The sequence below is a fragment of the Chelativorans xinjiangensis genome, from assembly GCF_009812055.1.
Classification (GTDB): Bacteria; Pseudomonadota; Alphaproteobacteria; order Rhizobiales; family Rhizobiaceae; genus Chelativorans; species Chelativorans xinjiangense.
Window position 1 is genome coordinate 1 of sequence record NZ_WQNH01000010.1, and the last position, 57,671, is coordinate 57,671.

Here is a 57,671-nt window from a genome sequence, read left to right on the forward strand (position 1 = left end):
CCGGTGCATTCGACCGGCTCAAGCCAGGAGTGCGCGTGACCTTTGCCGAAGAGGAAGGCGAAAAGGGGTCGCAGGCGAGCACCGTCAGACTGATGGGAAAGCACGGCCTCAGATGACGGCCTCAGGCAACCCCTCCCGCATGGCAGGGTGGGAGCACTTCCACCACGACGCGGATATCGGCGTGTGCGGATATGGCGGCTCGGTCGCGGAAGCCTTCGAGCAAGCCGCATTGGCGTTGACTGGAGTCGTCACCGACCGGCCGGTGGCCGGAGATATCCGGGTGGATGTCGAATGCCGGCAGGCCGACCTGGGGCTACTGCTCGTCGACTGGCTGGATGCCGTTATCTACGAAATGGCAACCCGCCGAATGCTGTTCGGCCGTTTCGCGGTCGATATCGACGAGTTGGTGCTGAAAGGCTCTCTCTGGGGCGAGGCCGTCGATGTCTCGCGGCATGCGCCTGCCTGCGAACCCAAGGGCGCCACCCTCACGGCACTGAGCGTGGCCTGCGACGAGAACGGCCTCTGGTCGGCACGCTGCGTAATCGATGTATGAGGTGCACTGATGGATCCTGCCAGTTTTACCCAGATCGACCCTGTCACCTGGCGCATCGAGCCGACAGGAGCGATGCGCGTGCCGGTGGTCATCTATGCCGACGAGCAACTCATCCGCGCCATGGACGACAAGGTGGGCCAGCAGGCTTGCAATGTCGCCACCCTGCCGGGGATCGTAGCCGGCTCCTACGCCATGCCCGATGCGCATTGGGGCTACGGCTTTCCGATTGGCGGTGTGGCCGCATTCGACGCGGTACAGGGAGGCGTCGTCTCAGCCGGCGGCGTAGGCTTTGATATCTCATGCGGCGTGCGGACGATGCTCACCGGGCTCAAGGTGGCGGACATTCTTCCGGTTCAGAAGGAACTGGCGGACTCCCTCTCCCAGCAGATTCCCGCAGGCGTAGGCAGCAAAGGAAAGATCACGCTCGACGATGCCGAGATGGATGCGATGCTGACGGGGGGCGCTGCCTGGGCAGCGGCGCGTGGCTGGGGCGAGGAGCGCGACCTTGAGCGGATCGAGGAGGGTGGCCGCGTGGAAGGCGCTAGGGCGGACTATGTCTCCGGCCGCGCCAAGGACCGGCAGCGGCGAGAGATGGGCACGCTCGGTTCCGGCAACCACTATCTCGAAGTGCAGGCGGTGGCCGAGATCGTCGACAGGCAGGCGGCTGATACGTTCAGGCTTGAACAGGACGACGTGGTCGTAACGATCCATTGCGGCTCCCGCGGGCTTGGCCACCAGATCGGCAGCGAGTTCCTGAAGGAATGGCGAGCGCCGCGCCGGGCGCGGGCCTGGTGCTTCCGGATCGTGAACTTGCCTGCGCGCCGATCAGGTCGGAACTCGGCGAACGCTATCTCGCGGCGATGCGCGCCGGGATCAACTGCGCGCTGGCAAATCGCGAAATCCTTGGCCACTACAGCCGGCGAGTCTTCGGTCACTTCTTTCCGAATGCCGACCTTGAGCTGCTCTTCGATGTTTCGCACAACACGTGCAAGCTCGAGACCCACATGGTCGACGGCAGACGCCGCGCGCTTTTCGTGCACCGCAAGGGGGCCACACGGTCGCTCGGTCCAGGTGATCCGGCCCTTCCGGAAGCGCTTCGCGCAACCGGGCAACCTGTCCTCATCGGAGGCAGCATGGGTACCGGCTCCTATGTACTGGCGGGCGAGCGGACAAGCGAGGAGAAGGCGTTCTCCTCTGCCTGCCATGGTGCTGGGCGGGCCATGTCGCGGCATGCCGCGCTCAAGCAGTGGAGCGGCCGCAAGATCGTGGACGATCTTGCGGCGAGCGGCATTCTGATCCGCAGTCCCTCCACCCGTGGTGTGGCCGAGGAGGCGCCGGGCGCCTACAAGGATGTCGAGGTCGTCGTGCTTGCGGCAGAGCGGGCGGGCCTCGCCCGTCGCGTAGCGCGCATGCGGCCCCTCATCTGCGTCAAAGGCTGACCGCGTGGAGCGCCCTTGAAGCTGTTCACGATAGGCGGTGTCGTCACACAACGCAGTCGATGCAGGCCGTGGCGCTGCACCGTCGCCAGGTGTGGTCGGCATCGAGATCGGCCGGCAACGAGGCCCGTTAGAGTTCTTTCATTCTTGATGGGGATCAAGCCGCTGTCCGTTCTTGGTTGTAGCATCTCAAGCAGTTTCGCCATGAACTGCGGTTGCCGATGAATCATGAATTGCGGTTGCCGATGAATATTGTGATGTTCACCAACACGTTCAGCCCTCATGTCGGCGGCGTGGCGCATAGTGTTGCTTGGCTTGCCGAAGACCTGCGCAGCGATGGCCACCGCGTTCTCGTTATCGCGCCCGAATTTGCCGGCATGCCCGCGAATGAGCCCGACGTGGTCCGCGTGCCCGCGGTCCAGCGGTTCAGGGGAAGCGATTTTTCCGTGCCGATTCCCCTGAGCCGCTCGCTCGACGAGGCCCTTGACGATTTCGAACCGGAGATCGTTCATTCCCATCACCCGTTTCTTCTCGGCGATACGGCTCTGCGGGTCTCGGCTTCGCGTAAGCTCCCGGTGCTCTATACGTATCACACGCGCTACGAGCTCTACGGTCACTATCTGGCCCAAGACGCTCCCGCACTCCAGCGGCTCGTCCTCAGCCTGGCGCTTGGCTATAGCGATCTGTCCGACGCGGTCATCGCGCCCAGCCGGAGCATGGCCATATTCCTTGCCGACCATGGCGTAAGGACGCCCGTCACAGTGATCCCCACCGGGATCGAACTCGCTCGGTTCGGAAATGGGGACGGAACTCGCGCGCGGTCGGTCGCCGGCATTCCGGAAGATGCCTTCATCGTAGGTCATGTTGGAAGGCTGGCCCCGGAAAAGAACCTTGAATATCTGACCGATGCGGTAAGACGCTTCCTCATCGCCAACGAGGCCGCACATTTCTTGGTGGCAGGCCGAGGCGAGATGATGCCGCTCGTGGAACAGACCTTCGCCGGCGCTGGCCTTGGCGCACGGCTCCATCTTGCAGGCGCAATCGAGGGCGTCCGATTGGCGGACACCTATGCCGCGATGGATGTCTTTGCCTTTTCCTCGCATTCCGAGACGCAGGGACTGGTGCTTGCGGAAGCCATGGCCGCCGGTGTTCCAGTCGTGGCCCTGGACGCACCCGGGGCCCGCGAGATTGTGAGCGATGGCAGGAACGGCAGGCTTCTGCCGGCCGATGCGTCCGCCGATCGCGTCGCCAAGGCGCTGGCATGGGTGAGCGGCCGCGATCCGTCGGACCGGCAGAGGTTGCACAAGGCGGCGCGACAAACCGCGCGGCTGTATGCCCGACCCCGGACAACGCGCCAGACGCTCGCTCTCTATCGTTCTCTCCTGGCAGAGCGACCCGGGAAAAGGGACATCGAAAAAAGCTCTTGGAAGGCCGCAATGCTGAGGCTGGGCGAGGAATGGAAAATCTTTCGAAATGTCGCCCATGCGGTCGGCGACGCGGTTTTCACGCCCGATCTCATGCAGCCGGCTCGAACCGCTTCTTCGCCCCCTCGCGGGCGCACTTGCGTTTGACGGGCGGCGGATCTCAGGTTGCGATCGTTCCCGTTTCGGCCGCCGGCAGGCCCAAGATCGTCTCGACCCGGCGCTGGGACGGGCGGGAGGTACCGCTTCCCTTTGCGCATGACAGGGAAGACGAGAAAGTCCCATCCTGCCGCAAGTATCTTGCGCGGTGTTGTCAGACCGTGCCTGACGAAGGCGTGGCAGGTCCTCTTGGCGATTGTCTCAGAAATTCTGCCGCCAAAGAGAATGCTGGCTAAAGTGCCCGCTGCTTTTATTTTGAATCATATCCAGCATTGCGGAGATAGTTTGCGCATTCGGTTGGGGTGAAGCGATCGATCAGCGTGCCGATGCGTTTCCATGTTGCCTCGATGGTGCGCTCGGCGGCCTTGTGCATGAGATGCTTGAGTTTGGCGAAGACCTGCTCGATGGGATTGGGATCGGGGCTGTAGGGCGGCAGAAAGAAGAGCCTGGCGCCGGCGGCGCGGATGGCACGGCGGACGGGTTCGCCCTTGTGGCTGCCGAGATTGTCGAGGACGACGATATCGCCTGGCCGCAGCGTCGGGACGAGAACCTGCTCGACATAGGCGGTGAAGCTTCTGCCGTTGATCGGGCCGTCGAAGACGCAGGGCGCTTCGACCCGGTCGCAGCGTAGCGCGGCGATGAAGGTCAGGTCCAATGGCCGTGCGGGACATGGGCGTGGAGCCTTCGGCCATGTAGCGCCCAGCCGCGGATCGGCGCCATGTTGGTCTTCGTCCAGGTTTCGTCGATGAAGACCAGGCGTGCGGGATCGATCCGGCCCTGGTACTTCTTCCATTGCGCGCGCCGGCGGGCGACATCAGAACGGTGCTGCTCGCTTGGCAGAACGCTTTTTTGAAGCTCAGGCCTTCGGCGTGCACGAAGTTCCAAACCGTCCGGTAGTCAACCTTGACCCCACGCGCGGCCAGCTCCGCCTGAAGCCCGCGCAACGTGAAGGGCTCGCCGCTTGCCATCCGTGCCGCAAGCCAGTCGCGATGCGGCAGCAATACGCGCGGCCGATATCCGCCCATGCGGCAAGGGGCGGCACTCCCCGTCGCACGATGGCGCTGCGACCACTTCACAACGCGGGACACGCTGACCTGGAGAACCGCAGCAACCGAACGCACGCTCTCGCCGGCCATCACACAAGCAACCGCACGCTCACGCAAATCTATGGGATAAGGCTTTGGCATCGGATGCTGGCCTCCCACCCAGCCTGCATCTTGAATCACAAAACAGGAGCCATGAGAAATCTGGAGGCTTCTGTGAGGTCTGCGGGCACGACGGAGCGGCCGGGCTGGTTATCGGGCCTCATTGCAAGCCGGATTGAACGGAGCCGTGGGCCGGGCTAGCGCTATGGGGATTGTAGCGGGAGCGAAGCGATGAAGCGGTTCGAGAATGGCGGTTGCCAGCAACGCGCGATGCCGTGGCGGGCCTCCGGCGTTGCGGCGGCAGCGTCCTTGGGGCGATGATGTGGGCCAATCCGGCTGCCGTCGGCGACGCAACCCGGGCGAAGTCGCTGCGGCCCGCCGCACTGGGCGAGATCAGCCAGGCCGGCGCGCATTGCGTCGGATGGGGCCATTGGTGATGTGGACGCGCCCGGCATGATCATGAGGTATCGTTCCAGAAGGGGCTCGGCGGCGCTTGTCCGCACCGCCAGATGGCGAGTGTGATCATCGGCTCTCCACAGCATGGGCAGCGATGCGTAGCCGCAAGGCGCGCGGCGGTGGGAGGGGCGCTTTCGGCCTCCGGTTCGATATCCTCTTTCTGCGGACTGGCCAGCAGCCTGCGGCACAGGTCGAGCCTGGCGGCGCGATGGCCGTTGGCGAGGAAGCCGTAATGGCGGATGCGATGGAAGCCGTCGGGCAGCGTGTGCAGGAGGAAGCGGCGGATGAACTCGTGCGCGTCGAGCGTCATGACCTTCGTCTTGCCGCCGTGGCGATAGTCTCGCCAGCGGAACGCGACCCGATCGCCGTCCATGCTGATGAGCCGGGAATTGGCGATGGCGACGCGATGGGTGTAGCGGCCGAGATAGGTCAGCACCTGTTCCGGCCCACCGAAGGGCGGCTTGGCATAGACCACCCAGTCGAGGCGACGCACCTTGGCCACCAAGCGGGTGAAGGCAGCTGGCTCGGCCAGGCCGGCGCGATCGCCGAAGAACGTGAGGATGCCCGCGTCGAAGCCCGCCCGCAACTTCTCCAGAAAGAGGCGGCGGAACAGGCGCGACAGCACGCGCACGGGCAGGAAGAAGCCCGGCCGGCAGGCGACCCAGCGCCTTCCATCGAGGGAGATGCCGCCGCCCGGCACAATGCAATGGATGTGCGGATGGTAGTGCAGATTCTGGCCCCAGCTGTGCAATACCGCGATGAGGCCGATCTCGGCGCCGAGGTGCCTGGGCTCCGCGGCAATCGTGCGCAACGCCTCGGCCGCAGCCTTGAACAGGATCGCGTAGACCGCCGCCTTGTTCTGGAAAGCGATCGCGGCGACGTCGGCCGGCAGCGTGAACACCACATGGAAGTAGGGAACCGGCAGAAGCTCGCCCTGCCGTGCGGCCAGCCAGTCCCGGCAGGCCTTTCCCTGACATTTGGGGCAGTGCCGGTTGCGGCAGGAGTTATAGGCCACGCGGATCGTCCCGCAGGATCGGCAGCCCTCGACATGGCCGCCGAGTTCGGCCGTCCGGCAGAGCTCGATGGCGCTCATCACACGCCGCTCGACACGTCCGAGATGGCCGTCATGAACCTGCCGATACGCTTCGCCGTGGCGACGGAAGATGTCCGCCACCTCCAGTCTCGCCGACATGGCGAGGCCAGCTCAGCTTGGCGGCACCACCTCGATGTTGAGCCGGTCGAGCGGGCTTTGCGTGCGCCGGATGAGACCGTTCGAGACCTTGGTGTAGCGCGCTGTGCTCGACAGGTTGTTGTGGCCGAGCAGCACCTGGATGATGCGGATGTCGGTGCCATTCTCCAGCAGATGCGTGGCGAAGCTGTGCCTGAGCGTATGCACCGTCACGCGCTTGTCGATGCCGGCGGCTGCCCGCGCCGAGCGGCAGGCCGAATACAGAACCTGGACGTCGATGGGACGGCTTGCATCCCGGCCGGGAAACAGCCACTCCTTCGGTCTGGCCAGCCGCCAATAGACGCGCAGAATGTGCAGCAGCTGCGCCGACAGCATCACCGTGCGGTCCTTGCCGCCCTTGCCATGCTCGACCCGGATCACGCCGCGTTGGCTGTCAATGTCGCCGACCTTCAGCCCGACGGTCTCCGAAGCACGAAGACCCGCGGCATAGGCCGTCGTCAGCGCCGTACGCGTCTTCAGGCTCGGCACCGCCTCGAGGAACCGGACAACCTCGTCGGCGCTCAGCACCACCGGCAGCGTGCGTGGCGAGCGGGCATAGGCGATCCGTTCCGGGATCTCGGCATGGCCCAACGTCACGCCATAGAAGAACCGCAGTGCGCACACCGTCTGGCTCAGCGCCGGCCACGAGATTCCGGTCGAGACCAGATGCACCTGGAAGGCGCGGACATCCTCAAGACCGAGCCGGTCCGGCGAACGGCCAAAGTAGCGCGAAAACTTCGCTACCGCGTGCACATAGGATCGTTGCGTGGCCGGCGACAGATTGCGGATCGTCATGTCCTCGATCATACGCCGGCGAAGCGGGCTCATCGCGGCCATCTCATTGCTCCTGTTCCAAAGATTGCGCTTCAACAGCCGCAATCCTTCAAAACAGAAGCTTCACCCGCAAACCGTCCCACCATCTGCCGCGTCAGCGGCTTCGTTCAATCCCAAGAGTCCACACTGCCTAGAGCTCAAGGCAGGCATTCCTATGCGACGTTTCCACCCGGATAGCCGACATTTCTCAGCAGAACCGCCCCAGTCTTTGTCGGCATGTCCATAAGCAGGTGCTAGTCCACCTGTCTGCCAGGGTCCAAAAATGTTTGAAGCACTGCTGGCGATACCGCAAACGGGTCAACTTTGACTTGCGAAAGCATAATTCCCAGCGCAGCAGTCGGCGTCTCGCCTTCGAGGAGCCCGATCCGTTCCTGTGTGAAGACCTCTGGTCCAGACATTAAGTTGGCGATGCCGATCACCTGACCGGCCACGACAACCGGTATGTTGGCCAGTGAGGATAAGCCTGCTCCTTTGAAGGCCACGAAATCCGGGAGCCAGCGGGCGATTTCGCTTTCGTTATTGGCGACGACCGGCATCCTTTCGGCAAACAAGCGCCGGAACCAGCGGTTGCTCTCGATGGTGTCGGCGTCGCCCAGTGGATATTGCGCCGTATCGTTCGAGTAAATCCGCACCAGGCACCCCCTGCGCCGATCGGGCGCGAGCACGGTTATCAGGCTTTCCCCGAGATGCGCGGTGATGCGCTTTGCAAAGACAGTAAACAGGGCTGTCTCACCCTTGCCTAACGCGTGCGCGATCTCGCGCGGTAGAGAAGGCACCGCCGGTGTCATTTTCTAACCACCAATCACGGTCAGTTGGCGTTCGAAACCGCTCAGCGAGCGGCAACCGTCCTCCGTTACGAGAACGTCGTCCTCGATCCGCACGCCGACCTCGCCCGGCTTGTAGAGCCCCGGTTCGATCGTGATCATCATGCCCGGCACCATTTCTTGGTGATTACCGATCATGACCTGCGGTGGCTCGTGCACGTCGAGGCCAAGCCCGTGTCCGGTCTTGTGCACGATCAACTCGGCGAACTCGGATTCGGCCAACCGGCCTGTTACAGCGTCATCGAGCGCATGCAGGCTCATGCCAGGCCGCACGGCGGCGCGCCCCACGGCATTGGCCTCGCGGACCGTTTCGTAGATCTCGCGATGCCGCTCGCTTACACGGCTGACGAAAAAAGTCCGCGTGATATCCGCGTTGTAGCCGCCCCACGCGGCGCCAAAATCGATGAGCAGCGAGTCGCCGGCGGCAAGCATCCGCTCCACGCTCGGCGTGCCGTGCGGATCGGCCGAGGCCGGCCCGCTCAGGACGATCGGATCGAAGGCCGCGCCATCGGCGCCGTTCTCCAGCATGGCCGCCAGCAGCTTGTTCTTGACGGCCACCTCGCTCATACCCGGCCGCACCCATTCGATCACCGCGGCGAGCGCGGCTTCGCTGATCTCGACAGCGCGCTGCATGACGGCGACTTCATCGTCGTCCTTGCACAGGCGCATTTGCGAGATTTCCGCTTGCGCGTCCACAACCATCACGTTGGCAAGGTTCCGGCGCAGCGCCTCGCTTTCGAAGACACGCATCCTTTGGCCTTCCACGCCCAGGCGCGCACCCCGGATCCTGTCGGCCATCCACACGAAGGCTTTCTCGTAACCGTCCGAGTCCTGCCAGTATTCGGTTTCGACGTCGGGTGCGAGCGCCTGCCAGCGTGCCCTTTCCAGTATCGGGATGATGGCGTGCTGTGCACCGTCGCGTGAAACGAAGAGAAGGGTCGGACGCTCCATGAGATGGAAATGCGCACCAGTCAGATAATAGAGATTGGCGCCCGGGACCATCGCGACGCCGTCGAGCCCTGCCCTGTCCATCGAGTCGATAAGCCTGGCGAACCGGGCCGACCTGCGTTCCCCGTCAATCATGCGCTCATCCTTGTGAATCGCTTCCCAATGAAAATTTCGAGCCGACCTTCGGCTCCAGCGAGCGCTGCACTACGCGCAGTTCGGCCATCACGTGCTTGCTCGCCGAGCGTTCTGCAGCACCGGGATCGCCGGCCTCGATGGCATCGATCATCGCCTGATGCTGTTCGATGCAGTGTCGCTTCTCGGTGTCGTCAAACAGCGGATAGTAGTGCAGTAGATGCATCCGCCGGCCGTAATCCAGCGCAAGGCGGTAGAAATTGCCGAGGAACTCGTTGCGACCGGCATCCGACACCGCCCGGTGAAAGGCGAGGTCGGCCGCAACGATGGCGTGAACATCATCGCTCTCCAGCGCCGAGAGGTAATCGCGCTGGCATTGGCGGATCGTCTCGAGCGTGTCTTCGTTGCGCATCTCGGCGGCCAGCCGGTGGGTCGCGCGCGAAAGAAGCATCACCGCATCCATATATTCATGCGCATTGCTCATCGTGTGCGGGGTCACGATGGCGCTTCGATTGGGCAGGAAGGTTACGAGATCCTCGCGCGACAGCATGAGAAGCGCTTCTCGGATCGGCGTGCGCGACAGGCCAAACCGGTCCGCCAGCGCCACTTCGTCAAGCGCGGTGCCGGGTGCCATGCGCAGCTTCAGGATATCTTCCCGCAGTTCCTCGTAGACGGCGGTCGAACCGCGTCCGCGCCGCGGTGTCTTGCCGTTGGCATCCCGTTTCGGCTTGCCCCGCCCCTCGTCCGTCCGTGCTTCTGCAGCCACCCTCGTCTCCTCATAGCCGCTGATTGTGCATTCCCGATTCGGTCGGCAACCGTTCTGCACGGCTCGCAAACAATGTCAAAATTCTAATTGCATAAAGTTTGTATTATACATACGATTAATCGTCCAGAGGGAAGTGACTGAGGTTCAGCTAAGAGGAGAACGCTGATGCTGAAGAAGTTCCATATGTTGACGGCGGCCGCCGCGCTCGGACTTGCGGCCTTTACCAATACCGCCGCATCGCAGGATCAGGAGTGGAAGGTGGCCTTCTTCGCCTCTTCCGCCCAGAACGGTTTCAATCAGGCCGTCTACGAAGGAATCAAGAACAAGGCGCAGGAGCTCGGCAACGTCGAGACGGCGATCTATGACGGCCAGTTCGACGCCGCGCAGCAGTACAGCCAGATAGAAGACGTGCTCGCCAGCGGCGAGTTCGACGGCTTCATCGTCGTGCCAAACGATACGGTCGGTATTGCCGGTGTGGTCGAGATGGTTGCCGAGACGGGCAAGCCCCTCGCCACCGCTCTGTTCCCCATCGGGTCGGACCTGTCGCAGCTTGAGCCGCAGGTGCCGGGCGTGACGACCACCGTTGCCGGCCCGCCAGCCGACGGCGCGCGCAAGCAGGCCGAGGATGTGGTCGAATACTGTGCCGACAAGAACCCGTGCAACGTAGTCATCATCGTCGGCCAGCGCATCTTCCCCTTCGACAATCTGCGCTACGAAGCTTATCGCGAAGTGCTCGACCAGCACGACAACATTGAAGTGGTGGCGACCGGCGAAGGCAACTACGATCCCGACAAGTCGCTGACCGCGATGCAGGACATCCTGCAGGCCAACAGCAACGTCGACGTGGTCCTCACCAACGCCGACCAGCACCTCATCGGCGTGGAGATTGCGCTCGAGGCAGCCGGATACGACGTGCCGGAAGTCTACCTTTCCGGCGGCGGCGCGGCATCCGTGGCGGTCAATGCGATCCGAGAGGGTCGTTGGGACGTCACACTCGCCCATTTCCCCGTTTCCATGGGCGAGTATGCGCTTGACGCGGTTGTCCAGGCGCTGAAGGGCGAAACGCCCCCGAGCGTCATCAACATGGACGAGGTCGGCCCGGTTCCTCCGCTCGTCAATGCCAAGGTCCTCGAAGAGCACCCCGACTTCGAGGGCGAGTGGGCGCAGTAGCATTCATGACCGGTTCCGGCCCGGCGCGCGCCGTGGCCGGAACAAACCAATTCCCATTGTGGAGGTAAGATGTGGCGGGCAAGTCCTATCGCGTATCCGCGGACATTGGCGGAACATTCACCGATCTCGTATTTCAGGACGCCGAGACCGGCCTGTGCGAGGCGCACAAGGTCCTTTCCACGCCCGAAAACCCCGCTCTGGCGGTGATCGAGGGCCTTAAGGAGCACCTTCCCGAAGACGCCGAGACTGCCTTCTTCGTGCACGGCACGACCGTCGGGCTGAACGCGGTTCTCACCCGGCGAGGCGCCCGCGTCGCCCTCTTGACGACACGGAACTACCGCGACGTCTATACGATCCAGGGCAACGACCGCGGCGAAATCTTCTCCATCCACTGGCGCAAGCCGAAGCCGCTCGCCGAAATTCCCGACACCTTCACGGTCAACGAGCGCATCAACGCTAAGGGCGAAGTCGAAACGTCGCTCGACACCGGTGAGTTGGACGCGCTGGTCGAGGCGGTCGGGCGCAGAGGCTACGAAGCCATCGCCATCTGCCTCCTCTTTGCCTTCATGAATCCGGCCCATGAACTGGCCGCTGAAGCTTATCTGAGAGAGAGGCTTCCAGGTATTTCCATCACGCTTTCGCACAAGGTCTCGCCAGAGTGGCGAGAATATGCGCGCACATCGACCACGGTGATGGACGCCTATGCCGCGCCCGTGGTGAGGCGCTATTTGGACACGCTGGTCGACAATCTCGCCTCAACGCTTCCTGATGGCGGTCAGCTCCACGTCATGAAGTCCAATGGCGGTGCCATGACGGCGGCGGCGGCCACGGAGAACCCACTTCAGACGCTACTCTCCGGGCCGGTCGGCGGCACCATCGGCGGCCGCAAAATTGCAGAGACCGTCGGCAGGCCCAACCTCATCTGTGTCGACATGGGCGGCACGTCCTTCGATGCCAGCCTCATCATCGACGGCGAGCCGTCTTCTTCCAACGAGGCTGAACTGGAAGGATTACCGATCCAGATGTCGGTGGTCGACATCCACGTGATTGGCGCTGGCGGCGGCTCCATTGCCTGGCAGGAAGCCGGCGCCGTGCGGGTCGGACCTCAATCGGCAGGTTCGGTGCCAGGCCCCGCCTGCTATGGCCGCGGCGGCACCGAACCGACTGTGAGTGACGCCAACCTCGTTCTGGGACGCCTCGACTCGTCCAACTTCGCCGGCGGCTCCATGAGCCTCGATCGCGACAAGGCAAAGGCGGCCGTAAGTGAGCTGGGGCGGGATTTCGGTTTGTCGACCGAAGAAATGGCGCAGGGGATAATCGACATCATCAACGCCAAGATGGCCGACGCGATCCGCACCATCACGATTCGGCGCGGCATCGATCCGCGCGATTTCGCACTGGTTGCCTATGGCGGCGCGAGCCCGGCCCAGGCGGCCGCGCTCGCCGCGCAGCTCGACATCACGGAAGTGATCGTCCCGGTCATGCCGGGCGCGTTCTCGGCCTGGGGCATGCTGCACACTGACGTGCGCCACGACTTCAAGATGACCTACTACGGTTTCTGGGACCAGATCGACAGCAAGGACCTAGCCGAGAAGTTCAGCCAGCTCGAGGTGGAAGGTCGCGACTATCTGCACAAGGAGGGCTTCCACGACGCCGGCGTCTCCTTCGAGCGCTTCGCCGACTTCCGCTATCACGGCCAGGAATACGTGCTGACGATCCCGGTGCCGGGTGGCGATATCGACATGGCTGCCGTGCGCACGTCCTTCGATGAGGCCTACGACCGCCAATATGGCCATTCGAGCCCGGAGGCCGCAGTGGAGGTCGCCAATTTGCGCGTCGCCGCGCTCGGCAAGCTCGAGCGCCCCGGCATTCCCGACCCCATGGTCGAGCCGCAATCAGTCCCGGGCAGCCGCAAGGTCTATTTCGGCGGCACCGAGCACGATACGGCCATATTGCAGCGTGCCGCCCTTCCCGTCGGGGAGATGGTTGAGGGACCGGCGATTATCGAGGAGCCGACGGCGACGACGCTCGTGCCGGTCGGCTGGCGAACCGAGGTGATCGCCGGTGGACACCTTCTGCTTTCGCGCGGCTGAGAGGAGAGACGACCATGACCAAGGTAAAGGCCGATCCGATCACCACCGAGGTGGTGCGCAACTTCGTCATCTCCTGCGCGCAGGACATGAACGCCGCCCTTTGGCGCTCCGCCTTCTCGGCGATCATCTACGAGGGCCGCGACAGCGCCGTCGCACTGCTAGACGAGCACGGCAACATGCTCGGCCAGTCGACCGGCGTGCCGCTCTTCGTCGGCGCCATCGATGCCTGCGTCAAGCTCGTGCTGGAGCGCTACGGCGACGACATCCATCCCGGCGACATCTTCATCCTCAACGACTCCTATCTCCAGGGCACCCATCTCCACGACATCACCGCCATCGGCCCCATGTTCTACAAGGGCGAGCTTGTGGGTTTCGGTGCCGCCCGGGCGCACTGGCAGGACATCGGCGCCATCGATCCGGGCTCCACAATGGGCTCCACCTCGATCTTTCACGAGGGCCTGCGTCTCGGACCGACGCGCATTGTCAGCCGCTTCAAACCCATCCCCGAATGGTACGATCTCTTGACCCGCAATACGCGGCTGAAGGACATGACGATTGGCGATCTCAACGCGCAGATCACCTCGATCCGCACCGGCGAGCGGCGCCTTGGCCAGATACTCGACCGCATCGGCCCCGACGTCTACCGCGCCGCCTGCGCTGACATCTTCGAGCAGGCACGGCTGCTCGACCGCGAGGCGATCGGCGCACTGAAGAATGGCACCTACTACCGCGAGGGCTATCTCGATGACGACGGTGTCGGCACCGAGCCGGTGAAGGTGGCTTTGCGTCTGACCATCGAAGGCGAGAAGATGATCATCGACCTGGAAGGCTCGTCCGGCCCCGTCGAAGGCTCGATCAATTGCGGCGCGGTGCAGACACAGTCGCTGCTGCGCTTGGCCTACAAGACGATGATCAACCCCGACCGGGCGATCACCGGCGGCTCCTTTTCGACCATGGAAGTCCGCATCCCCGAAAAATGCATGTTCAACGCCAAGGAGCCGGCCGCCTGTGAATGGTACTTCACCGGCCTTGGCCTGCTCGCCGATCTCATGATTTCCTGTCTCAGCGAAGCCATGCCCGAAAAGGCCACGGCCGCGCACTACGGCGATTCCATGGTCGCGGCATTCTTCGACATGGACCCTGACCGTGGCCAGTGGATCTCGGTCGAGCCGACGGCCGGCGGTTGGGGCGGCACCGTGGGAGGCGATGGCGAGAGCGCGTTGATCAACCTCGTCAATGGCGGCTTCAGGAACCTTCCCGCCGAGGTCTACGAGACCAAGTTCCCCGTGCGCGTCGAGGAATTCTCCTTGCGCACGGATTCGGGCGGTGCGGGGCGCTGGCGCGGCGGCTGCGGCGTCGTACGCAGCTATCGCCTTCTTGAGGATTGCTTTGCCGCATTGTGGTTCGAGCGCTCCAAGACGCCGGCTTGGGGCATCATGGGCGGCGCCGAGGGCAAAGGGCCGGACAACGATATCCTGCTTCCCGACGGCACCGTCGAGAAGCCGCTCAAGATGCGTGCCCGGCATTTCCCGAAGGGAACGCTGGTCGTTACACGCACCGGCGGTGGTGGCGGATACGGCAATCCCCGGGCAAGGCCGGCGGAAGAAGTGCTGGCCGACGTGGCCAGCGGTCTCGTGTCGCGCGACGTGGCTTGGGAGGTCTACGGTGTGGCCGTCGGCGACGACTACACAATCGACCAGTCCCGTACCGAGCCCAGATCCAAGCAGGTCTACGCGTGAATAAGGGGGCATACGCCATACCGTGTGCAGTAATGTTGGGCTAAGCTTGCAGGGTGTTCCTTCCGTGGAGACACGCGACGACCTCATGGCAATCGGCAAAATCGCAGCCACCGACACTGCAATAGCCGACGCGGGCCGACCGCCCGCGCATCCCTATGTGCGGCTCTCCGGCGTATCCAAATCCTTTTCCGGTGTCACCGTGCTGCGCGACATCGATATCGACTTCATGCCGGGCGAAATCCACGGGCTCATCGGCGAGAACGGCGCCGGCAAGTCCACGGTCGGCAAGATCGTCGGCGGATACTATTCGCGCACCACAGGTGAGATCGAAGCCTTCGGCGAGAGGGTCGGCCACTGGGAGCCGCCGCTGGCGCTGGCCAGCGGCATCGCCATGATGCATCAGGAACTGCAGCTCGTTCCCGAACTCTCGGTCGCGGAGAACGTATTCCTTGGTATCGAACACAGCCGCGCCGGGCTGCTTGCGCGCAACGAGGAGGACCGTCATCGGGCCGTCGCCGCCTTTGCCGGCTTCGATCTCGATCCGTCCGCGCCGGCCGGCTCGCTGAGCATCGCCGACCAGCAGAAGGTCGAGATCATGCGCGCCCTGGCGCGTGAGGCGAAGGTGATCGTCATGGACGAGCCGACCTCCTCGCTCACCGCCGACGAAGCCGAACGCCTGCACGAGGTCATGCGCCGACTGAAGGAACGCGGCTGCACCATCATCTACGTGTCGCATTTTCTCGATCATGTGCTCGACGTGTGCGACACGATCACAGTCATGCGCGACGGCGCCGTCATCCGCACTGCGGCGGCTGCCGACGAAACGAAGGAGTCTCTCGTCGCCGCAATGATCGGCCGGGCCAATGCGGAGGTGACCTATCCAGATCGCCCGCCCATGCCGGCGCGGACCGGAACGCCCAGGCTGAGGGTTCGCGGCCTGACGACCGAAACCGGACTGCACGACATCTCCTTCGATCTTTATCCTGGAGAGATTCTGGGTCTGGTAGGGCTGGTCGGCAGCGGACGGACCGAGATTGCACGCGCCATCTTCGGTGCCGACTCCGCGATTTCCGGAGAAGTGCTTCTCGACGGCGATTCCTATGCACAGCGCTCCCCGCATGAATCGATCAGGCGCGGCCTTGCGATGGTACCGGAAGATCGCCGCAAGGAGGGGCTGGTCCTCACCCAGCCGGTGCGGCCCAACATGACGCTCCCCTACCTGGCGTCCTTTGCCAAGTACGGCCTTGTAGAAAGCGGCCGGGAAAGAAGCAGCGTGAGGCGCTCCATCGACTATCTCGGTGTGCTTCCGGCCAGGATCGACGGCGAAGTGGCGAATTTATCGGGCGGCAACCAGCAGAAGGTCGTGCTCGGCAAATGGATCATGCGTGATCCAAAGTTGGTGATCCTCGACGAGCCGAGCCGCGGCGTGGATATCGGCGCCCGGCGGCGCATCCACGAATTTGTTGGCGAGACGGCGCGGCGGGGCGCTGCGGTTCTCGTGATCTCATCCGAGATCGAGGAAGTCATGGGTCTCGCCCACCGCGCCTGCATGGTGTCCGAGGGCCGTATGATTGGCGAGTTCGATCCTGCCGAAACGAATGTGGATGCGGTCCTGTGGCAGCTTTTTCAGGCGCAGGGAAAGCAGGACGAAGCCAAAAGGGAAATATGAGCATGAGCGGAAACGCTGCCGCGATGAAGGAAAGGTCCGGTCTCGGTGCAGCCTCGGTGGCCCGACTCTTCCAGAGCTACGCGGTCGCCATCATGATCCTGGTCCTGATCGTGCTCCTCAGCTTCCTAAGCGATTCCTTTCTGACGGTCAGAAACCTCGTCAATATTCTCAACCAGAACACGCCACTCGCCATCATGGCGGCGGCCATGACGTTGGTGATCATCAGCGGTGGATTCGACCTGTCGGTGGCGGCGATTTTTGCCGTCGGCAGTGTTGTGGCGGCCACGCTTGCCCTGCACGTCCATCCGTTGGCTGGCCTGCTGGCGGCTCCGCTTGTCGGCATGGCGCTGGGCTTCATCAACGGCATCACGATCACGGCGTTGAGAATCCATTCATTTCTGGCCACACTTGCCACAGGCCTCGTTTATCGCGGCATCGCGATCCTGATTACGGGCGGCACGCTGGTGCCGGTGCGCATAGACGCATTCACCTGGCTCGGGCGCGAGCGGATTGGCCCGATTTACATTGCCGTCATCGTGCTGATCGTATTCGCCATCCTGCTGACGATTCTGCTCAACCGCTCCACGCTCGGGCGCAAAATCCTCGCTGTCGGTGGCAATGAGGAGGCGGCCATCTTGTCGGGCATCCGCACCCGCCGCATCAAGATCATTGCCTTTTCGATCAACGGGCTGGCTGCCGGGCTTGCCGCCGCGATCGCCACCTCGCGCATCTCGATGGGTCAGGCGACAGCCGGCATGGGCATGGAGCTGGAGGCGATTGCCGCCGTCATCATCGGCGGCACCAGCATCTATGGCGGCCAGGGCGCCATATGGCGTTCGATTGCGGGCGTAATGATGCTTGCGCTTGTCAGCAACGGCTTCAACATCCTCAACGCCGATCCCTTCTACAAGGATCTGGCAACCGGGCTGATCATCGTGGCTGCGGTCGCCATAAGCGCCAGCGGGAGGAGGCGCTAGCGGCTTGCACCGCCAACCAAACTTGCGTGGCCAGCGATATATCTCTTTGACGCGGTCGGGCCGGCAGCGTGAATGTAACATCTGCATGCTGCCGGCCCTTATGACATAGCCTTACGGACCGTCTCGACGGTCGACCGGCCAGTCACGAAGGCGTCAGTGGATTCGGGCGTGACGTCGGTGTGATTCTCGATGATCGTGTAGTTCTTGCGCGGCCCCACCTCCAACCTCACGTTTGGCGAATAGCCGACCGTCTTCGGCGATGCCAAGATGATCACAGCGCTACTCGACTCACCCACCACTGTGGCATCGTCGAGACTGGCAACGACCGCTGGCGCCTCAAGAGGATCGTTCGCGATCCCCTGCTCGTGTAGCGGCCACCATGTCCGTCCTCCCCCGTTCAAAAAACCCGTTCTAACGTGCAAATGGTACGCGTCGCGATCAGCCTCCGTCGAATTTTTCTCTGCAGCGACACCAGAGTCAAAAACAACAGGACCGCCCTATGACAGACTAAGTAGTTGTTATATATCGCATTTCAGCGAGTTATGTGAGCGACCGGAGCAGGGGTAGCGAACGTCACCTTCAATAGCGGCCCGGCACCGGAATCTCCACGCCTGCACCTTCAATACGACGCCCAAGCGCTCCCCTTCCTGCAGACATTCCGCAAAGCCGCCGAAGGCCTCAATTTGTTCTGCATGGAACCGGCAACGCACGACCGGAAGCCCCGCCGCGAACTCCGCGAATCGGGCGCCCTCGCACATTCAGCAGATGAACACCGCTTCTCCCTGAAATTCAGCTGTGAGGCGGGCAGCCGCGCCGGGTTGTGAACTTGGGATTACGCATCTGAATTTCGATACTGGCGTTCTTGCGTTCCGATATCGTTCGCATTTTCTGACGAGTTGGCGTCAATCTGCTGTCAGCACTTCCTTCGACACCTCTGCGGCAATCGCTCCCCTGGAGTGACCGAAAGCCCATTCTGGCGCACTTACTTCCTATCAAACAGTTGCATAAATTGCAGCAAAACTCCCGATCTTTGCAATTTTATTCGTCGCTGCTTCCATCTCATACTAGCCGGACTCAGTAGGGAGGAAACCATGCGCCAATTTCGTGTGCGCGATATTTGCACGGCGAGCGCCATTGTGCTGGCCACTGTGATCGGCCCGGCCCATGCCGGCAAGAACGACGACACTCTCCGGGTCGCCATGACCGAGGAAATCCTGAATCTCGATTACAATTACACGACCAAGCGCGAATACATCATTCTCGCGCAACTGACCGATGCGACCCTGTTCAACATCAATCCGGACACGGCCGAGATCGAGCCCTCCGTCGCTACGGGTTACGAGTTCGTCGATGACACCACGCTCGACGTGATGCTGCGCGACGACGTCGTCTTCCACGACGGCTCGACATTGACGGCAGAGGATGTCGCCTACAGCTACAACTGGATCAACAATCCCGATAGCGAGTCGAACGCCTCGGGCGTCGTCGAACGCTGGCTGGATCGCGCCGAGGTCACCGGCCCGAACACGGTGCGCTTCCACCTGACGTCGGTCTACCCGCTGGTGCTGCGCGATATGGGCGCGCGCATCATGCTGCGCAAGGCCGGCACCTATGAAGCGGGCGGCACCGTCGACCGCGATGCCATGGCCAATGAGTTGATCGGCACAGGCCCCTACAAGGTGGCCTCTTTCGAGCCGGGCACGGAACTCGTTCTTGAACGTTTCGACGGGTATTTCGGCGAGAAACCGGCGATCTCGAAGATCGTCGTCCGCAACATTCCGGATATCGGCACCCAGCAGGCCGAACTGATGTCCGGCGGTGTCGACTGGATGTTCAAGGTGCCCCTCGATCTTGCCGAGAGCCTCGGCGCCACGCCAATGGCGGAGCATTTGAGTGGGCCTGACCTGCGCGTGGGATTCCTTGTGCTGGATGCTGCCGGCTACACCGACAAGGACGGGCCACTAACCAACGTCCTCGTGCGCCGCGCGATCAATCACGCGCTCAACACACCGGAGATGGCGAAGTTCCTCATCGGCGGCTCCGCCGAGGCGATCCACACCGCCTGCCACCCGGCCCAGTTCGGCTGCGACCAGTCTATCCCCGCCTATGACTACGATCCGGAAAAGGCGCGCGCGCTGCTTGCCGAGGCCGGATATGAGGAGGGCTTTCCGCTCGAACTCTGGGCCTATCGCGACAAGGCCGCGGCCGAGGCTGTCGCAGCTGACCTCGAAACCGTCGGGATCGATGTCAACCTGCGTTACGTGAAGTTGGAGAGCCTGAACCAAGTGCGTGCCCAGCGCGATATTCCGGCTTATTTCGGCACCTGGGGCTCCGGCGGCACAGCGGACACGGCTGCGATCGCCCGCATCCACTTCGCCGATACCGACCGCAACCTGTCAGGAGACGAGGGACTCGAGGAGATGGTCCTCGCAGCCGAGCAGACCAATGATCCGGAAGAGCGCAAGATGCTCTACAGCAAGGCGCTTGGGCGCATCGCCGACCAGGCGTATTGGGCGCCGCTCTTTTCCTATTCGGCGAACTACCTCGTCTCGCCCGACCTGACCTTTCCGCTCGATCCGGACGGGCTGCCACGGCTTCAGAATTCAAGCTGGAAATGATCCGGCAAGGCGGCAGGAGACATTCCGCCGCTACTCCGGCAGGATTGGACCATGCTGAGATATATCGCAATGCGGGGGCTGCTCGCCGTTCTCGTTGCCTTCACCGTATCGCTCGCCACGTTCTTCCTGTTGAACGTCGCGACCGATCCGGCACAGGCCATCGCGGGCGAGGACGCGCCGCCCGAGGTCGTCGAATCCATCCGCACCCGCTATGGTCTCGACCGGCCTCTGCCCGTCCGCTACGCTGACTGGCTGGGCGGCGTCGTCACCGGTGATTTCGGTGAAAGCTACTACTGGCATAAACCCGTGGCTGCGCTGGTCGCCGATCGCGCCGACAAGACAATCACGCTCGCCCTTTCGGCGCTCGCGGTCACGATCCTGATCGCCATTCCGTTGGGTGCGCTCGCCGCGCTCAACCCGAACAGCTGGATCGACCGCTTCGCGCTCGGTGTCGCCGTGTCGGCACAGGCGGTACCGAACTTCTGGCTCGGGCTGATCGTGATCATCCTGTTTGCCGTCACCATCCCGATATTCCCTGTCTCGGGCGACGACAGTTGGCGGCATTACGTCCTGCCGGCCTTCGTGCTGGGCGCATCCTCCGTCCCCGCCGTGATGCGGCTGACCCGCACCGGCCTGATAGAGGTGATGAGCGCCGACTATATCCGCACGGCCCGCGCAAAAGGCTTCCGCGGCTGGCAGCTCCTGCGCCGCCACGCGCTACGCAACGCGCTGTTGCCGGTCATCTCCGTTCTCGCCGTCCAGTTGGGTCAGAAATTCGGCGGCTCCGTCATCACCGAGAGCATCTTCGCCATCAACGGGCTCGGCCGACTGGCGCTGGAATCGATCCTCGGCGCCGACATCCCGACCGTGCAGATGCTGATCTTCGTCTTCGCGATCGTGTTCGTCGCCATGAACCTTCTTGCCGACATTCTGAATGCGGCGCTCGACCCGAGGATACGCATCGGATGAGCGACACCGAGATCACCTTCGCCATCGTCGAGGCGGATAGCGAACCCGAGGCGCTCACGCCCGGCCAGGTCTTTCGCCGGCGCATGGCCAGCCATACCGGCTTCCTGATCGGCGCCGGACTGATCGCGGTGATTGCACTCGTGGCGATTTTTGCCCCGCTGCTCGCGCCTCATGATCCTTTCCAGCAATCGCTCTCGACACGCATGCTGCCGCCCGTCTGGTCTGAAGGCGGCACCTGGGACCACCTGCTCGGTACCGATCAGAATGGACGCGACTATCTGAGCCGCCTGATCTACGGCACCCGCGTGTCGATCACGATCGGCCTCGGTGCCGCGACCATCGGCCTCCTGATCGGCGTCACCCTCGGCGTGCTCGCGGGCTATTTCGGCGGTTGGATCGACCATATGGTCAGCTTCCTGCTGACGGCCCAGCTCGCCCTGCCCGGTCTGTTGCTGGCGATGGCGCTGGTCTTCATCATCGGCCCATCGATCTGGGTGGTGATCGGCATTATCGGCGTTCTGCACTGGACCTATTATCTGGTCGTCACGCGATCCGCGACGCAGCGCATACGCAGCCTCGATTTCGTCGCGGCGGCGACCGCCTCCGGCGCCGGTCCCCGCCAGATCATCTGGCACGAGGTCCTGCCGAACCTGGCCTCGCAGATCATCGTGATCTTCACCTTCGAGCTCGGCATCGCCATCCTCGCGGAAGCGAGCCTGTCCTTCCTCGGTGTAGGCATCCAGCCGCCGACCCCGTCCTGGGGGCTGATGATCGCCGAGGGCAAGCAGGCGATGTTCTACCGTCCCTGGCTCGTCGTCCTGCCCGGCATCTGCCTTTTCCTGCTGGTGATCGGAGCCAATCTGATGGGCGACGGGCTACGCGATGTCACCACGCCAGAGGGTCGCAACGGATGATGAGCCTCCTTGAGATCCGCGGCCTCTCGGTCGCGCTGCCTCTGCCGTCGGGAGCCCTTCACGCAGTCCGCGACGTCGACCTCACGTTGGACCGCGGCCAGTCCATCGGCATTGTCGGAGAAAGCGGCTCCGGCAAGTCCATGACGGCCCTCGCCCTGATGCGGCTCCTGCCGCGCGGCGCCCGCTCCACGGCCAGCCGGCTCGAATTCGACGGCATCGACCTGGGGGCGCTTGAGGATTCCGCCTTCGCCCGGGAGATCGCCGGTCCGCGCATCGGCATGATCTTTCAGGAGCCGATGACCTCGCTCAATCCGGTCTACACGATCGGCCGGCAGATGACCGAAGCGGCCGTCTCCCGCGGGCTTCTCTCCACGTCGGTGGCGCGCAAGAAGGCGCTCCACCTGCTCGACCGCGTGGGCATTCCCGATCCGCAGATGCGCCTCGGTCAATTCCCGCACCAGATGTCGGGTGGCCAGCGCCAGCGCGTAATGATCGCCATGACGCTGATGCTCGATCCCGAGCTCCTGATCGCCGATGAGCCGACGACGGCGCTCGACGTGACGGTGCAGGCGCAGATCCTGGATCTGCTCGACGATCTCCGGCGCGAACGCGACATGGCGCTGATCCTGATCTCGCACGATCTCGCTGTCGTCGCGGAGCGCACCGATACCGTCGCTGTCATGTATGGCGGCGAAATGATCGAATGGGGTATCGCTGATGACGTGCTGCACGCGCCGGCACATCCTTACACGCAGGCGCTGCTGCACGCGATTCCGCAGGTCGGCGCCACGCCTTCACGCCTCGCTGCCATTCCGGGAACCGTACCCTCGCTGATGCGCGCGCCGAAGGGCTGCGTCTTCGCGCCGCGCTGCGAGCACCGTCGCGAGGACTGCGTCGCGTCCCGGCCGCCTTTGCGCGCAGGCATGCGCGACCACGCCTGGCGCTGCATGCTTAAGGCACCGCCGCAGACGAGCCGTGAAATGGAGCCGCTGCATGGACATGGCGCAGCGGAAGACGCTGACATCGTGCTCGCGGCAAGGGACATCACCCAGGTTTTCACCACCCGCAAGGCGCTGTTCGCGCCGAAGCGCGATATCACGGCGCTCAAGGGCGTGTCGCTGGAACTGCATCGCGGCGAGACGCTCGCCCTGATCGGCGAGAGCGGGTCGGGCAAGTCCACCCTTGCCCGCATTCTGCTCGGCCTCGCACAGCCGACTTCCGGTAAGGTCACGATGCTCGGTCGCCCAATCGTCGAACTTTCGCCGATAGAGAGGGCAAGCTTCGTCCAGCCGGTTTTCCAGGACCCCTATTCCTCGCTCAACCCGCGCCGCCGCCTGTCGGAGATCATCGCCCGTCCGCTCTGGCTGCGCGGCGATCGGAACGCCGCCACGCGCGACGCGGCTGTTGCGGAAGCAATGGACCTTGTCCGCCTGCCGAAGCGGCTCCTCCACGCCTTTCCCTCGCAGCTTTCCGGCGGCCAGCGTCAGCGTGTGGCGATCGCCCGCGCACTCGTCACCCGGCCCAGGGCGCTGGTCTGCGACGAGCCGACGTCGGCACTCGACGTCTCCGTCCAGGCCCAGATCCTGAACCTGATCGACGACTTGCGCGCCGGGATGGGCCTGACGTGCCTGATCATCACCCATGACATGGCCGTCGTGCATCAGGTAGCCGACCGGGTCGCCGTCATGTTGGAAGGCCGCATCGTCGAGGAAGGGCCGGCGCGTCGCGTGCTCACTGCCCCCGAAAGCGACTACACCCGGCGGCTTGTAGCCGCCGCGCCGCGCTTCGAGGCAAATTTCCTTCAGCCAGAGGTCGCGCAATGAATGTACCCGCCCAGGGACTGACGCCCCTGACGCTTTTCTCACGCGAGACGCTTTGGCAGTCCTGGCTCGACATAGAGGCAGCCCTTGCGGAAACGCAGGCCGAGCTTGGCATCATTCCCGAATGGGCGGCGAAAGACATTCGCGCCGCCGCCGTCCTCGAGCAGATCGGCGTCGAGGCCCTGGAAACCGACATCCGCCGCACCATGGCGCCCGTCCTGTCGCTGACGCGTCTCCTCGGCAAGGCAGCCGGCGAGGCCGGCAACTACGTTCACTGGGGCGCGACAACGCAAAACGTGATGCAGACGGGGCGCATCCTGCTGATCCGCGAGGCCGACCGCGCCATAAGGAGGGTGCTGTCGGGCGCGCTCGACCGGCTCGCGGAACTCGCCTCAAAGAACGCGGACACGCTGACAGTCGGCCGGACCAACCGGCAGCACGCGCTTCCCATCACCTTCGGCTTCAAGGTGGCGGGCTGGATCGAGGAAATGGCGCGTGCTGCCGAACGCCTTGACGGCGGCGGCAAACGGCTCTTCGCACTCCCTTTCGGAGGCGCCGTCGGCGCGATGCACGCCTTCGGTAACGAGGGCCGTGAAATCAATCGCAGGCTGGCCGCTCGCCTGAACTTGCGTGAATTGCTTGTGCCGGGCCGCGCCATTAATGACCTCTTCGCCGACTATGTGGTGCAGCTTTCCCTTCTGGCGATGACGCTCGAGCGGATCGCTTCCGAGCTTTATCTCCTGATGACGCAGGAGATCGGCGAAGTCTTCGAGACGCTCGACGCTGGGACGGTGGGCTCCTCGACCATGCCGCATAAGGTCAATCCGAAGTTCGTGGTGAAGGTCCTTGCCGAGTCCGCCGAGTTGCGCGGGCTTGCCGGCACGGCACTGGAAACCGGGCGGTCGAGCCACGAGGGCGATGCGGCGGCCAATCAGTTGCTGAGCTCCGTTCTCGACCGTGCGGTACCGCTCGCCTGGACGCTGGCGGAGAATTTCGACCGGCTTCTGTCCCGCGTCGCGGTCAATGCTGAACGTATGGCAAAAAACGCGCGGATGAGCGGAGGCGCCATCGCCACCGAAAAGCTCATGATGCTGCTCGCACCGAAGACCGGCCGCGCGGCCGCGCACGACCTGATCCATCATGCGCTCGATGGCCACCGGCAGGACCCAGACGACGTCGCCGGGACGCTAGCTTCGGACGAGACGCTCCGCGCGCACATGGAGCCCGGCGGAATTTGCGCGGCGCTCGACCCGGCCGGCTATTGCGGGGACAGCGTGCGCATCGCACGTGAGGCGGTGGAGATGGCAAGGCGGCTCTCGCGCGAGTTCGCCTCGGCCTAAATCAAGTAGAGCGTTTCGGCGATCTCTGGATGCGCGTCGCGTTGGTCGTCCAGATGGGCAGTCAAAGCATCGAGGAAAACCTCCGACAGTTCTGCCCGCGGCCCTTTTGCATGAATGCTTGCATAGGTGGTCCAATGGTCGCTCTCGAGCGGCCGCATTACCAGCCCATCCATTGCCGCGAGAGGAAGGCAAACCGGATCGATCAGCGTCAGCCCCAGGCCTTGCCGGACCATCTCCACGGTCACGAGGGTCGAACCGGTCTCGAAGGCGATGCGTGGCTTGAGCCCCGCCCCGCCCATGATTTCGTCGAGTCGTGTGCGCCAGCGCTGGCCGAGCGCCAGCGTCACCAGTTCTTCCTCTGCAAGCTCCCAAAGGGCGATTTGCGGCTTGGCCGCCAGCCGATGCGCCTGCGGCATCAGCACGCAGAGCCGTGAGCGCAGAAGCGGCATGATGTCGAGCGGGATGATCTCGTTTTCGACCGGAAGCGAGATGAAGCCGAGATTGTAGCCGCGCGCCGCCACCTTGCTCTCGATGTCGAACCGGCTCTCGACATGCAGGGTGCACTGGAAGTCGAGGCCCGATTGGCGCAGCCGCGCGATTGCCGGCACGACGAGCGCACTGGCGAGTGGCGCGGCCGTCACGACGGAGAGCCAGTCGCGCGCTCTGCGTTGAATGTCCTGTGCAATGAGCGGGATCTCGTCCAGCCCGTTCAGCGTGTTGAATATCTGCCGATAGAAGAGTGCGCCATCCTCGGTGAGCTTGAGGTTACGGCGTGAACGCGAGAACAGGGTGAGCGAAAGCTGTATTTCAAGCTGAGCAAGAAGCCTGCTCGCCGCAGAGGGCGAGAGATTCAGCCGGTTCGCCGCCTCGGAAAGCGATCCGGTCACGACGATATGCCGGAACAAGATGAGGCTGCGAAGGTTCATGGAGCTCGTGAATTGCGGAACAAACAACAGTCTGGGCTAAATTTGCACCCTCGTCAATTAACACGCCCTGCGAACTCGAGGGGCTGAAGGCTCGGTGAACTACAGTGCGACCTCTTCTAAAATCGTCCGATCGAGATGAGCAATCAAGTCTCGCCAAGCACGGCAACCAGCCAATCGGCGACGAGCGCGGTCTTCTCTTCGCGTTCGACCTCCACGGTACTATGAAGAAGGAGCCTCCATTGTCCTGCCTTTCGCTCGTCGCACTCCTTAAGCGTGAAGCGGCCGCGGATGCGGTTGCCGGTGCGGATCGGCGACACGAAGCGAACGGATTCAAAGCCGTAGTTCATGGACATAGCTACACCCCGTATTTCGCCAACCGCTTCCTTGAACATCACGGACAGCAGGGACAGCAGCAAGAAACCATGCGCGATCGTGCCGCCGAACGGTGTTACGGCCGACCGATCGGGGTCCACATGGATGAACTGAAAATCCTCCGTCACCGCCGCAAAGTCGGAAACCCTGCCCTGTTCGATCAGATGCCAGTCCGACACGCCCAGCTCGCGGCCCTTCATCGACTGCAGGTCGCCAAGATCGAACCGTCCGTTCCGCATCAGAAAACCTCGAACAGTCCCGCCGCACCCATGCCGCCGCCCACGCACATGGTAACGACGACATGCTTCACTCCGCGCCGCCGGCCCTCGATCAGCGCATGCCCCACCATCCGCGCACCCGACATGCCATAGGGATGTCCTATCGAGATGGCGCCACCGTCCACGTTCAAGAGTTCGTCGGGTATGCCGAGCCTGTCGCGGCAGTAGAGAACCTGAACGGCGAAGGCTTCGTTGAGCTCCCAGAGGCCGATTTCGTCCACTTCCAGCCCAAAACGCTCGAGCAGTTTCGGAACCGCGAAAACCGGCCCGATGCCCATCTCGTCGGGTTTCGTGCCAGCGACGGCCATGCCGACATAGCGGCCAAGCGGCGTGAGGCCCCGGCGCTCCGCCAGGCCGGCCTCCATGACCACGCAGGCCGAAGCGCCGTCCGACAATTGGCTGGCATTGCCCGCCGTGACGACCCCGCCTTCGCGCACCGGCTTCAGTGCGGCAAGTCCGCCCAAAGTGGTTTCCGGGCGGTTGCCCTCATCGCGCGAGAGCGTCACCTCGCGTTCGGAGACTTCGCCGGTCGCCTTGTCGACCATTATCATGGTGGCGGTAACCGGCACGACCTCTTCCTGGTACCGCCCCGCCTTCTGCGCGTCCGCCGTCCGCCGCTGTGACTGTAGAGCGTAGGCGTCCTGCAGATCCCGGCCGATGCCGTAGCGCGCGGCCACGACTTCCGCGGTATCGATCATGGGCATGAACATGTCGTCCTGCATGGCGACGAGTTCCGGATCCATGTCGACGCGGAGTTCTTTCGTTTGCACCGTCGAGATGGACTCCACGCCGCCCACCAGCACGACATCCATCCGGTCGACCACCACCTGCTTGGCGGCGGTCGCGATGGCCATGAGACCCGAAGAGCATTGACGGTCGAGCGTCATTCCGGGGACCGTGTGCGGCAGCCCTGCCCTCATTGCCGCGGTCCTGCCGATCGTGTGCTGGAAGCCCTGCGGCAGCGCCGCACCCATGAGGCAGTCGTCGATCTCGCCGCCCTCGACGCCCGCACGCTCGACCGCGGCGCGAATGGCGTGCGCCGCCAGCGTCGGCGCCGGCGTCCTGTTGAAGGCGCCGCGATAGGCCTTGCCGATCGGCGTGCGCGCGGTGGAGACGATGACGGCGTCGCGCATCTACGCCCCCTTGCCCGGGACGAACCCGGCCAGGGCCAATTCGTGCCTGTACTGAACCGCACCCTCTTCCGGCAGCAGATGCCCGGCCGTATCGGTCAATCGGTCCATGTGGGCGAGCACCTTCTCCGCCGCATCCTCGCCGGCGCCGAAATGCCCCCCTTTCGTCAGGACGATCCGGGAAGCCTCGAAGCTTCCGGCGCCCGCGCAGAGCACGGTCTTCGTCGGCGCGTCGTCGGCGACGAGCGCGAGAACCGCCGGGCTCACCAGCGCCGGATCGAGCGCTTCGAGCTGGTCCTGCGGCATCAGCCCTTCGAGCATGCGGGTTCCGGCCGTGGGGGCGAGGCAGTTCACCCTGATGTCATACTTGGCGCCCTCCAGCGCCAGGGTGTTCATCAGCCCGACAAGCGCCATCTTGGCGGCGGCGTAATTCGCCTGCCCGAAATTCCCGAACAGCCCGCTCGACGACGTCGTGAAGACGATGCGCCCGAACGCGCGCTCGCGCATGCCGGTCCAGACGACCTTGGCGCAGTGGACCGAGCCCATGACATGGACGTCGAGCACCGCCCGGAAATCCTCGATCTCCATTTTCGCGAAGGTCTTGTCCCGCAGGATGCCCGCATTGGCGACCAGGATGTCGACGCGGCCCCAGGCCTCGGTCGCGTCCGCCACCATCGCCTCGACCTGACCGAAGTCCGTCACCGACGCGCGGTTGGCCATCGCCTCCCCGCCCGCTTCCCGGATTTCCTGTACGACCCGATCCGCCGCGGCGAGCGACCCCCCGGTGCCGTCGACATTGCCGCCGAGATCGTTAACGACGACCCTGGCGCCGCGCCTGGCGAGAGCCAGGGCATGTTGCCGCCCGAGGCCTCCTCCGGCGCCCGTCACGATTGCGACCTTGTTCGTCAAGTCGATAGTCAAGTTGAAAGCTCCTGTGCAGGCCTTAGAAACGGCAGTGATTTTTCGAGGATTGCGCGGCTACATAAGCGACGGCAGCCACAGGCTTATCTGCGGGAAGAGCACGATCAGCACGATCAGTATGACATAGGCGATCCAGAACGGCAGCACGCCCATGAATATGTCGTACATCGGCACGTCGCGGGCAATGGCCGCAATCGCGAAGACGTTGACGCCGATGGGCGGCGTGACCACGCCCAGTTCCACCATGATGACCACCAGCACGCCGAACCAGACCGGGTCGAAACCCGCGCTCATGGCGATGGGGAAGAAGATGGGCACGGTCAGGACCAGCGCCGGCAGGGCGTTCATGAACATGCCGATGACCACGTAAAAAACCAGGATCGCCGCGATGATCTGGTATTTTCCCAGATCGAGCCCGATGACCAGTTCGGCAAGCTGCTGGGTCAGGCCGCTCAGCGCGATGAACCGGCTGAAGGCGGCCGCGAACATGAAGATGACGATGATTGCGGCCGTGAGGCGAAGGGTGCTGGCGATCGAGTCCCACAATCTCGCAAGGGCGAGACGCCGCGTCAGAAACGAAATCGTGAGCGCGCCGAAAACCCCCAGGCCCGCCGCCTCGTTGGGCGTGACCGCGCCGGAATATATACCACCCAAGACGAGCAGCATGAGTAGGAGTATGGGCCAGGTGCCGGTGCTCGACTTTAGCCGTTCGCCCCAGCTGCTTTTCTCGCCGCGTGGCGCAAGCTCGGGATTGAGTGCGGCGCGCACCGTGATCAGCGCGATCAGGATCACCGTGAAAAGGATGCCGGGCAGAATTCCCGCCATGAACAGCTTGCCGATGGAGACCTCGGTGACCATGCCGTAGACGATGAAGGCCAGGCTCGGCGGGATCATCACGCCGATGGTGGCCGCACAGGCGACGGAGGCCGTGGCGAGCTTCATGTCATAGCGGTAGGCCCGCATCTCCGGCAGCGCGATCGAGCCCATGCTGTAGACGCCGGAAAGCGTGTCCCCGACGATGGAGGAAAGCCCGGCGCAGGCGACCGTGCTGGCCGAGGCAAGCCCGCCCGGCAGATGCCCGATCCAACGATAGGCCGACCGGTAGAGCTCGGCGGCGAAGCCGGAGGCGACGACGATCAGTCCCATCCAGGTGAAGAGCGGCACGACGCTCCAGGTCTGGTCGCTCACCACGTCGATGGTGGTGGTCCCGAGGCTCGTCAGGCTGGCCGCGGGGGAGATCAGCATGCTGATGCCGACGAGGGCGGTGACCGCCATCGCCGCCGCCACGTGAACGCCCAGGAAGATGAGCAGGAAGCAAAGGCCGATGCTCATGAGGCCGCGGGCGCTTCGCGACAGCGGGAACGGCAGCGCGTCGGGGTGGAAACTCAGATAGACGATCCCCGCAACCACGATCCCCCAGATCAGGAGGATGACCAGCGAGCGCATGTCGGCGGCCCTGGCGACGGCGCCGAGTTCGGTCGCCAGGTTCGCCAGTAGCGCGAGCGCGAACAGGAAGACGAAGGCCGCGGCGGCGGCGACGAAGGGCCACTCCGGCAAGCCGAGCACACCGGTGACGATGCCGTTGCTCCTGAGATACGAAGTCTGCGCCAGGATCTGAAGCGCGGTGATCAGAATGGTGAGGAATGCCAGGAGCAGCCCGCCTGAAACGGTCGGCCCCCGCGCATATTCGGGCAGAGCCCGAAGGACGAGGTCGACCTGTACGTGGTTCCTCTCGATCTCGACCACGCTCAGCGTCGAGAGCACGACGAGGACGGTCAAGAGCCCCGTCAGCTCCATCCCGCCCGGCACGACGATCGCGAACAGGTTCCGCAGCGCCACGTCGGCCACCATCAGCCCCATCAGCCCGACCAGTGCGATGCCGCCGAGATAGAGCGCCACGCGACCGGGCCACGAGATCGCGTTCTTTAGACCGGCTCCGAGCGAATCCAGGAGATCGGAAATCCGCTCGTTGACCGCTGCGGACGGCGTAGCCTGCGTCACCATTTCCCTCTTGCGTCCGTTCCGCGGCGCGCCGTGCCGGCGCAAATTCCAATCTCGATCAGTTCCGGTCGTACAGCGTCATCAGGCGCACGGCCTCGTCGAGGATTTCCTGTCCGGGCAACCCCATCGCGTCCGCCTTCGTGACCCATTCGTCCCACTGAGGCCGCATCTTGGTCGCGAGTTCGGCCTGGTCCTCCGCGCTCAGGGTGAAGATGTTCTCCGGCGGGATATCGGCCGTCGCCGCCGCTGCGCTGTCGGTCGTGTTGTAGAAGAAATAGAGCGGCGTGATGTCGGCCAGATGCTTCTGTTCTTCCGGCGTCAGCCTGTCGTAGGTGTCCTTGTTCATCACCGAGGAATAGGTGCCGGGATTGAGGTTCAAGAGTGTGTGGTAGGTCGTGACCTCGTTGAGCTTGAAGTTGTTGACCCAGCCCCATGCCGAGAGAACACCGTCGATAGCGCCGCGCTGCAAGGCGAGATAGGCGTCCGAACCCACCATGACGGACGCGCTGGCGCGGAGTTCCTCGAGCACCTTGACGCCCGCCGAATCCTGCGCGCCGAAGACCTTGCCCTTGAGATCGCCGAGCGTCCTGACCGGCTTTTGGGTGTGCAGGTGGGAGCCCATGGCGACGAAAGTCGCAAGCTCGACCACGTTGTCTTGTTCGCTGAAGAGATTGCCCATCTCCGGGTATTCGTCCCGCAGGCGCCAGTAGACCACGCTGGCGATGGTCTGGTTCTTCGACAGGCCCGGCAGACTGAAAAGCTCCATCTGCGGAAACTTGCCCGGCAGGATGGGATGCCAGACGAAGCCGAGGTCCAGAAGCCCGGCCCCGGTCGCCTGCAGCCAGTCCTTGAAGGGCGTGACCGAGTTGGGTGGAAAGAACTGCACCTCCGCGCGTCCCCCCGTCACAGCCTCGATCTGCGCCGCGAACCGGCGGTCCATGTCGTTCCACGACGTCCCGTCCGGCGAGGCGAACTGCATCTTGAGCTCGATGCCATCCGCAGCGGCGGATTGGAGCGCCGGCGCGCCCACTGCGGCTCCGAGCGCGATGGCCCCCGCCAGTAGAATTTTCCGCATCTGCGTTTTCCTCCCGCTGATATATCAGCCGGTGCTTTTCGCAACCGACAGAGGTTATGCGCCATCGATGCGCTCCTCCAATCCAATTCGTAGACCTGATACGGCAAAAAGAAAAAATCGAAACTTTCTTCAATGTGATAGAAATTTCTGATGCTTTGTTCGAGGGCGCTGCCCGCATTTTGCAAACCTGTGTTGATCGCTGCGTCTCGCCGAGCCGGGCCGTTTGCATCGGATCAACCGGCTTTCACGCTCCGGGCGCAGCATTGAGCTGCGCCGCCGCCTGTCCCAATGCCTGCCTCAGGCTTTGCAGCGCGGCCATGTTCTCGTGCTCGGCCAGCGTCACGAATCCCACCAGGATCGGGGGGAGGCTCAGCGACGGCAGGTCGAGCGCGCACAGCTCCCCGCCGGCGACATGCGTATCGAGCATGAGCCGCGGCATGCAGGTGAGCACGTTCATCTCCCGTGCCAGGATCATGAGCGCTCCCGGATCGGCGGCGATCTCCATGATCGGCGTGGGAACGGCCATGCCGTGGTTCCTCAGCCCGGCCTCCAGCGCGATGCGATTGTTGGAATCGGGGGGCGGGAGCACCCACGGCCAGTCGGCGAGTTCGCCGAGCGACAGATCCTTGCGGCCCACCAGCGGATGCCTGATCGAGCAGGCCAGAACGAGCTCCGTGCGGATCAGCGGATCGTGGCGCAGAACCGAGATCATCTTCTGCGGCATCTGATCCCAATCGACACGCCCGACATAACAATCCAGATCGCCATCCCAAAGCGCCTGCAGCATGTCGCCGACAATGCCGGTGCGAAGCTTGAATCGCATGCGCGCGTTCTCGGCGCCGAGGATGCGCAGCGCAGCCGGCAGGAACTGGAACATCAAAGCCGGATTGGTGCCGACGCGCAGTATCGGCGACTGGTCCGCATGCAGTTCCGCGATCAGATGCTCGAACGAGGCCAACCCGGAGCGCGCGCGCTGCAATGCCAACTTTCCGGCCGCACTGAGCGCCACGCCGCGCGCGGACCGTTCGACCAGCGTGCCCCCCAGGGCGTATTCCAGGTCCTTCACCATCTGTGAGACGGCCGGCTGGGTGCGGTTGAGACAGGCACCCACCGCCCTCAGCGACCGGTGCTCGTCGATGAGTTCCAGCAGGCGGAGATGGCGCAGGCGCAGCCCGTCCAGCCGTTGCGGCGAATAGGTCATAAACCAAGCTTATCACGTTCAAGAAAGTTTCGACTATTTCTTTTGACGGGTTCGGCGCTAGGGATGTGCCGGAGGGAGTGCATCGAGGGAGGAAATCATGAGACGCGCCAACGTCACATCCGGCATCGTATTGGCCATCTTCGGCCTCGTCATGCTTTTCGCCGTCATTCCCGTGCATATCGCGCCGGGGCCGGAAGGCGTGATGTCGCCGCGTCTCGTGCCGGCGATGATGATGATCGTCGTGACGGGCCTGGCCGTGCTCCTGGTGATCACCAACTTGCGTGCGGAGAGGCGATCCGGGCCGGAAGCCGGCTCCCCCGTCTCGCGCTCGGCACTCATCGCCTTGCTCAAAATAGGCGCCGTCTTCGCGTTGGCGATTGTCCTCTACCTCTGGCTGTCGCCTTTGGCCGCGGGGGCGGCACTGATCATCGGTGCGCTCGTCGCGCTCGGCGAACGCCGGCCGTTCGTCATCGTCCTGATGCCTGTCGCCCTCCTCACCGCTCTCTGGCTCCTTTTCTACAAGCTGCTCGGGACCGCGATCGTATGAGCGCCCTCGAATACCTGTTCGTCGGCTTTCAGGACGTCGTCGACCCGGGCATCCTGCCGTGGCTCACGGTCGGCGTGACGCTCGGCTATGTGGTCGGCGCTCTTCCCGGATTGGGCAAGGGAACTGGCGTCGCGGTCTCGATCCCCCTCACCTTCTACCTGGAACCCGTGGCAGCGCTCGGCATGCTGATAGGCATCGCCAAGGGCAGCGGCGCAGGAAGCGCGGTTTCGGCCATCCTCCTCAACACGCCCGGCGAGCCGTCATCGGCGCCGACAGCGCTCGACGGCTATCCGCTGGCGCGGCAAGGCAAGGCGCAGAAGGCGCTGAAGATGGGGCTCTACGCATCCGTCATCGGCGACTTCCTCTCCACTCTTATACTGATCGGCCTTGCCGCGCCGCTGGCAAGCTACGCGCTGATGATCGGCCCGGTCGAGCTATGCGCGATCCTCCTCTTCTCGCTGACCTTCGTCGGCGGGCTTTCCGGGCGGTCGCTGACCAAAGGCTTGATCGCGGCCGCGTTGGGCGTGTTTTTCGCCACCGTCGGCTTGGAGGTGGAGACCTTCGTTCCGCGTTTCACCTTCGGGCTTCTGGAACTGGAGGACGGCATCTCGCTCGTGCCGATGGCCATCGGCATGCTGGCGCTGGCCGAGATGATCGTGCAGGCCGGCGACTTGAGAACGCTGGACGCCGAGACGGCGAACATAAAGGACGGCACGGCGCGGGAGGATCGCGTGGTGCTGGCTTCGGAATGGCGGCGGTGCATTCCGGCGATCCTGCGGGGCACGGCGATCGGCTCCGCCGTGGGCATTCTGCCGGGGCTCGGCGCAAGCGTCGGCTCCTTCCTGTCCTATGGAGCGACACAGCGCCTGTCCCGGACACCGGAAAAGTTCGGCACCGGCATGATCGAAGGCGTCGCCGCGGCGGAAAGCGCCGACAACGCCGTCGTCCCGTCCAGCCTCGTCCCGCTGTTCGCCCTGGGCATTCCGGGCAGCGTCATCGCCGCCATTCTCATCGCGGCCTTCATTCTGCACGGGCTGACGCCGGGGCCGCTGATGTTCAAGGAACAGCCGCGCCTGGTGGCGGACGTCTACGCCGCGATGATCTGCGCCAGCCTGATCATGCTGATCGTCGGCTGTACCGGCCAGCGTGTCTTCGCGCAGGTGATCAAGGTTCCCTTGCGGCTCATCATCCCCGGCGTGCTGCTTCTGTGCAGCGTCGGAGCCTATATGGAGACGGGCAGCATCTTTTCGATCTACGTGATGCTCTTCTTCGGCGTGCTCGGCTTCTTCGCGCGCAAGCTCGATTTCTCCTTCGTCACCTTTCTCATCGGCTTCGTCATCGGGCCGAAGCTGGAACTGAGCTTCCGCCAGTCGATCCAGATTCTCGGCCACGACATGACCAACCTGGTGAAGCATCCGATCGCGGTCGCCTTCATCTTTTTGACGATCGCGGTCGTCTGGTGGATTGGACGGGGGAACCGGCCGGCCGCCGCCGCTCGACACCTGGAGCCGGACGTGGCGGCGGCACCCCACAATACCGGCACTACTCGCAACCAAAAGGGAGGATAAGCGATGATCTGTTTTACAAGGCGAAGCCTGTTGAGGGCGGTGCTCGGCGCGGCGGTCGGCGTGGCCGGATTTGCGTCTGCCGCTCCGGCGGACGAATTCCCCGCCGGCCCGATCAACATGCTGGTCGGCTACGGCGCGGGTGGCCAGACGGACCTCGTGGCGCGTGCGGCCGCCAAGGTGATATCCGACCAGCTCGGCGTTCCCGTCAACGTCGTCAACAAGCCCGGCGCCGGCGGCGCGGTTGCGGCACGCGACCTCATGCAGGCGAAGCCCGACGGCTACACCATGCTGTTCCACTCGAACACGGTGGTGAATTCGGCATCGTTCATCATGGAGCGGGTCGATTTCAAGCCGGATGATTTCGAATATGCCGGCATGATCACCGCCTATCAGGTCGGAATGGCGACCCAGAAGGATTCGCCATTCGACAACATCACGGAGTTCGTCGCTTGGGCGAAGGAGAACCCCGGCTTCAGCTATGGCGCGCTCAGCCCCGAGGCGCGGCTTTACATGGAGGAGATCGCGAAGAAGAACGATCTCGACGCCAACATCGTGCCCCTGCAGAGCGGCAGCGAGATGATCAACGCCCTGCTCGGCAAGCAGGTGGTGCTCGCCTTTTCCGGAGGCATCCACTACCGCTATCCCGACGAGTTGAAGACAATCTCTGCGCTCACGACCTTCCGCCATCCCTCCGCGCCCGACGTCCCGACCATCGAGGAGGAAGGCTATCCATTGGGGATGGATTCCCGCACGACCATCTTCCTGCCCAAGGGTACGCCGCAGCCGATCCTCGACCGGCTTGGCGAGGCGCTGAAGGCGGCCGAAAGCGACGCGAATTTCAAGAAGGTCACTGACGCCGCGGATATTCCCATCATGTATCTGGGCGTCGACGAGGCCTACCAGGAGATGGAGAAAACCTACGCCAAGAACAAGGAGATCATCGAAGGCGCCGGACTTGCCGCGAACTGATCGATCCGATCCTTCGCCGCGGGCGCGACTGCGTCCGCGGTAATCCTTCAAGCGAATACCGGGAAGCGGCGATGTTCCAGCCCCTCAAAGGCGTGCGCGTGATCGACCTGAGCCAGGTTCTGGCAGGTCCCTACGCCACCTACCAGATGGCCCTTATGGGCGCCGAGGTGATTAAGATAGAAAAGCCGGGTGAAGGCGATTGGACCCGCACCGGCGGCCCCCTGCCCGACCTCTCGGAGCGCCGCATGGGGTTGGGCTTCCTTACGCAGAACGCAGCCAAGAAATCCGTGACGATCAACCTGAAGACGCCGGACGGCCTCAAGCTTGCCAAGCAGCTCATATCGACCGCGGACGTGTTCGTCGAGAACTTCAAGCCGGGTGTGGCCGGGCGGCTCGGACTGGGCTTTGAGGCCGTCCGCGAACTCAGGAACGACATCGTCTACTGCTCGATTTCCGCCTATGGGCAGAACGGACCGCTGAGCCGGCGCCCCGCCTACGATCACGTGATCCAGGGCATGTGCGGCATCATGCTGACCACGGGAAAGCCAGGCGGCGGGCCGACCAAGGTGGGCGCACCCTATATCGATTTCGCCACAGGCATGAACGCGGCGATGGCAGTGATGGCGGGCCTGCTAGAGGTGAAGCGGATAGGAGAAGCTGTACAGGTCGACGTGGCGATGCTCGACACCGCGCTGATGCTGATGGCCTCGCTGGTGACGCAGCACCTTTCGGCGGACTGGACGCCCGTCCAGAACGGCAACGAGGCCTGGAGCGCCAGCCCCTCGTCTGGCGCGTTCGAAACGGCGGACGGCCTTCTGATGCTTGCGGCCAATAACGAACCCCAGTTCAGGAAGCTCTGCCGGGCCATCGGCCGAAAGGACATACTGGACGATCCGCGCTGGCTCACGCCGCAGGCGCGGCAAGAGAACGGCCAGAGCTTGCGCGAGACGCTCAACCGCACCTTCCTGACCGGGTACGCCGATCACTGGGAAAAGGTTCTGGAGCAGGTGGATGTGCCGGCGGCAAGGGTCCGCGGCTTGGACGAAGCCCTTGCAGAGCCTCATATCCGGGCCCGGGGGCTGACAAGTGAAGTCCGGATCGACGGATACAACGCGGCTATCCACGTGCCTGCGATGAGTTTCAGGGCGAATGGCGCGAGCGTCGCCCCGCAAGCGCCGCCCTCGCCGCTTGGTGCGGACACCGACTCGGTTCTGCTCGACCTGGGTATCGATCAGGAAGAGCTCAAGGCGCTACGAAGCGCGGGCGTGATCTGATGGGAAAGTCGGCCGCAACCGGGGACTACCGACCTCCTTCAGAGGAGGGCGGGGCCCTCACTCAAACGATCACGATCGGCGACGGCGATGGCGCGCCGATGGCGTTGACCTGCCGCAGACCCGAGGACGAGATGCCGAAGGCGTTCGTCATCTTTTGTCATGGACTAGGCGCGAGCGGGCGGGACTACGCTGAGCTTTCCAGGTTCTGGGCCTCACACGGCTATCTCGTCATACACCCGACCTTTCCGGACTGGGTCGGCGCCGTCGCGGCTGCGGAGCCGCAGTTGGGCTTCGATCCGAACACCGAGACGCTTGCCGAATGGGCATCCATTCCCGAGCTCAGGGCGCGCATGTACGAAATCCTGCACACGCCTTCCTATTGGCTGGAGCGGGTCCGGATCGTGCGTCTGGTGATGGCCGAGATGGACGCCGTTCTAGGATCTGCTTTGGGCACCCGCGCCCGGCCTATCCCCGGCGCAATCGCCGGGCATTCCTTCGGCGCCTACACCTCCCAGCTCTTCGCAGGGGCCGAAATCGACGTGCCCGGCCAGGGGACATGCCGGTTCAAGGATGATCGGTTCAGGGCCGCTATCCTGCTAAGCGCGCAGGGGCGCGACCAGCAGGGGTTGCGCAAGGGCTCATGGGACGGAATGACCGGCCCGGTCCTCAATGTGACGGGAACGCTCGACGAGGGTGCTAAGGGGCAGGACTTGCGCTGGAAGGTGGAACCCTACAAGCTGGCTCCGGCCGGCTCAAAATATCTCGCCGTGCTCGAAGGGGCGGACCATTATCTGGGCGGCCTCACATTGACCGATCCCGCGTCCGGCCTCCCGCATCAGCGCAACGCCGTATCCCAACTCACACTGGCTTTTCTAGACGCCTACGTGACGGACTATAACAGCGCAAAATTGTGGCTGGCATCAATTCCCGACCACATCGGCACCTGTCCGCTGCTATTCAAGCAGAAATAGAGCGCTGGTGGTCACGTGGACCCAATGTTGCGCGCAGATGACAAGCCGCTCGACGTCTCGCCTGCGGCGCCGAGTAACATCGTTCCCACGGTCGAAAAACGCGTGCGCTCCAACGAGGCGGAGAAGGAGGCAATTGGACGGCGGCGGCCGAACTCCTCGCGGACGACCGTGCAACTACTTCTCCGTTATAAGCACGTTCGACGATCTCGCCCGTTCGGGTAAGGTGCGCCAGTCGGCCTGTCGGCGGAGTCGATATTGGTTGCGGGGTGATTTGAACCTGCACGCTAAGGCATTGATTCGTGGTGATGCAAACCAGCGGCGAAGTTGGCCAGAGTTGGCTAACTATTTGGCCAAACTGGATTATCTTGGATTGAACTGGTTGCGGGGGTGCGCAACCAAATACGCTCACTTGCGCTGACGGCTTTTCCCGTACGCTCTCCTACACCATCGTACTCCGCGCGCATCACAGCCCCTGCAACCGTTTGATGAACTGGCCCTTGCGTGTGTGGCGCTCGCGGATGGCGGCGAGACGGCGGAGGAAATCGGCGATGGCACCCTGCTCGGCGGCAAGCTGTTTAAGGTCGGCAAGCAAGGCCGTGGCGCGGTCGTAGCCGGAAGCGTTGCGGCGCTCGATCTCGGTTTCGATCTCTGTCCAGACGCTGTCGCCCCGGCGTCTCACGGCATCGAGACGGGCGCGGCGCGCCTTTTCCGCCTCTTGCGCCCTGCGGCGTTCCTCAGCCCGCCGCCGCTCTGCTTCGGCGCGTTCGCGGGCATTGCGTATTTCCCGCGCCTTCGCGCGCAGTTCACCGACTGTGCGGCGTGGGCGGCCACCGTCCAAGCTTTGCGCGCGGGCGCGCCGGCGCAGTAGCGTGCCGATATGGACGTCACCCTCCATCAGTCGCATGAGAAGGTCGGTCTTTTCCCCCTCAGCAAGCCCGGCGACGACGGCGCGCAACTTCTCGGGAACCAGTTCCTGTTCATATCGAGAGGCGGCCGCCGCCTCCACCAAATCACGGTCGATGTCGAAGAACGCCGCCGCCGCTTCGAGCGCGCCGGTCAGTGGGCCGATGCCGGGCAAGGGCTCCGGCGTATCGTCCGTTAGCAGATCGTCTGCAACGGCCGAAAGCCAGAGAAGATAGAACAGCCGCAGATCGCCGGCGAGAATATCGGCGCGCAAAGACGAAAGCGCGGCAAGCCAGCCGGTGCCATCGTCCCATGCGTCATAATCCGGCTCGACCTTATCCCGGCAGATGTCAATGATGGTGTGCTCGCCATTGCTCCATAGCGTCACCCAATCGACCTCGTCCTGGAATGCACCTAGCCCTTGTCGGTCGATGAGGCGTTTCGGCACACGCATCATGAGCCGCCGCGTGCCCCAATTGGCGAAATAGAGATGCAGGTCGAAGCAGTTCTCCATCAGCCGCTTCGGGTCGCCTTTGAAATCGCCCCATTCATAATGATTGGTGAAGCTTGTCGCCGTAATCCGCGCCCGCGTGGACAGGCCGCGCAGTGCCTCCTGGTCGGCCTTGGTCAGCGGCCGGTCAACGGCTTGAAACTCGTAATATTGATATTCGCTCATACAATAGACCTTCGGGGAGAACACACCCTTCAATCAGTCGCATATCGCAATGCCTCCAACAACGGGCGCAGTTTGTGTTTGCGGCGATGCGTTTCGATGAGCTAGCATAGGATAGACGCCGACAGTATGCCGGCCGCGCAAATGCCTCTCGATCACCGAGTCGGTCACGGGCAGAAAGGCGCGATGCGGGCAATCGGCGCATTTGATTTTCGGCTTGCCGCAAACGCCTCGCACCCATTCATTGGAACAGGCGGGCGCATATCCCGCCTTTCCGGTTCTGGCGCTCTCCCACCTTCTCGGAAACACATCTTCGCGGCCCCGAAACAGCGAGCGGATGAGGGCGATTTTCGCGACCGGCGGCGAAGCACTGGCTACGGCGCCTCAGCTACCGGCGGCGCCAGACGGTCCGAATTGCCGGGAACGGTTCTCTTCACCGCTTCCCGCGCCACTCGCAGGCTGGCAAGCCTTGCCTCCAACTCCACCTTCTCGGCGTCGAGCTGAGCCAGCCGCTCACGAATGGCGGCGATTTCATCAGCCTCCATCGTGTCAAGCGGCGTGTTCTTGCGATCCTGCACCGGCGCGGCTCATTCTCGGAGATTGCCGTGAATCCCCTTTTACCGTCTTTGCTCTGCAGCCGACCACCCTCAATCGTCGCGCGCAATGGCGATTAACGTGATATCGCCGATCAACACAGATCTTCGGCCCAACCGCCGCCATTTGCAGTATGGATCAACACCTCATCGTTCGGCTCCAACGGCACGTCCGATGCGAATGCGTAGTCCTCGCGCTCGCCGTTGGACCTGATGACCGAGAGGCCATTGGTGCCGCCGTTCTCGCCGCCGGCCAGACCCCAGGCTGGCTGGCGGTTGCGGCTGTAACCGGTCGAGAGCACTGCGGGAGCGCGAACGCGGTAGCTAAGTGACAGGCCTTTGCCGCCGCAATGCCGGCCACGACCTTCATCGGTTTCGTTGAGCCGCTTGAATCCGACATCGATGCCATAACGCGCTTCGCAGATCTCGACCGGGCAATTGAAGGTCTCGCCGTGGCTTGCCGAATACATGGCATCGAGCCCGTCGCGCTCGCAGGTGGCGCCCCAGCCGCCCATTTGCGGCTCGACCATGGTGTAGCGGCGGCCGGTATCGGGATGGTCGCCAGCGATCACCGTGCCGCAGATCGAGGCGAAATGGCCGGCCGGCAGCCGACCGGGCATGGCGCGTGCCATGCATTGCCACAGCATGTCGTAGAGCCTTATGCGGGTCTCGAAATAGTAGCCGTGCGGCGCGTTGCCGGTGGCATGGAAGACGGTGCCGGGTACGGTGATCACCTCCAGAAGACGGAAGGAGCCGCCATTGGCAAAGAGGGTGGGATCGGTGAGCGCCTTGAAGATCATCTGCGCCGAGATCACCGCGCCGTCGCGGCTGGTGTTATAGGGCGCGCACCGTTGCTTGGGATTGCCGGTCAGGTCCACCGTGAAGCGGTCGGCCGAAACGGTAATCGAGGCGCGCCACAGAGCGCCGTCGTCCTGCTCCTCCTCTATCTGGTAGCTACCGGCCGGAAGGGTGGCGAGGCCGGCAAGGGCGCGCCGCTCCCCTTCCTCGAAGAGTGATTCCAGAGCGTTGTTGTAGGAGGAAAGGCCGTAGGTTTCTACGATCTGCTTCACGCGCGACTCCGCCTTGCGGCCTGCCGCCACCTGTGCCCAGAGATCGCCTTCGACGAAATCGGGCAGGCGCGAATTGGCGGCGATGATCTCGAAGACGGAGCGGATTGGCTTGCCCGCTTGGAAGAGCCGTACGGCCGGCAGGCGCAAGCCCTCCTGGAAGATTTCAGTAACGTCGACGGCCATGGAACCCGCCGTCTTGCCGCCGACATCGTTCCAGTGGGCGATGGACGCCGTCCAGGCGACGAGCTCGCCCGCCGCGAAGACGGGCAGCGCGATCACCACGTCGTTGAGATGCGTCACACCGCCGAAATAGGGATCGTTGGTGACGAAGACGTCGCCCGCGCAGATCGTCTCGAGGCCGTTCAGTTCGATGATGCGCTTGACCGCCTTGTCGAGCACGCCGACGAAGGTGGGGATGCCGGCGCCGGAACTCACCAACTCACCATGCGCGTCGGTAATGCCCGTGCCGACATCGAGCACCTCGTAGATGATCGGGCTCATCGCCGTCTTCTTCAGGACCGCGAACATCTCGTCGGCGGCCGCCACCATGCTTGCCTGGATGACGGTAGCGGTGATGGGATCGTCGGCGCGCGTGTCCATGGCGCTAGGCCCCGCTCACATGCAGATCGCGCGGCAGCGAGGAGAAGATTTCCGGCCCGTCGGCGCGCAGGATGACGATTTCTTCCAACCGGATGCCGAAGCGGCGGGGGATGTAGATGCCGGGCTCTATGGAGAACACCATGCCCTCTTCCAGCACCGTCTCGGAGGTGGCGGTGATATAGGGCGGCTCGTGGCCGTCTATGCCCAGGCCATGGCCGGTGCGATGGACGAAATATTCGCCGTAGCCGGCGTCCGAAATCACCCTGCGGGCAGGAGCGTCGACCTCCTTCGCCTTCACGCCGGGGCGCGCGGCGGCAAGTGCCGCTTCCACGGCGCGCTCGACGATGGTGTGCACCTGGCCGTAGCCCTCGGGCGGGCGCCCGACGGCGGCCATGCGAGTGATGTCGCTCGGCAGGCCGCCCTTGCGGGCGCCGATGTCGATGACGACCGCGTCGCCCTCGGCCAGCTTGCGTTCCCCGGTCTGGTGGTGCGGAAAGGCGCCGTTGGGGCCGCTGCCGACGATGGTGAAAAGAGGAATGGCGCCTTCGGAGGCGAAATGGTCGCGGATGACCGTCGCCAGCTCCTTCTCGCTCATGCCGGGCTTGATGGCGGCGAAGGCTTTCTGCAGGGCCCTGTCAGCAACGGCGGCACTTGTCTTGAGCCGGGCGAATTCGCTCTCGCCCTTGCGCATGCGCAGCGCACCCACCGTCTCGCCGGTAAAGGTATGCTTCGCATCCGGCAGCGCGCCGAGCAGCCGCAGGGCGAAATCGGCGCGCATCGTCTCGTCAAGCACGACGGATTTCGCCTTGTCGGCGCCGATTGCTCCAAGCGCCGCAGCAAGAGCGGCATCCGGGCGCTCGTCGTCGCTCCAGGTATGGAAGGCGATATCCGTGTTCTCGCGCGAGCCTTCCGCATTGAGTGCGGGCATGAGGAAACATTCGCCGGCTTCCGAAACGAGCAGGAGGCACGGCCGCTCGTCGGCATGCGGGTGAAAGCCGACCAGCCATTGCATGTGCGAGCCGGGGCCCAGCGCCACCAGATCAGTCTCGGTCTGCCGCATCTTCTCGCGCAGCGCCGCCAGTCGGGTTGCAGTTTCAGTCATGGGTGTTTCCTCGTGTTTTTTGCTCGATGGGGTCACGCCGCCTGCCGCGCGGGGCCCGGCGCCTCGGCCGGAACGACGATGCGGTTTCCGAAGATCTCGCCCTCGTCGAAGCCGCCGATGTGGGCGATCTCGTCCTCCGGCGGCGCCTCGCAGGACCATTTGCGGCTCGGCTTCCAGCCGCACTGGCGCTTCAGCACCGCGGCATATTCGGCGCGCTTGAGGGTGGCGATGGAAGGATCGATCACGGGAACGCCAAGGCGCGCCTCCACATCGCGGTAGAAGCCGACCTCCATGGTGCAGCCTAGAATGAGGGCTTCGGCGAAATCCTCCTCCACCGCCTTGCGGCCGGCCTCCAGAAGCCGGCGTTCGGTCTCTGCATGGTCGGCCTGGAATTCCGTCACGCCGAGCTCAACATGGTAGAAGCCCGCCAGGCGATGCTCATGGCCGTGCTCGCGTACGGTCGCCGCCATCTGGTGCACCCATTTGCGCCGTCCGACGATGATGCCGAAGCGGTTGGAAAGGCTCGCCGCGATTTCGCAGGACGCCACGCAGGGCGCCGTCACGATCATGTCGCCGGAAATCTCGCGCGCGTCGTGCAGCGCCGTGTCGTAGAAGCAGCCGATGGCGAAGGCGTCGAAGTCTTCCTTCGCCGCCTGGCGTGCAGCGCGGATGATGCCGCGCGTGACCATCGCCTCATAGGAGCGGAACTCGATATGGCCGAAGCGGCCGTTCGCCTCCGGCAGCGAGGTGACGTGCACCTCTGTGCCCGGCAGCTTGTGGTCGCGCGCCATGGCGGCGAAGACGTCGTCATGGGCGGCCGAGCCCGCGACGGGGCTGAAATACATGATTTTCAGGGGTTGTTCGGTCATCGTCCTGCCTCCCTTTCTAGCCGGCAAAGCCGTAGATCTCCTTTGCCCGTTCGGGCGTGATGAAGCCGTTGCGGACATCCTCCCTGACCTTCTCCGGATCGCGCGCCTTCGGGTCGCCGATGCCGCCGCCCGTGCCCGTGACGATGCGGATGACGTCGTCCTTGTTCACGGTCAGGCTGGAGACGAAGGAATAGCGCTCTGTGCCGCCCTCGCGGCGGATGACCTCGACATAGTTGGGCGAACCCTCGCGGCCGCCCTCGAGCGCCCAGGGCAGGACCTTGGAGCGCGTATAGCCCGCCGTCAGGAACGAGCCATCGACGCGGATGCGGTAGTCAAGGCGGATGCCGTGGCCGCCGGTCCATTGACCCTCCCCGCCGGGCGCCGGATTGAGCTCCATGCGGTCGACGAAGAGGCCATTGCGCGCTTCGGAGATCTCGGCCGGCGTGTTGAAGGTCTCGCCGTGGAAGCCGGAGAAGATGGCGCTGTTGCCGTCGCGGCCTTCGCTGGCGCCCCAGCCGCCGAGCTGCGGCTCGATGATGGTGTAGTGGCGGCCCGTATCGGGATGGGTGCCGCCGATGAAGGTGCCGCAGATGGAGGAGAAATGGCCGGCCGCCAGCCGCTCGGACGCATGGTTCGCAAGGCAGCGCCACATCAGGTCGTAGACCCTGACTTCCGTCTCGAAATAGAAGCCGATGGGCGCCGGTTCCCTGGCGTGGAAGACCGAGCCCTCGCGGGTCAGCAACCTGATCGGCCGGAACGAGCCTTCGTTGCAGGGCGAATAGGGGTCGGTCAGCGACTTGAAGATCATCTGGGCGCAGACCATCACGCCGTCGCGGCTGGTGTTGGTGGGGCCTGAGTCCTGGTCGGGGTTGTCGCGAAGGTCGACGACGAACTCCGTGTCGGAAATCGTGATCTTCACATTGTAGATACGGCCGTCATCCTGTTCCTCCGAAAGTGCGAAGGTGCCGTGCGGCAGCCTGGAAAGCTCCGTCAGCGACACTTTCTCGCCGAAATCCATGAAGGAGGCCATGGCCCGCTCGAAGGTGTCGATGCCGTATTTCCCCGCCAGCTCGGCCAGCCTTTTGGCGCCGATACGCACCGAAGCGATGGCGGCCCAGACATCGCCTTCCAGGAAATCGGGCATGCGCGAATTGGCCTTCATGATCTCGAAGACGGGCTTTATGGGCTCGCCTTCGGAGATCAGCTTGATAGCCGGCAGGCGCAGGCCTTCCTGGAAGATCTCCGTCGCCTCGCCGGACAGCGAGCCCGGCGCGATGCCGCCGATGTCGGAATTGTGGGCGATGTTGGCCGTCCAGGCGATGATGCGGTCGCCGACGAAGACCGGCATGGCGACGACGATGTCGTTCAGATGCGTCACGCCGCCTTGATAGGGATCGTTGGTGGTGAAGACGTCGCCCGGCTGGATGTCGCCCGGGTGATCGAACTTCTCCACGATCACCTTCACCGCCTTGTCGAGGACGCCGATGAAGGCGGGGATGCCGGCACCCGAGCTTGCCAGCCGGCCCTTCGCATCGAGGATACCGGTGCCCATGTCCAGCACCTCGTAGATGATGGAGCTCATGGCGGCCTTCTTCATCGCCGCGAACATCTCGTCGGCGGTCGCCTGCAGCGAGTTCTGGATAATCTCAAGCGTGATGGGATCGTTTGTCCTGTCGCTCATCTCCGCCTCCTATTTGAGTTCGATGCGGATATTGCCGTAGCCGTCGACTTCCACCGCGTTGCCAGGATGGACGACGATCGTGCTGCCGGGATCTTCGACGATTGCCGGGCCTGTGAATTTCATGCCGGGCTCCAGCTTCTCGCCGTCATAGATCGCCGCCTCGTGGATGCCTTCCAGCGCGTAGTCCACCTTGCGGCGACCCTTGAGCACCGCGTCAGCCGCCGCGCCGGTTGGCTCTCGCCTGGTCATCGTCAGCTTGCCGACTTCGGCCGAAGCGACGAGATGGATGCCCACCATTTCTACCGGCGCGTCGAGCCGGTAGGTGTATTCGCGCTCGTAGGTCTCGTGGAAGGCGGCCTCGATTGCCGGCAGTCGGTCGTCGGTGATCTTGCCGCTGTCCAACAGCACTTCCGTCGTGTGCTCCTGGTTCTGGTAGCGGAACTTGCCGTAGCGCAGGAACTTCACCTTCGAGGCGTCGATGCCCTCGGCTTCGAACTGCCTGATTGCCCGCGCCTCGGTTTCGGCGAAGACGCCTTCGATGCCTTCGGCCGCGCCCGGCTTCAGGTCGGCCAGGCGCGTGACGAAGTAGTCGCGCCTGAGGTCCGACATCATCATGCCCCAGGCGGAAAAGACGGAGGCCGCAGCCGGCACCACGACTTTCTTCACGCCCAGTTCCTGCGCGAGCGCTACCGCATGCATCGCTCCGCCGCCGCCGAAGGCGACCAGCGTGAAGTCGCGCGGGTCGTGGCCCCGGTTGAGTGAGACGAGCTTCAGCGCGTTGACCATGTTGTTGTTGGCGATGCGGATGATGCCGCGCGCGGCTTCGTCTGCATCCACGCCGAGCTTCTCGCCTACCGCCTTAATGGCCTTCTCCGCCGCCGCCATGTCGGCCTCGATCTCGCCGCCGCAGAAATAGTCGCGGTTGATGCGGCCGAGCCAGAGATTGGCGTCGGTGGTGGTGGCCTCCGTGCCGCCGCGACCGTAGGCGGCCGGTCCAGGCACCGCGCCGGCCGATTGCGGGCCGACATGCAGCTTGCCGAACGCGTCGACCCAGGCGATGGAGCCGCCGCCATTGCCGATCTCGACGAGATCGACCACGGGCACCATGATCGGATAGCCGGCGGTGGTGCGGTCGCGCTCGATCCAGTAGTCGGTCATGATCTTGACCTGCCCGTCCTCGATCAGCGAGCACTTGGCGGTCGTGCCGCCGATGTCGAGCGCGAGCACATCGGGCTCGTCGATCAGCTTGCCGAGCTCGGCAGCACCCCAGAATCCCGACGCCGGGCCCGATTCCACCATGGTGATGGGGATCTGCGAGACGGCCTCCAGCGAGTCGACGCCGCAGTTCGATTGCATGATGTAGGGGCTTTTCCCGAAGCCCTTTTCCTTGAGCCCGCCCGCAAGTCGCGAGAGGTAGCGCTCGGCGATGGGCTGGACATAGGCCGAAAGGACGGCCGTGTTGGTGCGCTCATATTCGCGCCATTCGCGGGTGATCTGGTGCGAGGCGACTACCGCCGCCTCCGGCCACAGCTCCCTGACCTCCGCAAGGGTGGCTTGCTCATGCGCCGGATTGGCGTAGGAATGGAGGAAGCTGACGGCGACAGCCTGAACGCCGTCGGCCTTGAAGTCCTCGAGGATCGCCGGCAGAGCGGAGAGATCGAGCGGCGTCATCTCCTCGCCGTGATAGTTTATGCGGCCCGGCAGCTCGCGGCGCAGATAGCGCGGCACGAAGGGCTTGGGCTTCTCGTAGTGCAGGTTGAAAAAGTCCGGTCGGTTGCCGCGCGCGATCTCCAGCGTGTCGCGGAAGCCCTCGGTGGTGATCAGCCCCACCTTGACGCCCTTTCGCTCGGTCAGCGCGTTGATGACGACGGTCGTGCCATGCGCCAGGAAATCGACCGAGGCGGGATCGACGCCGCCCTTTTCCAGGACGTTAAGCACGCCCTCCTCGAAATTCGGCGGGGTGGTGTCGGATTTGGCGGTTACGATGCGGGCGATGCCCGAATCCGAGCCGGTCTCGAAGCAGACCAGATCGGTGAACGTCCCGCCGACGTCGGTTGCCACGCGGATTGTCTTTTCGGCCATCATGCGGCTCCCATGTGCTGGTCCAGTTCCTTCAAGAGAAAGCAGGCGGCGCCGGGCAGTTTCAGCCTCTCGGCGGCCTCGATCTTCTCTTGCGTGTAAAAGCCTTCCTCGTGCAGGCAGTTGATCGTGCCCGCCACTTCGCCTCCGATGACCACGGGGACGTTGATCACCGACGCGCAGCCCAGCGACTGGATGAGTTCGTGGTCGTAGAAGACTTCGGCGATGCCTGCGATGTCGTTGGCGACGAAGATCTGTTTCTCCTCAAGCACCTGCCGCGCCCAGTCAGTGGTGTTGACGGGCTTGGTGCCCGAGACGGGATAGGCGTTCGGCATGTTGGAGAAGAAACGTTCGGCGACGCCCGAAGCGGCATCGAAGCGCATCAGCGTGAAGAGCTTCACGCCGACGGTGTCCGCCGCGAGCTTCCACAGCGCCTCGTAGGTCGCCTGTGGCTGCCGGCACTTCGCCATCGCCTCGACGAACTGGGCGTAATCAGGCATCTCCAACGCTTTCCTCCTTTTGCGTAAGGCTGTCGCGCAGCCTTTCTTCCTGGCGCGTGACAACGGGCACGGCGCCGATCAGCCCGCGCGTGTAGGGGTGTTTGGGGGCGGTGAAGATCGCCTCCACACCGCCCAGTTCGACCAGCCTGCCCTTTTCGAAGACGGCGACACGGTTAGCCACGTTGCGCACGACCGACAGGTCGTGGGTGATGAAGATGTAGGTGAGGCCGCGACGATCCTTGAGTTCGTTCAGGAGCTTCAGGATGCGCGCCTGGACGAGCACGTCGAGCGCGGAGGTCGGCTCGTCGAGCACGACCAGATCGGATTCGCAGGCAAGCGCGCGGGCGATCGCCACGCGCTGGCACTGGCCGCCGGATAGGGCCGCCGGCGAGCGCGAGCGGTAGTCGGCGGGCAGCCCGACTTCCTCCAGTAGTTGTCCGACCCGGTCCCACCGCCGCGCCTTCTCCCCGATCCCGTGCACATCGAGCGCGAGCCCCAACGAAGCGCCGACGGTGCGTCTGGGATTGAGCGAGGAAAGCGGGTTCTGCTGCACCAGCTGTATGGCGCGGCGGTGAGTCAGGTCGCGACGAGCCGGAAGAATCTCGCCGCGGTAGGAAATGGTGCCCGCAGACGGCGGGTAGATACCGAGGATCATGTTGGCGATGGTGGACTTGCCCGAGCCGGACTCGCCGACGATCGCCAGGCATTCGCCCTCCTCGACATCGAAGGAGACATCGTCGACGGCCACCACCTTGCGGCCGCCGGCGCTGAAGATCTTGGAGACGGACTTGACCGACAGGAAGTGCGTCATGCCGCCCCTCCCGGCTCGCCGCATCCTTCATGCACGACCATAGGCGCGAAATACTCCTCCGCAGCATCACGGATTTCGGGGATGCCGCCGCCGGTGATCCGCGGGATTGCATCGAGCAGCGCGCGCGTATAGGGATGGCGCGGATCGTCGAAGAGGCCGGCTGCCGTGCCGTGCTCGACGATGCGGCCCTTGTAGATGACGTAGACGCGGTCGGCGAATTCGCGCACCACGCCGAGATTGTGCGAGATGAAAAGCACGGCCGTGTGGTGCTTCACCACCAGGTCGCGCATCAGATGCAGCGTCTGCGCCTGCACGGTGACGTCGAGCGCTGTGCCCGGCTCGTCGGCGATCAGAAGTGCGGGCTCGTTGGCGAGCGCCATGGCGATCATGACGCGCTGGTTCATGCCGCCGGAAAGCTGGAAGGGATAGGAATCGAGCACGCGCTGCGGATCAGGAATGAAGACTTCCGCCAGCAGGGCCGAAGCGCGCTCGCGCGCTACCTCCACGTTGATCGCCGGCTCACCGCGCTTCAGCACCTCGTGGAACTGCGTGATGACGGGATAGACCGGATTGAGCGACGAGGTCGGATCCTGGAAGATCATCGACATGCGCGTGCCGCGCAACCGGTGGCGCTCGGCGGCGGACAGTTTGCTTAAGTTCCGGCCCTCGAACTCCAGCAGTCCGTCGACACGCGCCGAACGCGTCATCTGCAGGAGTCCGAGGATGATGCGCGCCGTCACCGACTTGCCAGAGCCGGACTCACCCACCAGCGCCACGCGCTCGCCCCTGCGGATGTGCAGCGATATACCGTGCAGCACCTCGATCAGCCCGGTGTAGGTCCTGAACGACAGATGCAGGTCGTCGATGCGCAGCGTCGGGATGGCGGCTTTCGGAAAGGTCATTGGTCGACCCCCAATATCTCGCGCAGCGCGTCGCCCAGCAGGTTGAAGCCGAAGACGGCGACCAGGATGGCAAGGCCTGGAAAGACCGTCAGCCACCAGGAATCGGGCAGGTACTTCGCCCCGTCCGCCACCATGGAACCGAGATCCGGCGTCGGCGGCTGCACGCCGAGCCCGAGAAAGGAGAGCGAGGAGGCGATCAGGATGACGAAGCCCAAATCCAGCGTCATCTTGGTGAGAATGGAGGGCACACAGTTCGGCAGGATCTCGCGGAAGATCACGTGCAGCCTCGAGGCGCCGATGATCTCGGCGGCCAGCACATAGCCCTCTTCCTTTTCGCCGCGTGTCAGGTTGTAGACGAGCCGCGTGTACCAGGGCCACCACATGGCGGTGACGGCCAGCATGCCGTTGGTGAGCGTCGGCTCCAGAAGCCCCATCATCGACATGGCGAGCACCAGCGGCGGGATCGACAGGAAGACGTCGGTGATACGCATGAGCACATATTCGGCCCAGCCGCCCAGATAGCCGGCAAACAGACCGATAGTCACGCCGATGGGCACCGCGATTGCCAGCACCACCACACCCAGCAACAACGAGATACGATAGGCGTAGAGGATACGGCTGAAGAGGTCGCGGCCCACCAGATCGGTGCCGAAGATATAGGGCCAGCCCGGCGCGCGGTTGAAATTGGCGAAGTCCACCACGGCGCCGCGATGCTCCGGGAAGGGGGCGATGAAGTCGGCAAAAACGGCGCCAAGGACGACGGCGGCAATCAGCAGAACGCCGAATGCCGACAGCGGATTGGCGATCAGTATGGCGGCCGTGCGCTTCATGCGGCTGCCCTCTGCGACAGGCGGATGCGCGGATTGATGAAGGCGATCACCAGGTCGACGATGATATTCACGATCAGGAACATCGCCGAGATGATGAGCACCGTGCCGACGATGGCGTTCAGGTCCTTGCGCAGGATGACGGCGACGCCGTAGCGCGACAGGCCGGGCCAGGCGAAAACGGCCTCGACCAGGAAGGCATTGCCCAGCATGGCCGCGAAATCCAGCCCTATGATGGTGAGCGAGGGGATCATGGACGGCCGAAAGGCATAGCGGTTGGCGATGCGGCGTTCCGGGAAGCCGTAAGACTGCGCCATCTCTATGAATGGGCGGTCGTAGGTCTCGACCATATTGGAGCGCGTCAGCCGGGCTGCCTGTCCTATGCCCGAAAGCGCCAGCGCGAAGGCCGGCAGGACGATGTGCCAGGCGGCATTGCTGAAGGCTGCAAGATTGCCCGCCAGCAGCGTGTCTATGAACAGGAAGCCCGTCACATGGGGTATGGCGTAGCTGTCGGCGATACGGCCCGCGATCGGGAAGAGCGGCAGGAAAAAGGCGAAGAGCAGCATCAGGATCACCGCCCAGACGAAACTGGGTGCCGACACGCCGAGCAGCGAGGCGACGCGCACGGCATTGTCGACCCAGGTGCCGCGATAGCGCGCCGAGATGACGCCGAGCGGTAGGCCGATCAGGATCATCATGGCGCCGGCGACGAAGATGAGCTCCAGCGTGGCGGGCAGGAACTGGGCGATGTCGGCCGTCACCGGCCGGTTGGTGTAGAGCGAGATGCCAAGATCGCCCTGCGCGAGATCGCGGATGAAGTAGCCATATTGCACCGGCAGTGGTTCATCGAGATGCAGGCGCTGGCGCAGCGCCTCCACCTGCTCGGCCGTCGCATTGGGGCCGAGCGCGATGCGCGCGGGATCGCCGGGGATGACCCGGGCGATGGTGAAGATCAGCATGGACACTCCGACCAGCACGATCAGAGACATGCCCAGCCGCTTCAATATGAGGCGGGTGACAGGTGACATCTGCAGTCCATTGCGGTTCCGCCCCGGCCGGCGCTGCGACCGGCAGGGATGCGGGTGTTCTTACTCGCCGGTCATTTCCATGAGCCGGAAGGAGAAGCCCATGCCGTCGAGGCCGAAGGCTTGTGCCGGATCGCCGCTCAGCGCCGGCGCGTTGACGCGGTTGGAGGCGGCGAAGATTGACTGGCGGTCATAGGCGTAGATCGAGGGCGCGATCTCCATGAGCCGGTCGTTGAACTCGGCATAGGCGGCCTCGCGGCCCTCCGCCGTCGTCTCCGTGCGGCCCTTTTCAAGTGCGGCGTCGACCTGCTCGTCATCGAGATATTCCGGTGACTGCCAGGTGCCCGATGCCGAGGAATGATACATCGGATAAAGCAGCGTGTCAGGGTCGCCGGTGACAGCATTGACGAAGATCTGCGAGATGTTCGGCGTGTTCTCCGGCTTCGTCACCTGTTCGGTAAAGAGCGCCCACGGAACCTTCCGGATTTCCGACTTGATGCCGAGTTCGGCGAAATTGGCCTGCATCAGCAGCGCGAAGCGCTCCTCCAGCGGCACCTCGCCGATCCATGAGATCTCCAGCGTGAACTCCGACGGATCGTACTTGCAGTCGGCGAGATACTGCTTTGCCGCCTCCAGATTGCGCTCCAGGATGTCGGACGCCGGGTTGGCACCGTACATGCCGACTGGGATGGCGCCCGTCGACGGGCTGCCCTGCGCCACGTCCTCGGTGATCGCAACCATCTTGATGCCGGCCGCATAGTCATAGGCGTTGGCCAACGCCAGGCGGCAATTGGCGTCATCGAGCGGGGGCTTCGCCGTGTTCATCTTGATGTAGAAGGCGCCGCCGCCGGTCTCCTGAAGAAGCTGGGCGCCATCGGCGGCGAGCGACTTGATCACCTCCGGTGGGAGCCATTGCGAGGAAATGTCGTGCTCGCCCTGGGCGATCAGCGTGCGCACCGTGGCCGCCTCCAGCCCGTAGCGCAGGCGCACGGTGTCGGGGGCGGCATCAGGGACGCCGAGGAAATAGTCGGCGTTCCTTTCCATCACGGTTTCCTGTTGCGGATTGTGCGAAGTGACCTTGTAGGCACCGGTGCCGGCTGAGTTCGCCGACAGATAGGTCTGGCCCCAGTCGCCCATCTCGCCTTCGCCCTCGCCGAGGTTCTCCATCACCAGCTTCTTGTCGATGATGGGGAGCCGCACCAGCGAGGCGATGAAGGGCGAATAGGGCTGGCTGAGCTTGAAGCGCACCGTGCGCTCATCGACGGCCTCCGCCGCGTCCACATTCTCGAACAGGAAGGAGAGGCCCTGGCCCAGCGCCTTCATGCGGTCGAAGGAGAAGACGACATCTTCCGCCGTCATCGGATTGCCGCTCTGGAATGTGACGTCGTCGCGCAGGGCGAAGACGTAGTCGTTGCCGTCCGTCTCCCAGCTTTCGGCCAGATGCGGCACGTAGCCCGGCCCACCCTGCTTGGGGAGCACGAGCGTGTCGTAGACATTGAACATCAGGATGGAGTCGGCATAGTCCGAAGCCTTGCCGGGATCGAGCTCGCCGACGGCGACCTCGTCTAGGCGCAGGACGGTCTGGGCAACGGCGTTGGTGCCGGTGAGCACGGTAGCGGCAAGCAGTGCCGCTGCGAGTGGAAGCTTGTAGCGTTTCATTGTTCACACCTCTGTCTGGTGGTTGTTGCGCTTGTTTTTGTTTCTGCTGCCGCCATGCACCGCACCGCTTTCCTTGTGGTGCTCCTCGTTCAGGTCATCGCCAAAGACGTCCATCGTGCCGACCCAAAGGATGGTTGCCGGCCGATCCGAATGGTTCCACGACGAATGCGTTTTGGTGGAAGGGAAATGGAGCGAGTCGCCGGCCTCCAGCACGGTCCGCTCGCCGGCCACCTCGACGGTTACCGTTCCTTCCAGGAGGTAGAACATTTCTTCTCCCTCATGGGAGATCGGTTCGCTGCGATGGCCCGGCGGTTCGTGGATTATGACGCTACGCAGTACGTTTCCCGGAAAGGAAGAGGAGACGCGTTCATAGGTCAGCGAGTGGGGACTGACAGCATAAACCGGGCGCTGGTCGTGCCGGGTTATCGGCACGTTGCCCTTGGGCTGGGACAGGAATTCGCCGACCTCGGTGCCCAGGACCCGGGCGACGGAAACCAGCGAGGAAAGGGACGGGGCGGCGATGCCACGCTCGATTTGGGAAATGAAGCCGACGGACAGCCCCGAACCGACTGCAACTTCCTTGAGCGTCAGGCCGAGTGTGCGACGCCGTTTGCGCAACCGCTCGCCCAGCGGATGATAGCCTTCGGCTCCCGCAATCTCCCTGACCGCAAAGTTCGCCATTCCGCTCTCCATTTTAGTGGAACTAAAATTGAAGCAACACTAAAACCGCGCGTCAAGGGAGAATCCGGAACCAGCCACGGTGCCACTTCGAGAAATTCAAGGCCCAACTTGATCCAAGAGGTCACGCGCAGCGTGGATCTCCACACCTATGTTTTTGACGATTTCAGTGACGCATTCTGCCCAGGTTGTCTCCAAGTTCCGTTTGGTTGGTCGGCAGACCGCCAACACCCACGTCAATACGGAAAAGGCCGCCCTCCCAGGGACGGGAGGCCAAATGATCTTCGCCCATCGTGTAGCGTGCGGAGGTCACATAAAGCGTGTCCAAACGGTCTCCACCGAATGTGCAGCTTGTCGGCCACGAGCATGGCAATTCGACCACACGATCGATCCTACCGGCCTCGACGATGCCGCGGCCCAGCGATTCATAGACCTCGGTCCAACCCAGTGTGCGTACCTCTGCGCCGAGATGGCGCCACGCAGGCGCGGCGAGTTCGTCCAGGTGCAGGTGCAGCCGCAATCCGCTGATGTCGGCGAGCGATTCCACCGGCTTCTTCGCCACCATCACGCGATACCATGGCCGTCGAATCGCCGATCACCGTGATGCCCGCTTCCGTCTCGATCCGCTCGTGCCAACCCTCGATGAGATCGGAGGCCATGAAGCGTGACCAGTGCTCGCGGTCGTCGAACAGGAAGGGCGCGCTCACGAACTGCATCTCGGGCACCCATGCAGGGCGCTACCATTTGATGCTCCTTCAGAAGGCACACGTGTCCTTTCGGGCCTTCGTGCTGCCTCTCTGGGGCGGCCGCACACTCCGGTGTGGACGTTGAGAGATCTCGAAGGAGGCGCAGTGCTGCCCTCCTCCAGCCTCACCGATTGGCCGATCGCCTCATCGTCGGTGTATCCGAACTGCCGGACGGCCGCGCGATTGAAGGAGATTATCGTACCGTCCGTGTCGATCACAACCGTCGCGTCCGGCACCGTGTCCAGGATTGACCTGAGATGCGCTTCGCGTGCCAGAAGCTGTCGATCGGCAATCTCGGCGCGGTCGATATCCACCGCATCCACAAATCTTGCAATCGCAGAATAGCTATAGAGATTGGAGGTTTAGCTTTGGCGCCCGAGCCCTCTACGATGCAACTGTCGGAGGGTATAGGAGCGCTGCGCTGACACCCTGTTTTCCGAGGTTGCGCGGGAAGCGGCGTGTTGATGACCGGCCGGTGCTGAGAGGCTCAGAGTACCTCCGAGCCCGGGCGGCAGATCGTTATCCGCACCCTGTGCAAGGTGTGGGTGTCATTTCTTCAAGCACGCCCTATATCCCACCTCATCTTTTCGGGCAGACGCAAGTGCTGCCCGAGAAGAGAGCCGACGCTGACAGGCCAATACAAAAGAAAGCATCAGGGAGGAACTCGCATGCTGCATCATAGTAAGCTTGCAATGACCGCCCTCGCAGCGGTCAGTCTCCCGGTCACAGTGGCATATGCCCAATCCGGTGATACGATCACCCTCGGCGCGGCAGTGTCCCTGACCGGCAAATACACCACAAATGGCGAACACACGCAGCGCGGCTACGATCTCGCCGTCGACAAGATCAATGGAGCCGGCGGCGTGACAGTGGGCGACAAGGCCTACACGCTCGAAATCAAATATTATGACGACGAGTCGACGCCCGCCCGCGGGGCGGAGCTGGCGGAGCGCCTGATCCAGCAGGACGGCATCGAGTTCATGCTCGGACCATATTCATCCGGCATGACCAAGGCAATCGCCCCGGTGACCGAGGAGCACAAGGTGCCGATGGTCGAAGCCAACGGCGCATCCCGTTCGCTCTTTACCAATGGCTGGGAATACATCTTCGCCACGCTTTCGACGTCCGAGCAGTATCTGAGAGGCGCCATCACGCTGGTGGCCGAACATGCTGAGGAGCTTGGCAAGGAGCCCGGCGAGATCAAGGTGGCGATGGCGTTCGAGAACGATCCGTTCAGCCAGGACGTGCGCGCCGGCGTGCTCGATGACATGAAGGAATACGGCATGGAGGCGGTCATCGACGACCAGCTTCCGCGCGAGCTCAACGACATGACGGCGACCCTGACCAAGGTGAAGGCGCTCGAGCCCGATCTGCTGATCGTGTCCGGCCACTCCAAGGGCGCGGCCACGGCCATCCGCCAGATCAGCGAGATGCAGGTCAATGTGTCGGTGCTCGCCATGACGCATTGCGATTCGGCAGACATCATCGGCAAGTTCGACGAGGCAGCCGAATACACTTTGTGTGCGACCCAATGGGCGCCGACGCTGAGCTATTCGGACGATCTGTTCGGTTCGGCGGCCGAGTTCGCCGCGCTGTTTGAGGAGACTTACGGCTATGCCCCGCCCTATCAGGCGGCCGAGTCCGCCGCCGCGGTGCAGGTCTATGCCGATGCGCTGGAGCGGGCCGGCGAACTGGATTCGCAAAAAGTCAGAGACGCGCTTTCGTCCACCGACATGATGACGTTCTACGGGCCGATCGATTTTGACGAGACCGGCAAGAATGTCGCCAAACCGATGGCGCTCTATCAGGTGCTTGACGGCGAGTACAAGGTGGTGTCGCCGTCTGATTTTGCCGAGACCGATGCGGTCGTCCCGCGTCCGGCCATGTAGCGGACAGGGTCAAGACGGGCGGGCGGGGTCCGATCCGTCCGCCCTTGCGCCAAGACAATGAACGCTTGAACCGCGGTTTCCGCCCGTGCTGGACAATATCCAGATCCTCGTCCAGGCGCCCGTGATCACCCTGGACCTCGTGCTCAACGGGCTCCTCATCGGCGCCATATTCGCGCTGGCCGCCTATGGCATGGCGCTCGTTTGGGGGGTGATGAACATCATCAACATCACCCAGGGCGAGTTCGTCATCCTCGGCGGATATGTCGCCGTCGTCATGGGCATGTACGGCCTGCCGCCACTTCTCGGCGTACCGGTCGCCGCCATCCTGCTCTTCGTTCTCGGCTGGGCGCTCTATCATACTGTGATATTCAGAATAGTCGATCGCGACCTCTTCACGTCGGTCCTGGCGACATTCGGCATTTCCATCGTGCTGCAGCAGCTCATGAACACCGTCTTCGGGGGCGATGTGCAGATCGCCGATGCCGGGCTTGGAACCGTGTTGCTGATGGACGGGCTGGTGGCGCTCGCCGAGATCAAGCTCCTCGCATTCGCACTCGCTGCCGTGCTCGGCGCGACGCTGGTCGTGTTCTTGAAACGCTCCAGGTTGGGCCAGGCCATTC

Annotated in this window: 48 protein-coding genes and 6 pseudogenes (1 of these 54 running past the window's edge); 22 read left to right on the plus strand and 32 right to left on the minus strand. The window is 63.7% G+C overall.

Annotation, left to right across the window (positions count from 1 at the left end; genetic code table 11):
* Positions 1–112: 112 nt before the first annotated feature.
* From GM910_RS09135 to GM910_RS09145, 3 genes and pseudogenes are all read left to right on the plus strand, one after another.
* A complete protein-coding gene (locus GM910_RS09135) occupies positions 113–553 on the plus strand; it encodes an archease (protein ID WP_201285443.1) in 441 nt (146 codons plus the stop codon).
* Positions 554–745: 192 nt separating this feature from the next.
* Positions 746–1,992 (plus strand): annotated as a pseudogene (locus GM910_RS27960) (RtcB family protein).
* Positions 1,993–2,246: 254 nt separating this feature from the next.
* Positions 2,247–3,560, plus strand: a complete 1,314-nt coding sequence (locus tag GM910_RS09145) for a glycosyltransferase (RefSeq protein ID WP_201285444.1) — start codon at positions 2,247–2,249, stop codon at positions 3,558–3,560.
* Positions 3,561–3,819: 259 nt separating this feature from the next.
* On the opposite strand, the pseudogene GM910_RS09150 reads toward GM910_RS09145, so the two are convergent.
* Positions 3,820–4,756, minus strand: a pseudogene (locus GM910_RS09150) (IS630 family transposase).
* A gap of 212 nt (positions 4,757–4,968) precedes the next feature.
* On the opposite strand from GM910_RS09150, the gene GM910_RS09155 reads away from it, so the two are divergent.
* Positions 4,969–5,151 (plus strand): hypothetical protein, encoded by a 183-nt coding sequence (locus tag GM910_RS09155; RefSeq protein ID WP_159587219.1) that lies wholly within the window; start codon positions 4,969–4,971, stop codon positions 5,149–5,151.
* A gap of 20 nt (positions 5,152–5,171) precedes the next feature.
* Here GM910_RS09155 and GM910_RS09160 read toward each other — a convergent pair whose 3' ends face one another.
* The 5 genes from GM910_RS09160 to GM910_RS09180 form a co-directional block, all read right to left on the minus strand.
* Complete coding sequence (locus GM910_RS09160; protein WP_159587220.1) at positions 5,172–6,362, minus strand: IS91 family transposase; 1,191 nt, start codon at positions 6,360–6,362, stop codon at positions 5,172–5,174.
* A gap of 12 nt (positions 6,363–6,374) precedes the next feature.
* Positions 6,375–7,235, minus strand: a complete 861-nt coding sequence (locus GM910_RS09165; protein ID WP_159587221.1) for a tyrosine-type recombinase/integrase — start codon at positions 7,233–7,235, stop codon at positions 6,375–6,377.
* Between the two features lie 230 nt (positions 7,236–7,465).
* Complete coding sequence (locus GM910_RS09170; protein ID WP_159587222.1) at positions 7,466–8,020, minus strand: GAF domain-containing protein; 555 nt, start codon at positions 8,018–8,020, stop codon at positions 7,466–7,468.
* Positions 8,021–8,023: 3 nt separating this feature from the next.
* Positions 8,024–9,139 carry a M24 family metallopeptidase gene (locus GM910_RS09175; protein ID WP_159587223.1) on the minus strand — a complete coding sequence of 372 codons (1,116 nt, stop codon included), beginning with the start codon at positions 9,137–9,139 and terminating at the stop codon, positions 8,024–8,026.
* A 4-nt stretch (positions 9,140–9,143) separates the two neighbouring features.
* On the minus strand, positions 9,144–9,902 hold the full coding sequence (locus tag GM910_RS09180) for a GntR family transcriptional regulator (protein WP_159587224.1): 759 nt from the start codon (positions 9,900–9,902) through the stop codon (positions 9,144–9,146).
* A gap of 165 nt (positions 9,903–10,067) precedes the next feature.
* Here GM910_RS09180 and GM910_RS09185 point away from each other — a divergent pair, with 165 nt between their 5' ends.
* From GM910_RS09185 to GM910_RS09205, 5 genes are all read left to right on the plus strand, one after another.
* A complete protein-coding gene (locus GM910_RS09185) occupies positions 10,068–11,072 on the plus strand; it encodes a sugar ABC transporter substrate-binding protein (protein ID WP_159587225.1) in 1,005 nt (334 codons plus the stop codon).
* A 71-nt stretch (positions 11,073–11,143) separates the two neighbouring features.
* Positions 11,144–13,165 carry a hydantoinase/oxoprolinase family protein gene (locus tag GM910_RS09190; protein ID WP_159587226.1) on the plus strand — a complete coding sequence of 674 codons (2,022 nt, stop codon included), beginning with the start codon at positions 11,144–11,146 and terminating at the stop codon, positions 13,163–13,165.
* 14 nt (positions 13,166–13,179) lie between these two features.
* Entirely contained in the window at positions 13,180–14,904 is a 1,725-nt protein-coding gene (locus GM910_RS09195) for a hydantoinase B/oxoprolinase family protein (protein WP_159587227.1), read from the plus strand.
* 85 nt (positions 14,905–14,989) lie between these two features.
* Complete coding sequence (locus GM910_RS09200) at positions 14,990–16,573, plus strand: sugar ABC transporter ATP-binding protein (protein WP_159587228.1); 1,584 nt, start codon at positions 14,990–14,992, stop codon at positions 16,571–16,573.
* 2 nt (positions 16,574–16,575) lie between these two features.
* Positions 16,576–17,550: an ABC transporter permease gene (locus tag GM910_RS09205; RefSeq protein WP_246225930.1), complete on the plus strand. Its 975-nt coding sequence runs from the start codon at positions 16,576–16,578 to the stop codon at positions 17,548–17,550.
* A gap of 98 nt (positions 17,551–17,648) precedes the next feature.
* On the opposite strand, the gene GM910_RS26910 is transcribed toward GM910_RS09205, so the two are convergent.
* Positions 17,649–17,825, minus strand: a complete 177-nt coding sequence (locus GM910_RS26910; protein WP_201285454.1) for a hypothetical protein — start codon at positions 17,823–17,825, stop codon at positions 17,649–17,651.
* Here GM910_RS26910 and GM910_RS26915 point away from each other — a divergent pair.
* The 6 genes and pseudogenes from GM910_RS26915 to GM910_RS09230 all read left to right on the plus strand — a co-directional run.
* Positions 17,767–17,921 (plus strand): annotated as a pseudogene (locus GM910_RS26915) (ATP-binding protein); the annotation flags it as partial. The gene GM910_RS26910 and the pseudogene GM910_RS26915 sit on opposite strands and share 59 nt — an antisense overlap.
* 720 nt (positions 17,922–18,641) lie before the next feature.
* Entirely contained in the window at positions 18,642–20,168 is a 1,527-nt protein-coding gene (locus GM910_RS09210) for an ABC transporter substrate-binding protein (protein ID WP_159587229.1), read from the plus strand.
* Between the two features lie 51 nt (positions 20,169–20,219).
* The gene (locus GM910_RS09215; RefSeq protein ID WP_159587230.1) at positions 20,220–21,137 is read left to right on the plus strand and encodes an ABC transporter permease; all 918 of its coding nucleotides are present in this window, start codon (positions 20,220–20,222) and stop codon (positions 21,135–21,137) included.
* Complete coding sequence (locus tag GM910_RS09220; RefSeq protein WP_159587231.1) at positions 21,134–22,051, plus strand: ABC transporter permease; 918 nt, start codon at positions 21,134–21,136, stop codon at positions 22,049–22,051. The genes GM910_RS09215 and GM910_RS09220 overlap by 4 nt, the downstream gene beginning before the upstream one ends.
* On the plus strand, positions 22,048–23,874 hold the full coding sequence (locus GM910_RS09225) for a dipeptide ABC transporter ATP-binding protein (RefSeq protein WP_159587232.1): 1,827 nt from the start codon (positions 22,048–22,050) through the stop codon (positions 23,872–23,874). The genes GM910_RS09220 and GM910_RS09225 overlap by 4 nt, the downstream gene beginning before the upstream one ends.
* A complete protein-coding gene (locus GM910_RS09230; RefSeq protein ID WP_159587233.1) occupies positions 23,871–25,211 on the plus strand; it encodes a lyase family protein in 1,341 nt (446 codons plus the stop codon). Before GM910_RS09225 ends, GM910_RS09230 begins: the two co-directional genes overlap by 4 nt.
* Here the strand turns inward: GM910_RS09230 and GM910_RS09235 are convergent.
* From GM910_RS09235 to GM910_RS09265, 7 genes are all read right to left on the minus strand, one after another.
* Positions 25,208–26,137, minus strand: a complete 930-nt coding sequence (locus tag GM910_RS09235; protein ID WP_159587234.1) for a LysR family transcriptional regulator — start codon at positions 26,135–26,137, stop codon at positions 25,208–25,210. The two genes, GM910_RS09230 and GM910_RS09235, sit on opposite strands and share 4 nt — an antisense overlap.
* A 143-nt stretch (positions 26,138–26,280) precedes the next feature.
* A complete protein-coding gene (locus GM910_RS09240; protein WP_281354878.1) occupies positions 26,281–26,709 on the minus strand; it encodes a MaoC family dehydratase in 429 nt (142 codons plus the stop codon).
* A gap of 38 nt (positions 26,710–26,747) precedes the next feature.
* Entirely contained in the window at positions 26,748–27,920 is a 1,173-nt protein-coding gene (locus GM910_RS09245) for an acetyl-CoA C-acyltransferase (RefSeq protein ID WP_159587236.1), read from the minus strand.
* A complete protein-coding gene (locus tag GM910_RS09250; RefSeq protein WP_159587237.1) occupies positions 27,921–28,838 on the minus strand; it encodes an SDR family NAD(P)-dependent oxidoreductase in 918 nt (305 codons plus the stop codon).
* A 57-nt stretch (positions 28,839–28,895) separates the two neighbouring features.
* A complete protein-coding gene (locus GM910_RS09255) occupies positions 28,896–30,839 on the minus strand; it encodes a TRAP transporter large permease (RefSeq protein ID WP_159587238.1) in 1,944 nt (647 codons plus the stop codon).
* A 58-nt stretch (positions 30,840–30,897) separates the two neighbouring features.
* Entirely contained in the window at positions 30,898–31,914 is a 1,017-nt protein-coding gene (locus GM910_RS09260; RefSeq protein ID WP_159587239.1) for a TRAP transporter substrate-binding protein, read from the minus strand.
* Between the two features lie 244 nt (positions 31,915–32,158).
* Positions 32,159–33,115 carry a LysR family transcriptional regulator gene (locus GM910_RS09265; protein WP_159587240.1) on the minus strand — a complete coding sequence of 319 codons (957 nt, stop codon included), beginning with the start codon at positions 33,113–33,115 and terminating at the stop codon, positions 32,159–32,161.
* Between the two features lie 97 nt (positions 33,116–33,212).
* Here GM910_RS09265 and GM910_RS09270 point away from each other — a divergent pair, with 97 nt between their 5' ends.
* From GM910_RS09270 to GM910_RS09290, 5 genes are all read left to right on the plus strand, one after another.
* Positions 33,213–33,662 carry a tripartite tricarboxylate transporter TctB family protein gene (locus tag GM910_RS09270; RefSeq protein WP_159587241.1) on the plus strand — a complete coding sequence of 150 codons (450 nt, stop codon included), beginning with the start codon at positions 33,213–33,215 and terminating at the stop codon, positions 33,660–33,662.
* Positions 33,659–35,230: a tripartite tricarboxylate transporter permease gene (locus tag GM910_RS09275; protein WP_159587242.1), complete on the plus strand. Its 1,572-nt coding sequence runs from the start codon at positions 33,659–33,661 to the stop codon at positions 35,228–35,230. Before GM910_RS09270 ends, GM910_RS09275 begins: the two co-directional genes overlap by 4 nt.
* A 3-nt stretch (positions 35,231–35,233) precedes the next feature.
* Positions 35,234–36,199, plus strand: coding sequence for a Bug family tripartite tricarboxylate transporter substrate binding protein (locus GM910_RS09280; protein WP_159587243.1), 966 nt, complete (start codon positions 35,234–35,236; stop codon positions 36,197–36,199).
* Between the two features lie 71 nt (positions 36,200–36,270).
* Positions 36,271–37,473, plus strand: coding sequence for a CaiB/BaiF CoA transferase family protein (locus GM910_RS09285; protein WP_159587244.1), 1,203 nt, complete (start codon positions 36,271–36,273; stop codon positions 37,471–37,473).
* On the plus strand, positions 37,473–38,444 hold the full coding sequence (locus tag GM910_RS09290) for an alpha/beta hydrolase family protein (RefSeq protein ID WP_159587245.1): 972 nt from the start codon (positions 37,473–37,475) through the stop codon (positions 38,442–38,444). Before GM910_RS09285 ends, GM910_RS09290 begins: the two co-directional genes overlap by 1 nt.
* Before the next feature lie 463 nt (positions 38,445–38,907).
* Here the strand turns inward: GM910_RS09290 and GM910_RS09295 are convergent, their stop codons facing one another.
* From GM910_RS09295 to GM910_RS09370, 18 genes and pseudogenes are all read right to left on the minus strand, one after another.
* Positions 38,908–40,023 (minus strand): hypothetical protein, encoded by a 1,116-nt coding sequence (locus GM910_RS09295; protein ID WP_159587246.1) that lies wholly within the window; start codon positions 40,021–40,023, stop codon positions 38,908–38,910.
* 33 nt (positions 40,024–40,056) lie between these two features.
* Positions 40,057–40,368 (minus strand): TOTE conflict system archaeo-eukaryotic primase domain-containing protein, encoded by a 312-nt coding sequence (locus GM910_RS27800; protein ID WP_425482666.1) that lies wholly within the window; start codon positions 40,366–40,368, stop codon positions 40,057–40,059.
* A gap of 26 nt (positions 40,369–40,394) precedes the next feature.
* Positions 40,395–40,598 carry a hypothetical protein gene (locus GM910_RS09300; RefSeq protein ID WP_159587247.1) on the minus strand — a complete coding sequence of 68 codons (204 nt, stop codon included), beginning with the start codon at positions 40,596–40,598 and terminating at the stop codon, positions 40,395–40,397.
* 110 nt (positions 40,599–40,708) lie between these two features.
* Positions 40,709–42,283, minus strand: a complete 1,575-nt coding sequence (locus tag GM910_RS09305; RefSeq protein WP_159587248.1) for a hydantoinase B/oxoprolinase family protein — start codon at positions 42,281–42,283, stop codon at positions 40,709–40,711.
* Between the two features lie 4 nt (positions 42,284–42,287).
* On the minus strand, positions 42,288–43,385 hold the full coding sequence (locus tag GM910_RS09310; RefSeq protein ID WP_159587249.1) for a M24 family metallopeptidase: 1,098 nt from the start codon (positions 43,383–43,385) through the stop codon (positions 42,288–42,290).
* 32 nt (positions 43,386–43,417) lie between these two features.
* Positions 43,418–44,254 (minus strand): aspartate/glutamate racemase family protein, encoded by an 837-nt coding sequence (locus GM910_RS09315; RefSeq protein WP_159587250.1) that lies wholly within the window; start codon positions 44,252–44,254, stop codon positions 43,418–43,420.
* A gap of 16 nt (positions 44,255–44,270) precedes the next feature.
* Positions 44,271–45,935: a hydantoinase B/oxoprolinase family protein gene (locus tag GM910_RS09320; RefSeq protein ID WP_159587251.1), complete on the minus strand. Its 1,665-nt coding sequence runs from the start codon at positions 45,933–45,935 to the stop codon at positions 44,271–44,273.
* A gap of 9 nt (positions 45,936–45,944) precedes the next feature.
* Positions 45,945–48,017, minus strand: coding sequence for a hydantoinase/oxoprolinase family protein (locus tag GM910_RS09325; protein WP_159587252.1), 2,073 nt, complete (start codon positions 48,015–48,017; stop codon positions 45,945–45,947).
* On the minus strand, positions 48,017–48,514 hold the full coding sequence (locus GM910_RS09330; RefSeq protein WP_159587253.1) for a GAF domain-containing protein: 498 nt from the start codon (positions 48,512–48,514) through the stop codon (positions 48,017–48,019). Before GM910_RS09330 ends, GM910_RS09325 begins: the two co-directional genes overlap by 1 nt.
* A complete protein-coding gene (locus GM910_RS09335) occupies positions 48,507–49,325 on the minus strand; it encodes an ABC transporter ATP-binding protein (protein WP_159587254.1) in 819 nt (272 codons plus the stop codon). Before GM910_RS09335 ends, GM910_RS09330 begins: the two co-directional genes overlap by 8 nt.
* Positions 49,322–50,227, minus strand: coding sequence for an ABC transporter ATP-binding protein (locus GM910_RS09340; protein WP_159587255.1), 906 nt, complete (start codon positions 50,225–50,227; stop codon positions 49,322–49,324). The genes GM910_RS09335 and GM910_RS09340 overlap by 4 nt, the downstream gene beginning before the upstream one ends.
* Entirely contained in the window at positions 50,224–51,057 is an 834-nt protein-coding gene (locus GM910_RS09345) for an ABC transporter permease (RefSeq protein WP_159587256.1), read from the minus strand. The genes GM910_RS09340 and GM910_RS09345 overlap by 4 nt, the downstream gene beginning before the upstream one ends.
* Positions 51,054–52,082: an ABC transporter permease gene (locus tag GM910_RS09350; RefSeq protein ID WP_159587257.1), complete on the minus strand. Its 1,029-nt coding sequence runs from the start codon at positions 52,080–52,082 to the stop codon at positions 51,054–51,056. Before GM910_RS09350 ends, GM910_RS09345 begins: the two co-directional genes overlap by 4 nt.
* A gap of 60 nt (positions 52,083–52,142) precedes the next feature.
* Entirely contained in the window at positions 52,143–53,738 is a 1,596-nt protein-coding gene (locus GM910_RS09355) for an ABC transporter substrate-binding protein (RefSeq protein WP_159587258.1), read from the minus strand.
* Positions 53,739–53,741: 3 nt separating this feature from the next.
* Positions 53,742–54,419: a cupin domain-containing protein gene (locus GM910_RS09360; RefSeq protein ID WP_159587259.1), complete on the minus strand. Its 678-nt coding sequence runs from the start codon at positions 54,417–54,419 to the stop codon at positions 53,742–53,744.
* 163 nt (positions 54,420–54,582) lie between these two features.
* Positions 54,583–54,828: pseudogene (locus GM910_RS27175) on the minus strand (SMP-30/gluconolactonase/LRE family protein); the annotation flags it as partial.
* A 45-nt stretch (positions 54,829–54,873) separates the two neighbouring features.
* Positions 54,874–54,981, minus strand: a pseudogene (locus GM910_RS27180) (TRAP transporter substrate-binding protein); the annotation flags it as partial.
* 138 nt (positions 54,982–55,119) lie between these two features.
* A pseudogene (locus tag GM910_RS09370) lies at positions 55,120–55,470 on the minus strand (PAS domain S-box protein); the annotation flags it as partial.
* Between the two features lie 360 nt (positions 55,471–55,830).
* Between GM910_RS09370 and GM910_RS09375 the strand changes: the two are divergent.
* The gene (locus GM910_RS09375) at positions 55,831–57,051 is read left to right on the plus strand and encodes an amino acid ABC transporter substrate-binding protein (protein WP_159587261.1); all 1,221 of its coding nucleotides are present in this window, start codon (positions 55,831–55,833) and stop codon (positions 57,049–57,051) included.
* An 85-nt stretch (positions 57,052–57,136) separates the two neighbouring features.
* Positions 57,137–57,671: the 5' portion of a branched-chain amino acid ABC transporter permease gene (locus tag GM910_RS09380; RefSeq protein ID WP_201285445.1), read on the plus strand. 368 nt of this gene lie beyond the right edge of the window; only the first 535 of its 903 coding nucleotides appear in the window; it begins with the start codon at positions 57,137–57,139; its stop codon lies beyond the right edge, outside the window.

Excerpts from the sequence above, each read along its gene's own strand:
- GM910_RS09135 (WP_201285443.1), top strand. The coding sequence starts at position 113 with ATGACGGCCTCAGGCAACCCCTCCCGCATGGCAGGGTGGGAGCACTTC.
- GM910_RS09145 (WP_201285444.1), top strand. The coding sequence starts at position 2,247 with ATGTTCACCAACACGTTCAGCCCTCATGTCGGCGGCGTGGCGCATAGT.
- GM910_RS09160 (WP_159587220.1), bottom strand. The coding sequence starts at position 6,362 with ATGTCGGCGAGACTGGAGGTGGCGGACATCTTCCGTCGCCACGGCGAA.
- GM910_RS09165 (WP_159587221.1), bottom strand. The coding sequence starts at position 7,235 with ATGGCCGCGATGAGCCCGCTTCGCCGGCGTATGATCGAGGACATGACG.
- GM910_RS09170 (WP_159587222.1), bottom strand. The coding sequence starts at position 8,020 with ATGACACCGGCGGTGCCTTCTCTACCGCGCGAGATCGCGCACGCGTTA.
- GM910_RS09175 (WP_159587223.1), bottom strand. The coding sequence starts at position 9,139 with ATGATTGACGGGGAACGCAGGTCGGCCCGGTTCGCCAGGCTTATCGAC.
- GM910_RS09185 (WP_159587225.1), top strand. The coding sequence starts at position 10,068 with ATGCTGAAGAAGTTCCATATGTTGACGGCGGCCGCCGCGCTCGGACTT.
- GM910_RS09195 (WP_159587227.1), top strand. The coding sequence starts at position 13,180 with ATGACCAAGGTAAAGGCCGATCCGATCACCACCGAGGTGGTGCGCAAC.
- GM910_RS09200 (WP_159587228.1), top strand. The coding sequence starts at position 14,990 with ATGGCAATCGGCAAAATCGCAGCCACCGACACTGCAATAGCCGACGCG.
- GM910_RS09205 (WP_246225930.1), top strand. The coding sequence starts at position 16,576 with ATGAGCGGAAACGCTGCCGCGATGAAGGAAAGGTCCGGTCTCGGTGCA.
- GM910_RS09210 (WP_159587229.1), top strand. The coding sequence starts at position 18,642 with ATGCGCCAATTTCGTGTGCGCGATATTTGCACGGCGAGCGCCATTGTG.
- GM910_RS09215 (WP_159587230.1), top strand. The coding sequence starts at position 20,220 with ATGCTGAGATATATCGCAATGCGGGGGCTGCTCGCCGTTCTCGTTGCC.
- GM910_RS09220 (WP_159587231.1), top strand. The coding sequence starts at position 21,134 with ATGAGCGACACCGAGATCACCTTCGCCATCGTCGAGGCGGATAGCGAA.
- GM910_RS09225 (WP_159587232.1), top strand. The coding sequence starts at position 22,048 with ATGATGAGCCTCCTTGAGATCCGCGGCCTCTCGGTCGCGCTGCCTCTG.
- GM910_RS09230 (WP_159587233.1), top strand. The coding sequence starts at position 23,871 with ATGAATGTACCCGCCCAGGGACTGACGCCCCTGACGCTTTTCTCACGC.
- GM910_RS09235 (WP_159587234.1), bottom strand. The coding sequence starts at position 26,137 with ATGAACCTTCGCAGCCTCATCTTGTTCCGGCATATCGTCGTGACCGGA.
- GM910_RS09240 (WP_281354878.1), bottom strand. The coding sequence starts at position 26,709 with ATGAAGGGCCGCGAGCTGGGCGTGTCGGACTGGCATCTGATCGAACAG.
- GM910_RS09245 (WP_159587236.1), bottom strand. The coding sequence starts at position 27,920 with ATGCGCGACGCCGTCATCGTCTCCACCGCGCGCACGCCGATCGGCAAG.
- GM910_RS09260 (WP_159587239.1), bottom strand. The coding sequence starts at position 31,914 with ATGCGGAAAATTCTACTGGCGGGGGCCATCGCGCTCGGAGCCGCAGTG.
- GM910_RS09265 (WP_159587240.1), bottom strand. The coding sequence starts at position 33,115 with ATGACCTATTCGCCGCAACGGCTGGACGGGCTGCGCCTGCGCCATCTC.
- GM910_RS09270 (WP_159587241.1), top strand. The coding sequence starts at position 33,213 with ATGAGACGCGCCAACGTCACATCCGGCATCGTATTGGCCATCTTCGGC.
- GM910_RS09275 (WP_159587242.1), top strand. The coding sequence starts at position 33,659 with ATGAGCGCCCTCGAATACCTGTTCGTCGGCTTTCAGGACGTCGTCGAC.
- GM910_RS09280 (WP_159587243.1), top strand. The coding sequence starts at position 35,234 with ATGATCTGTTTTACAAGGCGAAGCCTGTTGAGGGCGGTGCTCGGCGCG.
- GM910_RS09285 (WP_159587244.1), top strand. The coding sequence starts at position 36,271 with ATGTTCCAGCCCCTCAAAGGCGTGCGCGTGATCGACCTGAGCCAGGTT.
- GM910_RS09290 (WP_159587245.1), top strand. The coding sequence starts at position 37,473 with ATGGGAAAGTCGGCCGCAACCGGGGACTACCGACCTCCTTCAGAGGAG.
- GM910_RS09295 (WP_159587246.1), bottom strand. The coding sequence starts at position 40,023 with ATGAGCGAATATCAATATTACGAGTTTCAAGCCGTTGACCGGCCGCTG.
- GM910_RS09305 (WP_159587248.1), bottom strand. The coding sequence starts at position 42,283 with ATGGACACGCGCGCCGACGATCCCATCACCGCTACCGTCATCCAGGCA.
- GM910_RS09310 (WP_159587249.1), bottom strand. The coding sequence starts at position 43,385 with ATGACTGAAACTGCAACCCGACTGGCGGCGCTGCGCGAGAAGATGCGG.
- GM910_RS09315 (WP_159587250.1), bottom strand. The coding sequence starts at position 44,254 with ATGACCGAACAACCCCTGAAAATCATGTATTTCAGCCCCGTCGCGGGC.
- GM910_RS09320 (WP_159587251.1), bottom strand. The coding sequence starts at position 45,935 with ATGAGCGACAGGACAAACGATCCCATCACGCTTGAGATTATCCAGAAC.
- GM910_RS09325 (WP_159587252.1), bottom strand. The coding sequence starts at position 48,017 with ATGGCCGAAAAGACAATCCGCGTGGCAACCGACGTCGGCGGGACGTTC.
- GM910_RS09330 (WP_159587253.1), bottom strand. The coding sequence starts at position 48,514 with ATGCCTGATTACGCCCAGTTCGTCGAGGCGATGGCGAAGTGCCGGCAG.
- GM910_RS09335 (WP_159587254.1), bottom strand. The coding sequence starts at position 49,325 with ATGACGCACTTCCTGTCGGTCAAGTCCGTCTCCAAGATCTTCAGCGCC.
- GM910_RS09340 (WP_159587255.1), bottom strand. The coding sequence starts at position 50,227 with ATGACCTTTCCGAAAGCCGCCATCCCGACGCTGCGCATCGACGACCTG.
- GM910_RS09345 (WP_159587256.1), bottom strand. The coding sequence starts at position 51,057 with ATGAAGCGCACGGCCGCCATACTGATCGCCAATCCGCTGTCGGCATTC.
- GM910_RS09350 (WP_159587257.1), bottom strand. The coding sequence starts at position 52,082 with ATGTCACCTGTCACCCGCCTCATATTGAAGCGGCTGGGCATGTCTCTG.
- GM910_RS09355 (WP_159587258.1), bottom strand. The coding sequence starts at position 53,738 with ATGAAACGCTACAAGCTTCCACTCGCAGCGGCACTGCTTGCCGCTACC.
- GM910_RS09360 (WP_159587259.1), bottom strand. The coding sequence starts at position 54,419 with ATGGCGAACTTTGCGGTCAGGGAGATTGCGGGAGCCGAAGGCTATCAT.
- GM910_RS09375 (WP_159587261.1), top strand. The coding sequence starts at position 55,831 with ATGCTGCATCATAGTAAGCTTGCAATGACCGCCCTCGCAGCGGTCAGT.